The sequence below is a fragment of the Pseudorhodobacter aquimaris genome, from assembly GCF_001202025.1.
GTDB classification, from domain to species: domain Bacteria; phylum Pseudomonadota; class Alphaproteobacteria; order Rhodobacterales; family Rhodobacteraceae; genus Pseudorhodobacter; species Pseudorhodobacter aquimaris.
Genome location: NZ_LGHS01000047.1, coordinates 1 through 48,526 on the forward strand (window position 1 = coordinate 1; position 48,526 = coordinate 48,526).

Annotated in this window: 44 protein-coding genes, 1 tRNA gene and 4 pseudogenes; 20 read left to right on the top strand and 29 right to left on the bottom strand. The window is 60.2% G+C overall.

The features are described from left to right. Positions 1 to 110 precede the first annotated feature (110 nt). The 5 genes from AKU94_RS07755 to AKU94_RS07770 all read left to right on the top strand — a co-directional run bounded on the left by AKU94_RS07755 (position 111) and on the right by AKU94_RS07770 (position 3,469). Positions 111 to 187, top strand: a tRNA-Met gene (locus AKU94_RS07755). A 243-nt stretch (positions 188 to 430) separates the two neighbouring features. Next, positions 431 to 775: a hypothetical protein gene (locus tag AKU94_RS19655; RefSeq protein ID WP_157056467.1), complete on the top strand. Its 345-nt coding sequence runs from the start codon at positions 431 to 433 to the stop codon at positions 773 to 775. A gap of 76 nt (positions 776 to 851) precedes the next feature. Next, positions 852 to 2,390 carry a multicopper oxidase family protein gene (locus AKU94_RS07760; RefSeq protein ID WP_050526769.1) on the top strand — a complete coding sequence of 513 codons (1,539 nt, stop codon included), beginning with the start codon at positions 852 to 854 and terminating at the stop codon, positions 2,388 to 2,390. A gap of 130 nt (positions 2,391 to 2,520) precedes the next feature. Then, positions 2,521 to 2,976 (top strand): c-type cytochrome, encoded by a 456-nt coding sequence (locus AKU94_RS07765; RefSeq protein ID WP_050526736.1) that lies wholly within the window; start codon positions 2,521 to 2,523, stop codon positions 2,974 to 2,976. A gap of 49 nt (positions 2,977 to 3,025) precedes the next feature. Next, on the top strand, positions 3,026 to 3,469 hold the full coding sequence (locus AKU94_RS07770; RefSeq protein WP_050526737.1) for a c-type cytochrome: 444 nt from the start codon (positions 3,026 to 3,028) through the stop codon (positions 3,467 to 3,469). A gap of 18 nt (positions 3,470 to 3,487) precedes the next feature. Here AKU94_RS07770 and AKU94_RS07775 read toward each other — a convergent pair whose 3' ends face one another. The 4 genes and pseudogenes from AKU94_RS07775 to AKU94_RS07790 form a co-directional block, all read right to left on the bottom strand. Continuing rightward, positions 3,488 to 3,685, bottom strand: coding sequence for a heavy-metal-associated domain-containing protein (locus AKU94_RS07775; protein ID WP_050526738.1), 198 nt, complete (start codon positions 3,683 to 3,685; stop codon positions 3,488 to 3,490). Between the two features lie 23 nt (positions 3,686 to 3,708). Beyond that, positions 3,709 to 6,041, bottom strand: a pseudogene (locus tag AKU94_RS07780) (heavy metal translocating P-type ATPase). Positions 6,042 to 6,517: 476 nt separating this feature from the next. Next, a complete protein-coding gene (locus AKU94_RS07785; RefSeq protein ID WP_408633682.1) occupies positions 6,518 to 6,823 on the bottom strand; it encodes a hypothetical protein in 306 nt (101 codons plus the stop codon). Beyond that, positions 6,820 to 7,134 (bottom strand): annotated as a pseudogene (locus AKU94_RS07790) (YcbK family protein); the annotation flags it as partial. The pseudogene AKU94_RS07790 and the gene AKU94_RS07785, both read right to left, overlap by 4 nt. Between AKU94_RS07790 and AKU94_RS07795 the strand changes: the two are divergent. From AKU94_RS07795 to AKU94_RS07805, 3 genes are all read left to right on the top strand, one after another. Beyond that, positions 7,118 to 7,477 carry a hypothetical protein gene (locus tag AKU94_RS07795; protein ID WP_050526739.1) on the top strand — a complete coding sequence of 120 codons (360 nt, stop codon included), beginning with the start codon at positions 7,118 to 7,120 and terminating at the stop codon, positions 7,475 to 7,477. The pseudogene AKU94_RS07790 and the gene AKU94_RS07795 sit on opposite strands and share 17 nt — an antisense overlap. Before the next feature lie 452 nt (positions 7,478 to 7,929). Continuing rightward, the gene (locus AKU94_RS07800) at positions 7,930 to 9,810 is read left to right on the top strand and encodes a heavy metal translocating P-type ATPase (protein WP_050526770.1); all 1,881 of its coding nucleotides are present in this window, start codon (positions 7,930 to 7,932) and stop codon (positions 9,808 to 9,810) included. A gap of 40 nt (positions 9,811 to 9,850) precedes the next feature. Beyond that, positions 9,851 to 10,498: a DUF924 family protein gene (locus AKU94_RS07805; protein ID WP_232295724.1), complete on the top strand. Its 648-nt coding sequence runs from the start codon at positions 9,851 to 9,853 to the stop codon at positions 10,496 to 10,498. A gap of 132 nt (positions 10,499 to 10,630) precedes the next feature. On the opposite strand, the gene AKU94_RS07810 is transcribed toward AKU94_RS07805, so the two are convergent. The 3 genes from AKU94_RS07810 to AKU94_RS07820 all read right to left on the bottom strand — a co-directional run bounded on the left by AKU94_RS07810 (position 10,631) and on the right by AKU94_RS07820 (position 13,539). Continuing rightward, positions 10,631 to 11,386 (bottom strand): SDR family NAD(P)-dependent oxidoreductase, encoded by a 756-nt coding sequence (locus AKU94_RS07810; protein WP_050526740.1) that lies wholly within the window; start codon positions 11,384 to 11,386, stop codon positions 10,631 to 10,633. A 171-nt stretch (positions 11,387 to 11,557) separates the two neighbouring features. Next, positions 11,558 to 12,883: an ATP-binding protein gene (locus tag AKU94_RS07815; protein WP_050526741.1), complete on the bottom strand. Its 1,326-nt coding sequence runs from the start codon at positions 12,881 to 12,883 to the stop codon at positions 11,558 to 11,560. After that, positions 12,880 to 13,539 (bottom strand): response regulator transcription factor, encoded by a 660-nt coding sequence (locus AKU94_RS07820; protein WP_050526742.1) that lies wholly within the window; start codon positions 13,537 to 13,539, stop codon positions 12,880 to 12,882. Before AKU94_RS07820 ends, AKU94_RS07815 begins: the two co-directional genes overlap by 4 nt. A 268-nt stretch (positions 13,540 to 13,807) precedes the next feature. On the opposite strand from AKU94_RS07820, the gene AKU94_RS07825 reads away from it, so the two are divergent. From AKU94_RS07825 to AKU94_RS07850, 6 genes are all read left to right on the top strand, one after another. Further along, complete coding sequence (locus AKU94_RS07825) at positions 13,808 to 15,163, top strand: ferredoxin reductase family protein (protein ID WP_050526743.1); 1,356 nt, start codon at positions 13,808 to 13,810, stop codon at positions 15,161 to 15,163. A gap of 169 nt (positions 15,164 to 15,332) precedes the next feature. Beyond that, positions 15,333 to 15,899, top strand: coding sequence for a hypothetical protein (locus AKU94_RS07830; protein WP_050526744.1), 567 nt, complete (start codon positions 15,333 to 15,335; stop codon positions 15,897 to 15,899). A 210-nt stretch (positions 15,900 to 16,109) separates the two neighbouring features. Beyond that, positions 16,110 to 16,529 carry a PepSY domain-containing protein gene (locus AKU94_RS07835; protein ID WP_050526745.1) on the top strand — a complete coding sequence of 140 codons (420 nt, stop codon included), beginning with the start codon at positions 16,110 to 16,112 and terminating at the stop codon, positions 16,527 to 16,529. Between the two features lie 42 nt (positions 16,530 to 16,571). Beyond that, on the top strand, positions 16,572 to 17,042 hold the full coding sequence (locus tag AKU94_RS07840; protein WP_050526746.1) for a DUF2271 domain-containing protein: 471 nt from the start codon (positions 16,572 to 16,574) through the stop codon (positions 17,040 to 17,042). Positions 17,043 to 17,055: 13 nt separating this feature from the next. After that, on the top strand, positions 17,056 to 19,260 hold the full coding sequence (locus tag AKU94_RS07845; RefSeq protein WP_050526747.1) for a PepSY domain-containing protein: 2,205 nt from the start codon (positions 17,056 to 17,058) through the stop codon (positions 19,258 to 19,260). Next, entirely contained in the window at positions 19,241 to 20,224 is a 984-nt protein-coding gene (locus tag AKU94_RS07850) for an FAD:protein FMN transferase (RefSeq protein ID WP_050526748.1), read from the top strand. The genes AKU94_RS07845 and AKU94_RS07850 overlap by 20 nt, the downstream gene beginning before the upstream one ends. A 112-nt stretch (positions 20,225 to 20,336) precedes the next feature. On the opposite strand, the gene AKU94_RS07855 is transcribed toward AKU94_RS07850, so the two are convergent. From AKU94_RS07855 to AKU94_RS07865, 3 genes are all read right to left on the bottom strand, one after another. Continuing rightward, positions 20,337 to 21,446, bottom strand: coding sequence for a polyheme membrane-associated cytochrome C (locus AKU94_RS07855; RefSeq protein ID WP_083444998.1), 1,110 nt, complete (start codon positions 21,444 to 21,446; stop codon positions 20,337 to 20,339). A gap of 197 nt (positions 21,447 to 21,643) precedes the next feature. Continuing rightward, a complete protein-coding gene (locus tag AKU94_RS07860; RefSeq protein ID WP_050526749.1) occupies positions 21,644 to 23,563 on the bottom strand; it encodes a heavy metal translocating P-type ATPase in 1,920 nt (639 codons plus the stop codon). Positions 23,564 to 23,627: 64 nt separating this feature from the next. Then, positions 23,628 to 23,858 carry a heavy-metal-associated domain-containing protein gene (locus AKU94_RS07865; RefSeq protein WP_050526750.1) on the bottom strand — a complete coding sequence of 77 codons (231 nt, stop codon included), beginning with the start codon at positions 23,856 to 23,858 and terminating at the stop codon, positions 23,628 to 23,630. 96 nt (positions 23,859 to 23,954) lie between these two features. On the opposite strand from AKU94_RS07865, the gene AKU94_RS07870 reads away from it, so the two are divergent. After that, complete coding sequence (locus AKU94_RS07870; RefSeq protein WP_050526751.1) at positions 23,955 to 24,851, top strand: LysR family transcriptional regulator; 897 nt, start codon at positions 23,955 to 23,957, stop codon at positions 24,849 to 24,851. A 120-nt stretch (positions 24,852 to 24,971) separates the two neighbouring features. Here the strand turns inward: AKU94_RS07870 and AKU94_RS07875 are convergent, their stop codons facing one another. The 4 genes from AKU94_RS07875 to AKU94_RS07890 all read right to left on the bottom strand — a co-directional run bounded on the left by AKU94_RS07875 (position 24,972) and on the right by AKU94_RS07890 (position 28,604). Next, positions 24,972 to 26,333 carry an ATP-binding protein gene (locus AKU94_RS07875; RefSeq protein ID WP_050526752.1) on the bottom strand — a complete coding sequence of 454 codons (1,362 nt, stop codon included), beginning with the start codon at positions 26,331 to 26,333 and terminating at the stop codon, positions 24,972 to 24,974. After that, complete coding sequence (locus AKU94_RS07880; protein ID WP_050526753.1) at positions 26,330 to 26,995, bottom strand: response regulator; 666 nt, start codon at positions 26,993 to 26,995, stop codon at positions 26,330 to 26,332. The genes AKU94_RS07875 and AKU94_RS07880 overlap by 4 nt, the downstream gene beginning before the upstream one ends. Positions 26,996 to 27,122: 127 nt before the next feature. Continuing rightward, entirely contained in the window at positions 27,123 to 27,596 is a 474-nt protein-coding gene (locus AKU94_RS07885) for a hypothetical protein (protein WP_050526773.1), read from the bottom strand. 462 nt (positions 27,597 to 28,058) lie between these two features. Next, positions 28,059 to 28,604: a hypothetical protein gene (locus tag AKU94_RS07890; protein WP_050526774.1), complete on the bottom strand. Its 546-nt coding sequence runs from the start codon at positions 28,602 to 28,604 to the stop codon at positions 28,059 to 28,061. Between the two features lie 116 nt (positions 28,605 to 28,720). On the opposite strand from AKU94_RS07890, the gene AKU94_RS07895 reads away from it, so the two are divergent. The 3 genes from AKU94_RS07895 to AKU94_RS07905 all read left to right on the top strand — a co-directional run bounded on the left by AKU94_RS07895 (position 28,721) and on the right by AKU94_RS07905 (position 30,149). After that, positions 28,721 to 28,951, top strand: a complete 231-nt coding sequence (locus AKU94_RS07895; protein WP_050526754.1) for a hypothetical protein — start codon at positions 28,721 to 28,723, stop codon at positions 28,949 to 28,951. 89 nt (positions 28,952 to 29,040) lie between these two features. After that, positions 29,041 to 29,583: a DUF3489 domain-containing protein gene (locus tag AKU94_RS07900; RefSeq protein WP_050526755.1), complete on the top strand. Its 543-nt coding sequence runs from the start codon at positions 29,041 to 29,043 to the stop codon at positions 29,581 to 29,583. A 119-nt stretch (positions 29,584 to 29,702) separates the two neighbouring features. Continuing rightward, entirely contained in the window at positions 29,703 to 30,149 is a 447-nt protein-coding gene (locus tag AKU94_RS07905; RefSeq protein ID WP_050526756.1) for a methyltransferase family protein, read from the top strand. Positions 30,150 to 30,199: 50 nt separating this feature from the next. On the opposite strand, the gene AKU94_RS07910 is transcribed toward AKU94_RS07905, so the two are convergent. The 13 genes and pseudogenes from AKU94_RS07910 to AKU94_RS07970 all read right to left on the bottom strand — a co-directional run bounded on the left by AKU94_RS07910 (position 30,200) and on the right by AKU94_RS07970 (position 43,833). Next, entirely contained in the window at positions 30,200 to 31,369 is a 1,170-nt protein-coding gene (locus tag AKU94_RS07910) for a DNA modification methylase (RefSeq protein ID WP_232295725.1), read from the bottom strand. Between the two features lie 380 nt (positions 31,370 to 31,749). Next, positions 31,750 to 32,373, bottom strand: coding sequence for a hypothetical protein (locus AKU94_RS07915; RefSeq protein ID WP_050526757.1), 624 nt, complete (start codon positions 32,371 to 32,373; stop codon positions 31,750 to 31,752). After that, positions 32,370 to 35,915 (bottom strand): BPTD_3080 family restriction endonuclease, encoded by a 3,546-nt coding sequence (locus AKU94_RS07920; RefSeq protein ID WP_198144866.1) that lies wholly within the window; start codon positions 35,913 to 35,915, stop codon positions 32,370 to 32,372. The genes AKU94_RS07915 and AKU94_RS07920 overlap by 4 nt, the downstream gene beginning before the upstream one ends. Continuing rightward, the gene (locus AKU94_RS07925; protein WP_083444996.1) at positions 35,915 to 38,860 is read right to left on the bottom strand and encodes a site-specific DNA-methyltransferase; all 2,946 of its coding nucleotides are present in this window, start codon (positions 38,858 to 38,860) and stop codon (positions 35,915 to 35,917) included. The genes AKU94_RS07920 and AKU94_RS07925 overlap by 1 nt, the downstream gene beginning before the upstream one ends. A 108-nt stretch (positions 38,861 to 38,968) precedes the next feature. Beyond that, positions 38,969 to 39,661 (bottom strand): RES family NAD+ phosphorylase, encoded by a 693-nt coding sequence (locus AKU94_RS07930; RefSeq protein ID WP_050526758.1) that lies wholly within the window; start codon positions 39,659 to 39,661, stop codon positions 38,969 to 38,971. After that, a complete protein-coding gene (locus AKU94_RS07935) occupies positions 39,655 to 40,068 on the bottom strand; it encodes an MbcA/ParS/Xre antitoxin family protein (protein ID WP_050526759.1) in 414 nt (137 codons plus the stop codon). Before AKU94_RS07935 ends, AKU94_RS07930 begins: the two co-directional genes overlap by 7 nt. A 79-nt stretch (positions 40,069 to 40,147) precedes the next feature. Then, on the bottom strand, positions 40,148 to 40,801 hold the full coding sequence (locus tag AKU94_RS07940) for a hypothetical protein (RefSeq protein ID WP_050526760.1): 654 nt from the start codon (positions 40,799 to 40,801) through the stop codon (positions 40,148 to 40,150). Next, on the bottom strand, positions 40,798 to 41,451 hold the full coding sequence (locus AKU94_RS20345) for a hypothetical protein (protein WP_050526761.1): 654 nt from the start codon (positions 41,449 to 41,451) through the stop codon (positions 40,798 to 40,800). Before AKU94_RS20345 ends, AKU94_RS07940 begins: the two co-directional genes overlap by 4 nt. 55 nt (positions 41,452 to 41,506) lie before the next feature. Then, positions 41,507 to 41,962: pseudogene (locus AKU94_RS20880) on the bottom strand (DNA cytosine methyltransferase); the annotation flags it as partial. A 5-nt stretch (positions 41,963 to 41,967) separates the two neighbouring features. Further along, positions 41,968 to 42,936, bottom strand: a complete 969-nt coding sequence (locus tag AKU94_RS07955) for a helix-turn-helix domain-containing protein (protein ID WP_050526763.1) — start codon at positions 42,934 to 42,936, stop codon at positions 41,968 to 41,970. Beyond that, positions 42,933 to 43,325 carry a nuclease gene (locus AKU94_RS07960; RefSeq protein WP_050526764.1) on the bottom strand — a complete coding sequence of 131 codons (393 nt, stop codon included), beginning with the start codon at positions 43,323 to 43,325 and terminating at the stop codon, positions 42,933 to 42,935. Before AKU94_RS07960 ends, AKU94_RS07955 begins: the two co-directional genes overlap by 4 nt. Beyond that, positions 43,322 to 43,588 (bottom strand): hypothetical protein, encoded by a 267-nt coding sequence (locus AKU94_RS07965; RefSeq protein ID WP_050526765.1) that lies wholly within the window; start codon positions 43,586 to 43,588, stop codon positions 43,322 to 43,324. The genes AKU94_RS07960 and AKU94_RS07965 overlap by 4 nt, the downstream gene beginning before the upstream one ends. Beyond that, on the bottom strand, positions 43,585 to 43,833 hold the full coding sequence (locus tag AKU94_RS07970) for a helix-turn-helix transcriptional regulator (RefSeq protein WP_050526766.1): 249 nt from the start codon (positions 43,831 to 43,833) through the stop codon (positions 43,585 to 43,587). Before AKU94_RS07970 ends, AKU94_RS07965 begins: the two co-directional genes overlap by 4 nt. Before the next feature lie 224 nt (positions 43,834 to 44,057). Here AKU94_RS07970 and AKU94_RS07975 point away from each other — a divergent pair, with 224 nt between their 5' ends. Then, on the top strand, positions 44,058 to 44,726 hold the full coding sequence (locus AKU94_RS07975) for a hypothetical protein (protein ID WP_157056468.1): 669 nt from the start codon (positions 44,058 to 44,060) through the stop codon (positions 44,724 to 44,726). A 47-nt stretch (positions 44,727 to 44,773) separates the two neighbouring features. Here AKU94_RS07975 and AKU94_RS07980 read toward each other — a convergent pair whose 3' ends face one another. Then, positions 44,774 to 46,012, bottom strand: a complete 1,239-nt coding sequence (locus AKU94_RS07980) for a tyrosine-type recombinase/integrase (protein WP_050526776.1) — start codon at positions 46,010 to 46,012, stop codon at positions 44,774 to 44,776. Between the two features lie 329 nt (positions 46,013 to 46,341). Here AKU94_RS07980 and AKU94_RS07985 point away from each other — a divergent pair, with 329 nt between their 5' ends. Continuing rightward, entirely contained in the window at positions 46,342 to 48,012 is a 1,671-nt protein-coding gene (locus AKU94_RS07985) for a DUF262 domain-containing protein (protein ID WP_050526768.1), read from the top strand. Positions 48,013 to 48,341: 329 nt separating this feature from the next. Here AKU94_RS07985 and AKU94_RS20355 read toward each other — a convergent pair. Then, a pseudogene (locus AKU94_RS20355) lies at positions 48,342 to 48,526 on the bottom strand (recombinase family protein); the annotation flags it as partial.

Here is a 48,526-nt window from a genome sequence, read left to right on the forward strand (position 1 = left end):
GAGTAGGTCACCGCCAAACCTAGTAAGAAACGTAACTCTCATAACGATGACAAAATAAACCCCAAATCAATAAAATGGGGCAAATAGGGCCCAAATCTGCGCCCAACCGTCGCGGGGTGGAGCAGCCCGGTAGCTCGTCAGGCTCATAACCTGAAGGTCGTTGGTTCAAATCCAACTCCCGCAACCAAAAATCCTAACCTTTCCAAATGGTTAGAATCCGACAAAAACACTTGTGTATGGCCCGTGCAAAAACGAGTCAACGCTGAGTCAACGTTTTAGAAGTCCCCCTGAAAAGTGGGGGCTTTTTGCGTTTTGGGCGGTTGACCAAAACCCGCTGGGTGACCGGACTGCATGCGCGAAAACGGTATCGTGTATTGCGGATGTTATGCAGAAGCTCTAGATTTGCGTCATCTTGCTACTGACGGATCCGATGACGCGTTATCTCTTTTCTTTCCTGCTGCTGGTTGCCGTCGCATTGTTCGGCGTCGTGCCGCATGCGGTAATGGCTGAGGAAGCGCCAACTGCATCGATCCCGTGTAGTAATGAGCAAGGCGTCATGAGGGAGCATGTCGAAGCTATCGCGTATTGCGGCACTGCAGATCATTCGATGTCTGCTGCCTGTGGCGTCGCTTGTCTCGGTTCAATTGCGACCTGGTTTCCACCTCCGGACCCGGCCCTAATGGTATTTCGACCAGTTGCGCACCAAATGGCTATGTCCTTGGTATTACACGGGCGTCTGATCGAAACCGCTGACCGCCCTCCTAAATCCATCTGAACTGTTGAAGAGCGGAACCGCAAGGAGGTTCCAGACCGATACAATCCCCTTCCGGGGAGAGATGGATTTATTCAAAATGAAACATGATCTGACACGCCGCGGCTTTCTGGCCGCATCCGCAGCTATGGCTGCAACCACCGTTTTGCCGCGCGGCGCTTACGCGCAGGCCACACCACTTACCCTGACCGCTGCGACGCGGGTGATTGAGGTGGGTGGTCGTGCCGCGACTGTCATGGGGCTGGCCAATGGAACGGGTAAACAAGGCTTGATCCTTGATCCCGGTCAGCGGTTCCGGGTGGACCTGACCAATGCGCTGGATGAGGAAACCATCATCCACTGGCATGGCCAGATCCCGCCCAATGTGCAGGACGGTGTGCCTGATCTGCCGATGCCGCTTTTGAAACCGGGTGAGACGCGCAGCTATGACTATGCGGCGATGCCCGGCACGTTCTGGATGCACAGTCATGTGCCGGTGCAGGAAATGAGCTTGCTTGCCGCGCCGCTGATCGTGCGACGGCCCGAGGATCTGACATCTGACCGCCAAGAGGTTGTTATGTTCCTGCATGATTTCTCATTCCGACCCGCCGCCGATGTGTTGGCTGAGATCACCGAAGGTGCGGCGCATCACGACGTGGGCAACATGGGTGCCACGATGCAAGGTCCGGGTGGTATGTTGGGCATGGATCATTCTGGCATCGCGATGGGTGGCATGATGTCGGGCGGAAGCGGCCATATGAACATGGCAGGCGGCATGAACATGGGTGGCATGGGTGCCGGCGGGATGGAGATGGATCTAAACGACTTCGACTTCGATGCCTATCTCGTCAATGATCGCAGCCTGGCCGACCCGGAGGTAATCACGGTTGAACGCAAAGGTCGCATTCTGCTGCGGGTGATCAATGCCGCGGCGGCGACGTCGTTCTGGATTGATACCGGCGGTATTCCTGCACGTCTGGTGGCAGTAGACGGCCACGCCGTGGAGCCGATGGCAGGCACGCGCTTTGGCCTCGCCATGGCGCAGCGCCTCGATCTGGAAATCGACCTGCCGGGCGCAGGAGCGTTTCCGATCATTGCCCTGCGCGAAGGCGCGCGCGAGCGCACGGGACTCATCCTCGCAACCTCAGGCGCAGAGATACGCCGGATGGATGACCTGAGCGAAACTGAAAGTGGCGCCTTTGATATTGATCTTTCGCAAGAGGCTGCGTTGCGAGCTGCAAGACCGGAAGGTGCGCCCGCCCTTCCGCCGCGCGCAGTAGACCGGTCTCACCAAATTATGCTGGGTGGCGCGATGCAGCCTTACCTCTGGACCATCAATGGGCAGGTCTGGGGCAACCACACCCCGATCACCGCCAAGACTGGTGAGCGGGTGCATCTGACGTTCCACAACATGTCGATGATGGGGCATCCGATGCATTTGCACGGGCATGTCTTCCAGGTGGTGAATATCAATGGGCGCGACATCGACGGCGCGGTCCGCGATACCGTCTATGTGCCCCCGATGACGATGGTGACGATTGCGCTGGATGCGGGCGAGGCCGCGCGCTGGATGCTGCATTGTCATCACATGCCGCACCTGTCCACGGGCATGATGACCGAGTTTGCTGTATCAGCGTGATATCCCTGCCACCGGGTACCACACCCGGTGGCAAAATAAATTCACCGCACCTCATTCGGTTGGCATAGCTGACGGCAAGAGGAATACGCGCACGCCGCATGGACGGCGAAGATAAATTGGAGATTGTATCATGAAAAAGAGACTCATTGGCGCGTTGGGTGTTGCCGTCATCGCCCTAGCGGGTTGGTATTGGACCCAAGTTCAGCCCTCAAAAAACCCGGTTTCGGCATCTGCCGCGGGCACCTCATCGGTGGTGTCGGCGGCACCAATGGTGGAGGTGATGGTTCCAGCAGAGTTTTCGACACAGGCTGGTCAGGGTGAAACATATTACAATGCGGTCTGCGCTTCTTGCCATGGCGCAAATGCGGCCGGGCAGGATGGCATCGCGCCACCGCTTGTCCACCGCATTTATGAGCCGTCGCATCACGGCGATGCGGCTTTCTTTCTGGCAGCGCGGAACGGTGTGCGGGCACATCACTGGAAATTTGGCAACATGCCCGCGGTTGAACAACCCCTGACCGATTCAGAACTGGGTGCGATCGTTGCTTATGTGCGCGAGTTGCAGCGTGCCAACGGGATCAACTGATGGCACGTAATCCAAGCGAAGTGGGTGGTTGCACTCACGGCGATCAAGCATGAGGCCGGTCCCACTCATTTTCGGAGCAGCGGCCCTCATTGGAACCATCGGGGCCGCCGTCTATCTGTTTGCGCCTGAGGATGCCGCCGTGTCGCGCGGCCATGTCCTTTACGATACAAACTGCGCCTCCTGTCACGGGAGAAATTTGGAAGGTCAACCCGACTGGCAAAGCCCCGACGAGGACGGACGCTATCCTGCGCCACCCCACGATGCCAGTGGCCACACGTGGCATCATTCTGACGCCGACCTGATTGCCTACATTACCCTGGGCGGCGAGGAAGCACTGGCACAAATGGGCGTGCGGTTTGACAGTGGCATGCCGGGGTTTGGCGAGATGCTGACGCCAACACAGATCGAAGACATCCTTGCGTATATCAGATCGCGTTGGCCTGAACGTGAGCGTGGCGTGCACGCCGAGCGGAGCCTTGCAGATACTCAATGACCCACAGGCGAACAGTCGTCAGGCTGGCGAGGCAGGATATCCGGCCTCTGCCAGCGCTGCCGTCATATGTGCGGCGTCAGTGCCGCTCTGAACTGTGATCTGCCGTGCGGCCATGTCAAACTCGATTTGCGCCGCAGGATCGAGGGCATGGATCGTTTTTTCAACAGTTGTCTTGCAGTGGCCACAGCTCATATCGGGAATATGGAAGGTTGTCATTGAGTTCTCCTTTTTTGGTTTGCCTATAGATCCACCCGCCGCAGGCGCAGCGCGTTCGTGATGACCGAAACAGAGGACAGGCTCATCGCCGCTGCCGCGATCATTGGCGAGAGTAGAAGGCCAGTGACAGGATAAAGCAGCCCCGCCGCGATCGGGACACCGACCGCATTATAGGCAAAGGCAAAGAACAGGTTTTGCTTGATATTGCGCAACGTCGCGCGCGCGAGATTGCGCGCCCGCACGATTCCCATCAGATCGCCGCCCAGTAAGGTGATGCCTGCACTTTCCATCGCCACATCCGCGCCGGTGCCCATGGCGATGCCGACATCGGCGGCGGCGAGGGCCGGAGCGTCGTTCACCCCGTCACCTGCCATGGCAATCTTGTGGCCCTTGCTTCGCAACTCGTCGATCAGCGTCTTCTTATCCTCGGGCAAGACGCCCGCGCGCACCTCGTCGATGCCCAGTTTGCTGGCCACCGCCTCCGCCGTGCGCTCATTGTCGCCGGTCGCCATGATGATACGCAGCCCCTGCGCGTGGAGTTCGTCGATCGCCTGCGCGGTGCTGTCCTTGATCGGGTCGGCCACCGCCACGATGCCGACAAGTGCGTCATCGACAGCGATGAACATCGCCGTCTTTCCCATGGCGCGTAGGGTGTCCGCCTCGGCTTCGGCATGCGTCGTGTCCAGCCCCATCTCCTGCATCATCGCGCCATTGCCAAGTGCCACGGAACGCCCGCCGACCGTGCCGCGCACGCCCTTGCCGGTGATGGCCTCAAAGTGGTGGCGTCCTGCCGCGCAACCCCTTGCGCCTCTGCCCCCTCAACAATCGCCTCGGCCAGCGGGTGTTCCGAGCCACGTTCCAGCGCTGCGGCCAACGACAAAAGGTCGGACTCGGCCAGATCCCCCAGCACAACCGTATCGGTTAGCTTCGGCTTGCCCATTGTCAGTGTGCCAGTCTTGTCAACGATCAGCGTATCGACGCCCGCCATGCGCTCCAGCGCCTCGGCATCCTTGATCAAGACACCTGCCTGCGCGCCGCGCCCCGCTGCTGTGGTGATCGAGATCGGGGTGGCCAGCCCAAGCGCGCACGGGCAGGCGATGATCAGTACCGAGACCGCCGAGGCGATGGCGAAGACCAGCGCCGGTTCCGGCCCGAAGATCAGCCAGACAATGAACGCGATAATCGCGACGGCTACCACGGTCGGCACGAAGATAGCCGAGACCCGGTCGGCCATCCCCTGAATCGGCGCGCGGGACCGCCGCGCATTCGACACCATCGCCACGATTTGCGCCAGCACCGTATCGGCCCCGACCTTGCCCGCCTCAATCACGAGGCTGCCGTTATGGTTGATCGTGGCCCCGGTCACCGCATCGCCGGGCTCCTTCTCCACCGGCATGGATTCGCCCGTCAGCATGCTTTCGTCCAGGCTGGATCGCCCGTCGATCACCATGCCATCCACCGGCACGGCCTCGCCGGGCCGCACCCGCAGGCGGTCGCCCTCCATGATGTTTTCCAGCGGTGCATCGTATTCCGTGCCATCGGGCAGGATGCGCCGGGCAGTCTTGGGCGCGAGGTCCAGAAGCGCGCGGATCGCGTCGCCGGTGCGTTCGCGCGCCCGCAATTCCAACACCTGCCCCACAAAGACCAAGGTCACGATCACCACAGCTGCCTCGAAATAATTGCCGACCGCTTCGCCCGTCCGATACTGTTCCGGAAACACCCCGGGAAGGAAGGTGGCGACCAGTGAATAAAGATAAGCCGCCGCCACACCAAGGCTGATCAGCGTCCACATGTTGGGCGAACGGTTCAGAACCGACTCCCAGCCGCGCTTGAAGAACGGCCAGGCCGCCCAGAGCACGATCGGCGTTGCCAGCACAAACTCCAGATAGCTGGCGGTCTGGTGCCCGATCCAGTCGCGCACCGGCAGGGCGACCATTTCGCCCATCGCCAGAATGATCAGCGGCACCGCCGCAACCGACGAGATCCACATCCGGCGGGTGAAATCGGTCAGTTCCTCGCTGGGCTCATCCGAGGGCAACATCGGCTCCAACGCCATGCCGCAGATCGGACAGTCTCCGGGTTCATCGCGCACGATCTCCGGGTGCATCGGGCAGGTATATTGGGCATCTGTAGGAGCCGCCTTCTTTTGCCCGGCGGCGCGACCGGAAGCATAGAACCACGGATCGGCCTTGAATCTGGTCTGGCAACCCTCTGAACAGAAATGAAACTTCTCGTCCTGAAACGCCGCGTGACGCGTCTCGGGCCCGATCTCGACCGTCATGCCGCAAACAGGATCCTTTGCGGTATCGGCTCCCGCCGGGATGTCGGACTTCGCGTGGTGATGATCGTGGTCCATGTCTTGCCAACTTTCTGTTGATTTACTCTGCCTAAGGCATCCAGTGGCTGGAAGGTCAAGCCCTATTAGTGTTGATCGTGATCGCCCTCGTCCTGGGATGTCATCATCAGCCTTGGGCTCTTTGAAGTAACGCGATCAGTTCGTTAAACTTTTCACGCTGCTATGGCGGGCATGGGCCTGTGGATGCTTGGAGCTTGGGTTGCGGCCTGAGTGTCATGCGCCACGGTTTAAATCGAAGTAGAAGATCAAACGAAACACGCTCGCCATGACAGTGAAATGCCAGTGGTTTTTTGACCGGGGGAGCACCTTGACTTGATCGATTTTCGACCGCAGGATAGTTAACCTCCACTGTCGAGCCGCCCAAAGTGAACAATCCCCGGTCCGTCTTTCACCTGCACGCCCGCACTTGCTCGCGCAGGACGGCATAATCGCTCAGAATCCGCACCACCATAGATGCTTCTGATAGCTTTTCGACTTCATCCGCAGCTTGGGCTTGATCTGTTGGTCTGGCAAGCCTGTCCCCGTTCATCAGAACCGCCCATCGCGCAAGCGCTGAGCCAGATCATCGCGATCAGCTGGGCGGCGACTGGCGGCGTCCAGCATCTGCGTTGGGTTTCATGGGCTTTCTCCGATGTTGAAAGACGCTCGGCCAACCGTCCCGTGCGCTCCCCGGCACGGCGCAGGTTCAACAGGAACAGTGCGACGGTGGTGATGGCCAAGAACAAGCCCAGCGCTTTGCGCGCAGGGCCGCTTTTGAGTATTGTGACAATCCAGCCAATCATCTCTGGCTCCGCTTCCAGTCGTCGATCCGGGCGTGGATGGCAATGGCGATGCCGATCAGCGCCACGGCGATGAAGACTCAGCGTAGGGTTTCGAGGTAGGGCACCAGGGGCAGGATCGCGGATTGGGTTTCTGCCAGGATATCTTGCGCCACCTCGACACCCGCAGCGCCGCCGCCCTTCAAAGTGCGGCTTTCGGCCAAGACCTCGCGGGCAGGGGTCACCTCTGGCACGAAGGGCGTCGCGCGGGACGGGAAGAGATTGCTCCAAGACCGCGCGGGACCGGGATCGATGTGCATGAAGCCGGAGACGGGCTATTTTCAGGGGCGCGCCCTGTTCGGCGGTGCCGAGGCCCACGCGGCCGTCGATAATGCCGTGGGTTTTGTGCTGTGGTTCAACTTTCTGGCCGGGTTTGCCTATGTGCTGGCTGGCGTCGGGCTGTTCTTGCAGAACCGTCTCGCCGTGTGGATCTCCCTCGGCATTCTGACCAGCACAGCGCTGGTCGGGATCGCTTTCGGTGTTCATATGCTGCAAGGCGACGCGTTCGAGTCGCGCATCGCCGGCGCAATGATCCTGCGCACGGCAGTCTGGGCCGTCATTGCGGTCGTAGCGTTTCGCTATATAGCCACGCCAGCTGCGACCAACGAAGTGAAGTGATCATGACCGCAGGCCAGCAAAAGACAATTCAAACCATCTTGATGGGCACCACCGTCCCCACTCCGCGCTCAACGGCGCAGAGCTTCCGCTGATCGTCGCCAGCTTGTGCAAAAGGACACGGGCGCGGGCGATGGGTGGTTAAGATCCGATGGTACTGACCCGGGCTGATCCGGCACCTTGTGAAGCATCCCGGTTTCGGCGACCATGCAAGCCATGCGTCAAAATCGCCAATGCCCAAGGCGGCCTGAGGCGCTATCGTGGGAAAATCAGAGGGCAAAGCGAAATTTTATGAATGCGATCGTAGATATGATGGCGCTTGCGCTGGCACCGTTCGACTCTGGTGATCAGAATATGGTCATCTGCGGGGTGCAGATGTGACCGAGCTGGCCAAACGAATCCCCACCAAACCGCTGCAGCGCGACCCCGCTTTCATTCTCTCGTTGCTGACGGTTATGGGCATGCTTTTGGGTATGGCGGGGGCGTGGCTGCCGGTTGACGGGCTGGGAATTGTCACCCTTCCTTCGCTGGCAACTGTTTATCTTGCGGGAGGGCTTCCTGCGGCATCGCGGGCACTCTCGGCGCTTTGGAATGAACATGTTTTGGATATTGACCTGCTGATGGTGGTTGCCGCGGTGGCAGCTGCGGCTGTCGGCGCACCGCTGGAAGGCGCGGTTTTGTTGACGCTGTTCAGCGTGGCGGACACGCTGGAGGAGCGCGCGCTTGGCCGTGCGCGCAGCGCGATCGAGGCGCTGATGGCGCTGCGTCCTGAAACCGCATTGCGCAAAACCGCGTCCGGCGGGGTTGAGGAGGTCGCGGCAGCGACGCTGGAGGTTGGTGATGTTGTGGTGCTGCGTCCCGGTGCGCGGGTGCCGAGTGATGGCACGATCAGCCTCGGGCGCGGCGGGCTTGATGAGGCCAATATCACCGGCGAGTCTATGCCCGTCTCCAAGGCCGTAGGCCAGCCGGTGTTTGAAGCGACAGTGAACCTTGACGGGGTGCTGGAGGTCACTGTGACGCGCACGGTGGGGGAAAGCACCATTGCCCGCATGATCCGGCTGGTGACCGAGGCGCACGCCTCAAAGGCCCCGTCAGAGCGGTTCAGCGTCTGGTTTGGCCAGCGCTATACCATTGCTGTCCTGATTGGGGCGGTGCTTGCCTTTGGCTGTTTTTACTGGCTGGACGGCAATTGGAAGCCTGCACTTTACAAGGCGGCGACACTGCTGGTTGCGGCCAGCCCTTGCGCGATTGTCATCTCGGTCCCTGCCGCGATTTTGTCGGCGCTGTCGGCCGCCGCGCGCATGGGCGTTCTGTTCAAAGGCGGCGCCGCGCTGGAAACCCTTGCCGCCGTCGATAGTTTTGCTTTTGACAAGACCGGCACGCTGACCAAAGGGCAGGCGGCTGTTACGCAAATCGTGGCGCTGAACGGCGACGAGGCGGGGTTTTTGTCGCTTCTCGCCGGGCTGGAGGCGCATTCCGAACACCATGTCGCCGCTGCAATCCGGCGTGCCGCTTCTGAGCGCGGGCTTGACCCGGGCGAGGTGCGCGAGGTCAGCGCCCAACCGGGGATCGGGATTACAGGGCAGGATGATCTGGGTCCGGTCTGGGCCGGAAACTCCTATCTGGCGGAAAATATGGGTGCGCCCATTGACGCCCCGCGCCTGCGGTCACTGGCGGAGGGTGCGGATTCGGTTATCTATCTGGGGCGGGGAGCAGAGGTGCTGGGCGCGGTCAGTGTGGCGGATGAGGCACGGCCCAGCTCTGCCCCCGCGATTGCCGCGCTGCGGGCCAGCGGTGTGCGCCGGATCGTGATGATGACAGGTGACAGACGGCCAGTGGCGCTGCGGATCGGGGCGGAACTCGGCCTTAACGAGGGGGAGATCCATGCCGAAATGCTGCCTGAGGATAAGGTAAAGGCCGTGGCCAGACTGGCCGAACGCGGCAAGGTGGCCTTTGTCGGCGATGGGGTGAATGATGCCGCAGCCCTTGCGCGCGCTGATATCGGCATTGCGATGGGGGCCGCGGGGTCCGAGGTGGCCTTGCAAGCCGCCGATGTGGCGCTCTTGTCGGAGGATATGCGCCAGCTTGCCGATGCCCACCGCCTTGCCCGCCGCGCCGCACGGATCATCCGCCAGAACCTGATCTTTGCCATCGGAGTCATGGTGATTTTGGTCATCGCCGGGCTGTTCTTTGACCTGCCGTTGCCGATTGCGGTCGTCGGTCATGAAGGCGGCACGGTGCTTGTGGTGCTGAACGGGTTGCGACTGCTGTCGAACCCCGCGCGCAGGGCAAAGCGGAATGCGCCAATCCGCGGGCCGAAAGAGGCTGCTGCATGAGGGTGGTGGCCCTTGCCCGCTTTGCGAAGGGAGCTTTGTTATGATGGCTGAAAAGCCCCGTGAGGACTGGGACGAGGTTCTCGATTTCTGGTTTCCTGAAGGGCGCGCTTTGGATGTGGACCCACAGGCGCACCATGCGCATTGGCGCTGGCGGATGCAGGGCGGTGCGGATGCTGAAATCATGGCGCGGTTTGCGGATCTTACCGAAAGCGCGGCACAGGGGCGGCTTGACGCTTGGGCGCAGGACCCACATGGCAGGCTGGCGCTGATCACCGTGCTGGATCAGTTTTCCCGCTCGGTCTGGCGCGATGATGCCCGCGCCTTTGCGCAAGATCCTTACGCGCTATCGCTGTCAATGAGCGGAATATCAAACGGTGATTATGCCCGGCTGGAAACGCCGTGGTCCCAGATCGTCTTTGGCCTGCCCTTGGGCCATTGCGAGGGGCCGGACCATTTGCAGCGTCTCGACCAGTTGATCACCCTACGCGAAGGGATTGCCATCACAGCCCCGGCCCCTTTGCAGCCAATCTATTCCGGCTTGGTCAGTCAAGCCCGCGACGTTCGAAAAATCATCGCGGCCTTTGGTCGGCATCCGCATCGTAATGGCGTGCTGAACCGCAAATCGACTGCCGTGGAGGAGGCCTATCTCGCTAAAGGCCAGTTCCCCCATATGAAAGCGTTTCGGTAAAATACCGATAAACGCCGCCAGATGTCAGGGCTTTGATGTGCTGCTTTGCAGCCCAGCTAAACAGATCGTCAGTTCCCAATTGCGATCAGCCTTTGACCCCGTGGCCCGCCCGGCAAGAGCGGGCCCGCTAGGTTAGCGCGCCGTATAGCCACCATCGACCAAGTGATACGACCCGGTTATAAAGCTTGCACGATCCGACAGCAAAAACACGATCAGCGCCGCGACCTCTTCGGGCGTGCCAAGCCGGTTCAGGGCGTGCTCACCTTCGAGGTGCTTCAGCGTTGCGGCGTCCAGCGCGCTGCTTACCAGCGGCGTCATAATAAACCCCGGCCCCACGGAATTGACCCGCACGCCGGTCGCTGCATGCTCAAGCGCCGCATTTTTTGTCGCCCCCAGAACGCCATGCTTGGCGCTGACATAGGGCGAGGACCCGGCAAAACCGACCGAACCAAGGATCGAGGCCACATTGACCACCGCACCCCCACCCGCCTTTTCAATCTCGGGGATGGCAAAACGCATCCCATAGAAAACGCCGGACAGGTTGATGTCGATCACCTTTTGCCACGCCTCGACATCATAGCTGCCAGTCGGCGCCGAGGGGCCACCGATGCCCGCGTTATTGACAATCCCGTGCAACGCGCCGGTCGTCTTGACCGCAAATTTCACCATCGCTTCGACCTCAGCGGCCTTCGCCACATCCACGGTACAGGCATGGGCCTTGCCGCCCTTGCTCGCGATGTTTTTGACAATGCTGTCGGCATTGGCCCGGTCAAGGTCCGCGACAATCACGGTGGCACCACTCGTCGCGAGTTCCTCGGCGGTGGCAGCACCAATGCCCGACCCCCCACCTGTTACAATAATCGTTTTGCCGTCAAAACGCAGATCCATGGCTTTTCTCCTTTGAGAACTGTGAATTACCGTATCAACATAGGGATGCGAGAGCCGATTTTCATCGCTGGCATCGTTTTATTTGTCAAATGAGATGCAGGCGCGGGTGTAATGTGGATCAGCGTCAGTGAGGCAATCCCAAAGCCGGGCGGAGTGATTTTGACGCAGAGCCTAAACCGATAGTTTCAGACGAGCTTCAAAACCCGATGCTTGGCCGGTGCGGGGTGATTTCAGGATCAACTCGCTTCCCAACCGGTCCGCAATCGCTGCGACAATCGCAAGGCCAAGACCGCTTCCCTCGGCACTTGTCCCCGCGCGCTCAAACCGGGCAGTAAGGCGGGCCAGCGTTTGCGCAGGAACAACCGGCCCCGCGTTTGCAATGATCAAAGTGCCGTCTGCCGTCAACTCAACCTCGACCGCGCTGCCTTCCAGTCCGTGACGCAGGGCATTTTCAATCAGGTTCCGGTAAAGGATGCCGAATGCATCGGGATCGAGGTCTGACATCACGGGCTGTTCCGGCAGCGTCAGCTTGATGCGATCAGGCGCAACCGTGCGGCCAATATCCGCAACTATGATACGCGCCACCGGGCGCAGGTCCGACGCGTGATCCAACCGGAGCTGCCCGCCTTCAGCACGGGCCAATTGCATCAGCCGCTCGGCCACGCGTGTCAGCCGCTTCAGTGTGGCCTCAATGTCAGTGGCCCTTTGCACGGTGCCAGGCTCACTGGTTTCGGACCGAAGGCGTTGTGCCTGTGCGATGGCCCCCGCAAGCGGGGTGCGCAATTCATGCGCGGCATTGGCGGCAAAGCTGCGCTCGGCATCAAAACTGGCTTTCAAGCGCTCAAAGACGTCGTTCAGTGTGGCCGCTACCGGGGCGATTTCCCAAGGCAGGCCTTTGGTCGGGACCGGCGACAGGTCACGCGCATCGCGTCCGCCAAGAGTTTTGCGGAACTCTCTCAGCGGGCGCAGGCTTGTCCGAACCGCCAGAAGAATGGCGAGCAGGGCTGCGGGAATTACGACAAGCAGCGGCAGTGCAAGACCGATCTGGATGTTGCGTGCAACTGTGCTGCGGTGCTCCACGGGCTCCGCCACGGTAATCCGGATGCTGCCTTGCAGGGCGGCCTCGGTATAGAGCCTGTGGGTTGCAGTCTGGTGATACCCCACCCCGTCATAAGGGGGAAACACCGCAGCCTCTGCCGCGTGGGATTGCAACAGCATCCTGCCCTGTGCGTCACGGACGATATAGGTGAAGAATTCATCGTGGTCGCGGATAGTGGCCAGACGTTGCGGGGTATCATCCTCGTCGCGCCCAAGCACGTCCAGAACCGCAAGCGGCAGCAGGCGTTGTGCGGTTTCTTGCAGGGCGGAATCGAAGACCTCATCCATTTCATGCCGAAGCGCGACACTGGTCCCCCAAGCCGCTGCCACCCACAAAAGCGTCAGTAGAACGCCCAGCGACAGGGCCAGACGCGATTGCAGGCTGCGCGGCCACCTCATGGAGTGCCCAGACGGTAGCCCATGCCGCGCTCGGTCTCAATCACGCTTGCGCCCAGCTTTTTGCGCAGGCGGCTGACATGAACTTCGATGGTGTTGCTTTCCACTTCTGCGTCAAAAGTATAAAGCTTTTCTTCAAGCTGCGGTTTGGACAACAATTGACCGGGGCGGGCCAGAAACGCCTCAAACAACGCCCATTCGCGGGCGGTCAGCAGGATCTGCTTGCCTTCGCTGCGGATGGTGCGCGACGCGATGTCGATGGTCAGCGCGCCGTGGCTGATGATCGGGTTGGGGTTGCCGGAATAGCGGCGCGCGACGGACCCGATCCGTGCGGACAGCTCCGACAGATCAAAGGGTTTCACAAGGTAGTCATCCGCACCCGCATTCAGCCCCTCAATCCGGTCGGAAATCTGGTCCAGCGCGGTCAGGATAATCACCGGCGTCACATCGCCCCGCGCGCGCAAGGTTTTCAAAAACCCAATGCCGCGCCCATCCGGAAGCATCAGGTCCAGCAAAAGCAGATCATATGCCGCCGCTGCAACCGCATCGCCCGCCGCATCAAGCCGCGTGACCCAATCCACAGACTGGCCGTCGCCAGCGATCTGGTCGCGTACGGCAGAGCCCAAGACGGTGTCGTCCTCAATCAGCAGGATGCGCATGGTGGATGTTTCCTTTCACTATGACCCTTCATGATCCGTCTACCTGACGCAACGCTGATGCTGCCGAGACAAACGCTTCAGGATCTTGTCAGTTTCGCGGCGCATGAGTTGCAGCACAATGAACCCTGAGAGGAGTTTGACCCATGAAGAAGACATTGACAATTCTCGATCTTATGACGGTCTTTCCTGGTGGGGTGGGGTGGGGTGGCTTTGAGGCATCGGCCCCCGCGTGAGGCCGATGCGCGGCAGGACAGGGAGTAGCGAGGCAATGTCGGATGTAGTAGAACGCGCCAGCAATACCCGCGTGGCGTCAAACCTTCGATCCATCCCCGGGGTTCCTGCCGCCAGCAGCGCCGTGAATGTGACCGGGCTCTTGCTGGTCGGACTGTCGTGCATTCTGGCGGGCGTTCTTGGCTTCGTCTCTTACGCGCCCTATGGTTTTGATGTGGCCATCGGAATCGCTGTTGGGGCCGCTGCCGTCGTCGCCATGAGCCTGACCCTGATCCTTGCGGCGCGCCCGCGCCTGCTGGAGCCTGCCTTTGGCGGGCTCGACCGCATGTACCGGGTTCACAAATGGCTTGGCATATCGGCGCTGGTCCTGATGATCCTGCATGACCAGTTTGAACCCGACTTTGAGCGCACGGTCCGGGAGACCGGGTTGGGCGATTTCGCCAGCGACGCAGGCGAGTTCGCTTTCAATGCGCTGCTTGCGTTGATCGCGATCAGTTGGTTCCGACGGCTTCCGTTTGTCAGGCTGGAGATTCCTTATCAGCTCTGGCGTTTCAGCCATCGCTTCATGGGCGTTCTTTTCGCTATCGTCGTATTTCACCAATTTTTCGTCGACCTGCCAACCGGGGTTGATCCGTCGCTGTCAGTGCTTCTGAACGGGTTTGGAATCGCCGGACTGATCGCCTGGGTCCATACCGAGTTCATAGCCCCGCATCTGCGTCGCCGGGCGTTCACAGTCAGTCGGGTCAGCCGACAGGGGGAGATTACAGCACTGACCCTGACACCCAAGGGGCGGGCCATGCGCTGGCGGCCGGGGCAGTTTGCCTTTGTCCGCGCGCCTGAGGCTGGGTTGTCAGAGCCGCACCCTTTCACAATTGCCAGCGCCGCGCGCCCTGATGGTACGCTGACACTGTATATACGGGCGCTCGGCGGCTGGACAAGGAGACTGCCCGACGCCCTGCGCGCGGGCATGAGCGTGCAGGTCGAAGGCCCCTACGGACGCTTCAATTTTCGCAAGGGCGGCACGCGGCAGATCTGGCTGGCTGGCGGTATTGGCATCACGCCGTTTCTCGCTTGGGCAGAGAGCCTCGCGGAGACGGAGCGGCGCGAAATCCACCTCATTTACTGTGTCCGCACGCCGGAAGACGCAATCGGTCTGGAAACCCTGCAGGCTGCGGTCGGGCGCAATCCGCGCTTCAGCTATGAGGTGGTTGCGACTGCGCACGATGGGCGCTTGACAGGGGACCATGTGATCGGGTCGGTCCGCTTCCCGGTTGGGGAGGCCGAACTTTGGTTCTGCGGGCCGAAGGGCTTGAAGGATGGAGTCCTCAAGGATCTGAAAACCCGCGGCCAGACGCCGCGACGGGTGCGGTTTGAGCATTTTGAATTCGCATGAGATGCAGTTCATCAGATCGATAGGCCGCAAAACAGTGCCCGTAAGCCCCGCAGGTTCCCGGCGGGGCTTTGTCATTTCTGACAGCAAGCTGAAGCAATAATTGCGGCTTCGTCAGGTGCGGATCAGTTGGTGAGCGCAGATTGAGTACATCAGATGAAAGGAGAATATCATGCATACGAACCTTGTTGTATCCGCAGTCCTGTCCGCACTGGCCACGACAGCAATGGCCGCACCCTTTGAGACGCCATATTCCCTGAGCGCCGTTCACGCGGATTTCCGGTCACAGCTTGAACAGGTCGCGAGCAAGTCCGGCGCGGTTGGCAGCACAGCTCGCGTCGCGGCCGACCTTATGGGGCCGCATAACGCAGCGCAGGAAAAGCTGATCTTGCCGATCCTTGGCTTTGCCGATGTCGCCGCCGGTGGGCAGATGCGGACGGACCCGCAAATGCCTGAACGGTTGCAGGTGCTGGAGGCAGAGCTGGCGCAGATACACGACAGCGATGTGGATCTCGTTATCGCCCTTGTTGATCTCTACGCGACAGCGGATGAGGCCGGGCAACCCGAAACCGTGCGTCTTGCCGAGCGGATGATCTGGCATGAGGTAAACGATGTTCAGGTGCTTTACCCGGCGGCACTGCTTGTCGGCGCGTCGTTGCAAGCGCAGCTGGGCATCCCAAGCCCCGCCGGATTTCAAATAGATCCCGGCCCGCTTGATGGCCCAACCCCTTCCCGATGATGGGCGTTGGCAATCCGCATGAAACCGACAAGCGGAACTGAACCAGGGGTCCCGCCACATGGGCACACTTCAATGAAAGGCCGACTGTCGCAGTCGGCCTTCTTTTTTGTCGCGTTCCTGACGCCAAGCTGAAGCAAAAACCGCGTGGCTGTCAGCCCCCCCTCAGGTGGCCCCCCTAGGGTGATCTTATCAGGTGGAAGGAGATCCCCAATGAAAAAGACTCTGACAGTCCTCGCTTTGCTTGCCGCACTTCCGGCGGGCATGGCGTTTGCCGATGATGATTGCTCTGTGCCGCTGGCCAATTGGCAGCCGCGCGAGGCGGTAGAGCGCTTGGCCCAAGACAACGGCTGGACCCTGCGCCGCATCAAGATCGATGATGGCTGCTATGAGGTGAAGGGCCGCGATGCCACGGGGCGGGAAATAAAGGCCAAGATCGACCCGGCGACGCTGCGGGTGATCAAGTTGAAATACAAGAATGATGACCGGGATGACGATGATGATGATGACGACGATGACAAGGATCGTGCGCGTCGTGACCGCAAGGACGGCGTAAGCCCTGCCGCACCAAGCACGGCCCCGCGCAACCCTTTGTTTGGCAACGGCGCGCCACCAACGGTTTTGGTGAAATAACCCCGCAGCCCGCCCCATCCCGGACCAAAAAGGAAAATCCCGATGAAATCCCTACTTACAACGCTGGCGCTGACAACGGCGCTGACGCTTCCCGGCCTTGCTATGGCGCGGCCGGTCACGCTGACCACGCAACTGAGCAATTACGGCGGCGATGGTGCCTATCTTGCGCTTTACGTCACCGATTCATCGGGGGCCTATGCAGGCACGCTGTGGATGGCGGGTGGCAAGTCGAAATACTACGATAGCCTGAGCGACTGGTATCGTGCCACCGGCGGCGACCCGGCCCAGATCAACGGCATCACCGGGGCAAGTGTTGGCGCAGGCAGAACGCTGGAGATCACGCTGGATCTGGCCGACGCACTGTTTGACGCGGGCTATACCCTGCATATCGACGCCGCAGTCGAGGAGATGCGCAACAGCCCGAACGAGGTTGCGGTGCCGTTGACCACGGCCGGTGCCGGAACCGCCGTGAAAGGGCGTCGCTACGTCGCCAGCTTCACCTACGACATGTAAGAAAGGCAGGGCCATGATCCGCATGTTTCACCGTTGGCCGGGTCTGTTGGCCCTTGCCCTGATAACCGTTCTGGCGCTGAGCGGCGCTGTGCTGTCGGTGTTTCCAGCTGCCGAGCGTTTGACTGCGCCGCAGGTCGAGGCCGGACTGACCGTGGCCGACCTCGCGGCGCGCATCCAGACTGCCTATCCGGGGGTTGAACAAATCCGGCGCGCGCCGTCGGGCCGGATCACTGTCTATTGGTTCGAGGGCGGCACACCGGGGGCGGCGGTCGTCGACCCCGCCACCGGCCAAGGTGTCAAATCGGCGGATCCCAATCGGTTTGAACGCTGGATGACCAACTTGCACCGTTCGTTGTTCCTGGGCGATGGTGGACGTATCGCCATGGCAGCAGGGGCGGCGGCAATGCTGGTGCTGGCGCTGTCTGGCGCGGTGCTTGTGGTGCGGCGTGCCGGCGGCTGGCGGCGCTGGTTCGCGCCCTTGCGCGGGCCGCTTTCGGGGCGGCTGCATGTGGAAATTGCCCGTATCGCCATTGTCGGCCTTGTGCTGTCCTCGCTTACGGCGCTGTGGATGGCCGCCTCCACTTTTGGTTTTCTTCCCGATGGCGGCAGCGCGCTGAGCTATGCAGCGCCAAGTGGTCAGACGGGCATGATGCCGGGTGCAATTGATCTGCTCGGGCAGACCCCGGCGTCAACGCTGCGCGAGCTGAGCTTTCCCTATCCGGATGATGCCACCGATGTCTTTACGCTCAAGACCGACAGCGGCACCGGATATCTCGACCAAGGTACCGGCGCAGTGCTTGGCTGGGCCGATCTGACCGGGTGGGAGAGCGCGTCGGAGACCATCGTGATGCTGCATACGGGACAGGGCGCTGCCGTTCTTGGGCTGGTGCTGGGGCTGATGGCGCTTGGCGTGCCGGTGATGGGGGTAACGGGTGTAGTGATTTGGCTGGCGGCGCGACGCGGCAGGCCGCAGATCCGGGGCAATCAACCCGCCGGGCAGGCGCAGACGATCCTGCTGGTCGGCAGCGAGGGCGGCAGCACCTGGGGCTTTGCGGCAACGCTGCACCGCGCGCTGACCGAGGCCGGGCAAACTGTTCATGCCGCACCGATGTCGGCTTTTGATCCAAAACGCTATGCGCGTGCGGACCGTATTATTGTGCTTGCCGCGACCTATGGCGATGGGGCTGCACCTGCCTCGGCCAGAGGTTTTCTTGACCGGCTTGCGCAGGGTGACGCCGCCCCCGCAATCCCGCTCGCGGTGCTTGGCTTTGGCGATCGCAGTTTTCCGCAATATTGCACCTTTGCAAAAGCGGTAACTGCTGTCGCCGAGGCCAAAGGCTGGCAACAGCTTCTTGCCTTCGACACCGTCGACCGCCAATCGCCGCAGGATTTTGCCCGCTGGGGCCAGGCGCTTGGGGCCGCTATGGGGATCAATCTCGATCTCACCCACCAACCGGTGGTGCCGCAATCGCAGCCTTTGACGCTGATTTCTCGCCGCGTTTACGGGGCCGAGGTGCAGGCCCCGACTGCAATCCTGCGCTTTGCGCTGCCAAAGGCGTCGCTGTGGCAGCGCCTGACGGGCCGTGGCTTTGGTCGGTTTCAGGCGGGCGATCTTCTGGGCATCCTGCCCGAGGGTTCAACGCTGCCCCGGTTCTATTCGCTGGCCTCGGGGCGGCGCGACGGCTTTGTTGAGGTTGTGGTCAGAAAGCTGCACGGCGGCCTTTGCTCCGGCCAGCTCATGGCGCTTGAACCCGGCGACAGCGTGGCCGCCTTCCTGCACCCCAATCCCAGTTTCCACGCGGACCGCAGCGCTGCACCGCTAATTCTGATCGGGGCGGGCACCGGCATTGGCCCGCTTGCAGGCTTCACCCGTGCCAATGCCCGCAAGCGCCCCATCCACCTGTTCTTTGGCATGCGACACCCCGACAGCGACTTCCTTTATGACGCGGAGTTCGGGGTCTGGCAGGCGCAGGGTCACCTGACCCGACTGATCACAGCCATATCACGCGGGGCCAGGCCGCATTATGTTCAGGACGCGTTGCGCGCCGAGGGGGCGGAGGTTGCCCGACTGATCCAGAGCGGCGCGCGCGTGATGGTTTGCGGCGGACGAGAGATGGCCGTCGGGGTCGCTGACGCGCTGGCGGATATCCTCGCCCCCGTTGGGCTGACGCCAATCGCATTGAAAGCAGAGGGGCGTTATGTCGAAGATGTCTACTGACCTTATGCGCCATGCGCTGAACGGCCCCACCATGGGCACGCGCTGGTCGGCGTTGTTTCATGCAGCCACAGGATTTGATCCTGCGTCCGTGCAGGCGGACCTTCAGGCGGCGGTGGCGGAGGTGGATGCGCAAATGTCCACCTGGAATCCCGCCAGCGATCTGATGCGTCTGAACGCGGCACCTGTCGATGAATGGGTGGCAGTTCCGGCGCGGCTGATGACGGTTTTGCGCCTTGGCTTGAAAATCGGGCGGGCGACTGATGGGGCGTTTGATATTGGCATGGGCGACGCCGTGGCAGCGTGGGGCTTTGGTCCGCAATGCGCAACACCCGAAGACATCCGCGCCGCGATGAGCGCGCCGCGCTTGCCTGCGCATGCGGTGTTGGACCTTGATGCAGCGGGGCGGGCGCGCAAGCGTGCCCCGATCACGCTGGACCTGAACGGGATTGCAAAGGGGTATGGTGTCGACCGACTTAATGAGGTGCTGACCGGTTTCGGCATCACCTCTGCCCTTGTCGGCATTGATGGTGAGATGCGGGCGCTTGGGTTCAGGCCAGACGGCACCCCCTGGACGATCGCGGTAGAGGCCCCCGACATGGCGCGCCGCACGCCGCATTCCATCTTGGCGCTGCAAGACGCCGCCGTGGCGACGTCGGGTGATTACCGTCACTGGGTCAATGTGCAGGGACGCCGCCTGTCGCATACCATGCACCCAACCAAAGGCGCGCCATTGGTGGCCCCGCCTGCCTCGGTCACCGTCATTGCCCAGACCTGTGCCGAGGCCGATGCCTGGGCGACCGCGCTGATGGTTATGGGCTTGGACGATGGTGCGACGCTTGCCCGACAATTTAGGCTCGACGCGTTGTTTTTGCTGCGTGACAATACGGATAGCATTCGAAGTATGGCTGTTGGGCGCATGTTTGGCCAAGCGGTGGATGGCTTGGCAAAAGAGGGTGACTGGTGAGAAGCTGGCGAACACGGACGGTTGTAAGGCGCTGAAAACCCCCGCCCCGGTCAGATAAGTAAACCGGGGCGGCGATTGGCAGCCTTGCCGCAAGCATCAACGGTAGCGCAGGTTACGGTCTGACCATCCCGGCCATATCAACCTGTACCGCCTTGCCCAGATCGGCCAAGCTGTCTTGCAACAGTTGGATCGCGTAATGCGGGTTATGGGTATAGGCGCCGGGGTCTTTGGCGATGAACTGATAGTTATAGGCCGCTTTCAGCAGGCGCGGTGTCCAGCTTTGATAGCGGTTCGGAAAGATCGCCTCGCCGGGGGTGATTGCGCCATTTCCATCCGTGTCGATGAAGAAATACGGGAAGGCGTGCGGGTCATAGACAACCGGCGTCCCCGCAACTTCGGCGGCGTATTTCTGGATCGCGGCCCCCAGCATGGCGTGCAATGTTGTGATCGAATGGGCAATACCCTGCGCCGTGTCGCCTGTTCCGGTCACGTCCATTTCTGTGCTGCGAATATCGGAATATTTGGTCGCCCCCTTGTGGCAGGTCACGCAGGTGTCAATCGGTTTTACCTTCAGGCTGTGCTGGTTGTGGCACGACAGGCAGGTCGATGGTTCCTCTTTCACATGGATGAAAATGCCGGCATAGGTCTGGCCCTCATACTGATAGCCGCCCGCCGCCACGCTGCCCATCTGGGTTGCCGCCGCCGCTTTGTAATGGACGTTGATGAAGGTCAGATCGCCCGCGACCACATCATCCTCGCGCCCCGCAACCGCTGCCGTTACATCCGTACCCGAGGCGCGACCCTGATGGCAGGTGGCGCAGATCGCCTCTTTGCCCAGCCCATCAACACGCGCGCCCGAGGGGAACACCACGCTTTGCAGCGCCATGGATTTCGGGTTGTGGCAGGTCACGCAATCCACGGTCGAGCCCAGCGGCTGCGGCTGCTCGATTACATTCACCGCGCGCAGATCCGTGCCCAGATAGTCGATGATCCCGCGGCTGGTATGGCAGGTCGAACATTCCTTTGGCACCATGCGGATGTCTTCATCATTCCAGTGCTTGAAGGCTTCGGCGCTGCGATCGGCATGGGGCGAGGACAGCCACGCCTCAGTGATTTTCCCCAGATCGGGCTTTTTCTTTTCCTGTGCTGTGGCCGAGAAGCCAACTGCGATCAGGCCGCATAAGATGATGCTAGGCGCGAGTGTTTTGGTTATCCAATGCATATTGATCCCCCCCTGGGAAAGCCACTTTATGGGCATTTTGTTTTCAAGAAGGTGGTCGGGATAAATTTCAATGTCATTGCGGCAGATCATTGCAGGCTGGAATATCATCAAACATTTATGGACTGGACACGCCGCGCTACGAGTCGAAAAGCCCGCACCAATCTGGCGCGGGCTTTCGGGTCTTGATGGTGGTGTCGCTATGCCACGGCTGTTTTGGCCTTGGCTTCAGCCCTGTGTGCTTTCGTAGCGGCTGGCACCCGCAGCAGGCGCATGGCGTTGAGGATGACGATCAGCACCGACAGTTGGTGAACCAGCATGCCACCGGCCATGTGGATCGAGCCGGAATAGACCCCAAACAGCAGCCCCACGACCGTCAGCACCGCGATCACAAGGTTCTGGCGCATGTTGGCCAAGGTGGCGCGGGCGATTTCCATCGCCTCGGCGATCTTGCCCAGATCGTCGGTCATCAGCGCGATATCCGCCGTCTCGATGGCGATGTCGCTGCCCGACGCACCCATGGCGATGCTGATATCAGCCGCCGCCAGCGCCGGTGCGTCGTTGATACCGTCGCCGACCATCGCCACGTGCAGGCCTTCGGCGCGCATTGCCTGAATGCGCTCCAGCTTGTCGTCGGGCATCATCCCGGCATGCACTTCGTCGACGCCGACCGCCGCTGCAATCGCCTCGGCTGCCGGGCGCTGATCGCCGGTCAGCATCACCACGCGGTGCACCCCAAGGGCGTGCAACCGGTCGATCATCGGCTTGGCACTGGCGCGCGCCATATCGGCCAGACCAAGCAGACCCACCACTTCGCCATTGCGCGCGACGATCACCACCGTATGTCCCAGCCCGTGCAGCCGGGCTATGCCATCTTTCGCTTGCGCGTTGAAGGCGATCTTCAGGTGATCGAACAACCGGTGGCTGCCGACGGCGATCTCGTGACCGTCGTGGCGGGCAATCAGGCCCATGCCAGCGATCTCCTCCAGCGAGGTGGCGGTTGGCAGCGGGCCCTGCTTGCGCGCAGCCTCGATGATCGGACGGCCCAGCGGGTGGTTCGATCCAGTCTCGGCGATACCTGCCCAGAGCAGCACATCGGCCTTGTTTTGGCCTGCCAGCGCGATGACTTCGGCCAGACGCGGCTGGCCTTCGGTCAGCGTGCCGGTTTTATCCAGTGCCAGCGCGGTGATGCGCCCGGCGTTCTCCAGATGCTCGCCGCCCTTGATCAAGATACCGGCGCGGGCCGCACGTCCGATCCCGGCCACGACTGACACCGGGGTCGAGATAACCAGCGCGCCAGGGCAACTGACCACCAGCAGCGTCAACGCCAGCTCGACGTTGCGCGTGACGATATAGCTGACCACCGCCATCACGAACACGCCCGGCGTATACCAGCGCCCGAAGGTTTCTATCATCCGCTGCGCCGGGGCCTTGGCCTCTTGCGCCTCCTCAACACGGGTGATGATCCGCGCCAGCGTGGTATCGGCGCCAACGCCGGTGGCACGCAGGTGCAGCAGACCGTTTTCGGCCAGAGTTCCGGCGAAGACCTTTGAGCCGGGAGATTTTTCGGCCGGGATCGGCTCGCCGGTGATCGAGGCCTCATTGACCGCGGCGGTGCCCTCAACCAGCTCGCCGTCGACCGGCAGGCGCTCACCGGCCCTGACCAGAACGGTTTCACCAAGTTGCACCTCATGGGCGGCCACTTGAACCGTCTCACCATTGCGCAACACGGTTGCAGTCACAGGCGCAGCATCAATCAGCGCCTTCAGCGCGCCGCGTGTGCGGCTCATCGTGCGGGACTCAAGCCAGGCGCCCAGCATGAACAGGAAGGTGACCGCGGCGGATTCCCAGTGGTTGTTGATGAACAACGCCCCGGTGGCCGCCACGATCACCAGCAATTCGATGCTGAGATGGCGCAGCTTCAGTGACGCCCAGGCCCGCAGGGCAATGTCATACCCGGCCAGCACGGCAGCAATGGTCATCAGCGACGCCCAAGGGGCGGCCAGTCCAAAGCCATACCAAGCGACCAGTGCCGCAGTGATGAATACGCCGCTGGCGATGGTCAGCCATTTACGCCGATCGGCGGGATGTCTGTAAATATCCATGAGCCCGGAAAACATATGTTCTCTCCTTTCAAGATAAGCCCCACCGCGTGGAAAGCGGTGGGGTGGAGTGGTAGAAGGATCAGAACGCCGAAGGTTTGGCTGTGTAGCCGGTCTTGGCGATGGAGTTGACCAAAGCCGCCACGTCGGTGAGCGCCGGGTCGTGGTCGACCTCGATCCGCCCGCTCGCGAATTTTACCTCGGCATTGGTTACGCCGGGCAACGCCAGCAGCGCCTTTTCGATCTTCGGCACGCAGGAGGGGCAGGAAAGCTCGTCACTGCGCAGTTTCGTGCGGATTGTCGTATCGGTCATGGTGAAATCCCTTCAGTGGATTGTGGTTGCGTCTGGATCAGATATAGCCTCTCATTTTGCGCACATGGAGTGGCGAAATCGGAAAGGTGTCCTTGCATGAATGCACAGCTTGCCAATTGGGACGATCTGCGGGTGTTTCTGGCCGTCGCGCGGGCGGGCAGCCTGTCGGGGGCGGCGCGCAGCCTTGGCGTCAACCATTCCACGGTGTTCCGGCGGGTCGCGGGCCTTGAGGAAACGCTGGGTGTGCGGCTGTTCGACCGGTTGCCGACCGGCTATGCGCTGACCCCAGTGGGCGAGGAAACGCTGGGTATCGTCGAGCGGATCGAGGACGATGTCACCGCGCTGGACCGCACCGTCACCGGACAGGATTTGCGCCTCAGCGGCACAGTGCGGATCACCGCGATCGACATGCTGGCCTTCTGGTTGCTGCCGGATCACCTTCGGCGGTTTCGTGAAACACATTCGGGGATCGAGGTGGAAATTGTGGTGGGCAACGAGGCCCTCAACCTGTCGCGCCGGGAAACCGATATAGCCCTGCGGATCGGCAACACCCCGCCTGAAACCTTGGTGGGACGAAAAGTCGGACAGCTGGAGTTTGCGATCTACGGCGCACCCGACTATTGCGCGGCGCACCCGGGCGCAGACCTCGCACAGCAGGACTGGATCGGCTTTGATAGCGCCCATGCACCGCTGACGCGCCAGTTGGAAAAGCTTCTGCCCGGCATGCGCCCGGCGGTGCGATCAAACTCGGTGGCCTGCGCAGTGCGCCTGGCCAAGGCCGGGCTTGGTCTTGCACTGCTGCCCTGCGCCATTGCTGAACTCAAACCCGACCTGATCCGCGTCGCAGAACTGCCTGAGTCCTTCGGCCTTGATCTGTGGCTGCTGACCCACGAAGATCTGCGCCACACCGCCCGAATCCGCGCCGTGCTGGAATTCCTGACACCGGCACTGGCGGAAAGCCTAAAAAAATGTACCAAAGGGCCGGAAATCTGATCCGAACGTTTCATCGGCCCGGATATACGACACTGGGCCGCAGCGTACGCTGCGGACTGGGAGTGCATCCCTATTCTGGGATCCGCAGTCTCAAAGCCGCAGGAGATGCGTGTAGGGCCCTCAGCTCGACAATTTCATCCGGTCGACGATAGGCAGAGTAACGATAACGGCAAACGTGCCTTCGCCTGCTCCGCCCTCAAAGTTGACAGTTCCGCCATGCAGTTCGGCAATGCGCAAAACAATCGAAAGGCCCAGGCCACACCCTTGCTGCCCGCTCCCCGCCACACGGTAAAATCGATCAAACACCCGCTGCTGCAAGTCCGAGGAAATACCCGGCCCGCCGTCGGTGATCCGAAGAATGACAGCCTGATTGACGGTTTCGACGGAGGCCGTTACCTCGCCACCCTCAAGGGTATAGCGAACCGCATTATCAAGCAGATTGCGCAGCATGATCCGAAGAAGATCAGCGTTCCCGTTCACAACCGCCCGACCACAAAGCATGTCAGCGGCCCCCAGATCGATACCATCGGTTGCGGCTTTCGGCGCTATTGATGCAACGCATTCGATCACCAAATCTGATATGTTCACGGTCTCGCAGGGGCCGATGACCGCTTCCTGCTCCAGCCGTGACAGCACAAGCAGCTGTTCCACCAGGCGGGTGCCCCGGTCGGCACCTTCGATCACCCCGTCGATCGCCAATGCGCACTTTCCGGGGTCTCGTTCTTGCCGGGCGACCTGAGCATGCGTTTTGATGGCTGCGAGCGGCGTGCGCAACTCATGCGCCGCATCAGCGGCAAAGCGGCGCTCGCGATCAAGAAGCAGGGCGATACGGCCAAACAGCTGGTTAAGTGCTTCAAGCAGCGGCCGGATTTCATCGGGCGCGGCACCAACGCCGAGTGGCTGCATGTCATCGGGGCTGCGTCGCTCCACGGCGGAGGTGATGTCCTGCAACGGGCGCAGTCCCCATCCTACAGACAGCCAGATCAAACCTGCAAGAAGCGGAATCGCAATCCACAGCGGATGCAGGATATGAACGGCCACGAGGTCGGCGAATTTTCCTTTTACATCTTGGCGCAGCGCCACTTCGATACGTCGCCCCGCACCGTCCGATGTACCGAACACGCGCCACATCTGACCATCATTGGCTGCATCGCGAAGCCCTTGTTGCCAACGGCCCGTTGGAAAATTCGATGAACCCACGGTTCCGCCTGTCGTGCCAACTGGGCCATGCTGCACACGAAAGGCAATCATCTGATTTGCATCCGCGTCCGGTTGTTGCAGCATAGGTTCCGCAAGATCGCCCTGCGGCAGGCGGTCGAGCAAGATAATAAGCAGATCGGCTGACTGCATCAGCTGGGTGTCCAGCATCTCATCAATCAGCTGTCTTGTGTCGAGATATGAGAAAAGTGCTGTGGCCAGCCAGGCCGCGACAATACTGCCGCCAAGAATCACCAGCAGCCGTTGGCGCAGCGAGCGGATCATTTGTCATCTGCCGCAATGATATAGCCCACACCGCGGACCGTGCGGATGAGGTCGGCATAAAGCTTGCGCCGCAAGTTGTGGATATAGACTTCGACCGTGTTGCTGCCGATCTCTTCGCCCCAGCCATATAGGCTGTCCTCCAACTGGCTGCGGGTGCGCACCCTTCCTGCATTCATCATCAGTGCTTGCAGGGTTGCGAATTCGCGTGCTGATACCTCCACCGGTTCGCCATCCAGAAGCACGGCGTGGCTGGCGGGATCAAGCACGACCCTGCCGCGCTGCAAAAGCGGGCCTGACGCACCTTTTGACCGGCGCAGAAGTGCGCGCAGCCGGGCCTGCAGTTCGGTCAGCTCGAACGGTTTTACCAGGTAGTCGTCGCCCCCTGCATCAAGTCCGGCAATGCGATCCGCAAGGGTGTCGCGCGCCGTCAGCACGAGAACCGGGGTGCTGTCCTTCGTCGCACGCAGCCGTCCGAGCAGGGTGAGCCCGTCGATGCCCGGCAGGCCGAGGTCGAGGACGATACTGTCATAGGAATTGGTGCGCAAAGCCGCTTCGGCATCAAGGCCGTCGACGACCCAGTCGACTGCCCAGCCAGCCTGGACAAGACCTGCGGCCACGCCCTTGCCCAGAAGGCTGTCGTCTTCAACCAGCAGAATGCGCATGGCCCGAATGAACTCCTGTTTCCCCGATTTTCTGCCGCCCGAACACTGAACGTCAGAACCGGTGGCGAAGCAAGCACGGGCCACGATCGCTTGCGGCCCGTGCGACTTGTGTCTGTGATCGGCTGGATCAGTCCAGCGGCTGCCAGCCTGGATGCTCGAAATGCTCGCCATAGGCATTGAGGGCCTCAACGACCAGCACCGCACCGGCGCGGGGCTCGCTGCCTGCCTCCATGTCGGATGCACCTTCGATGACCTGACCGAGGACGCTGTGAAGTTGCTCATCAACAGCTGGCTCCAACACACAGTTCTCGATCATGAAATCTGTCTGCGCCATCACCTCAGCCGCCAGCGTCTTGTAGTCTTCAGCGGGCAGGCGATCTTCGTGAATCGCGTCGAGATTGGCGGCGAAGGCCGTCCGGATGGCGTCCATGCCCTTGAGCATGTTGTCGTCACCCTGCCATTTGGCGCCAGCGTTCAGTGTCAGGGCGAGCTCGCTTGCGGCATGCCCGTCATGAGATGTGCTTTGTGCGAAGCCGGACACAGGGGTCAGCGAAAGAGCAATCCCGAATAAGGCGGGGGCAATATATTTTACAGTCAGCATTTGGATCTCCTTCAAGGATCGTTTCGGCATCTCGTTGGACGCGCTGGACCCTGTCTGATCTCCTTCCCTTAAATGCCGCTTAAGAGCATCGCACCTGAGCGCCTCGAAAGGTGTTTTGCGCAGAATGAGGATGTTCAGGCATTTGCACGGCCTGCCAAGCAGGCGCTGTGGCTCGGGGTACAGCTTTCTGCCATGTCGGGCTACAATTGGCATGTACAAAAGTGTCCATTTCCCGCCTGTAACCCCGACCGGTCGCATCGGAGTATGAGTGCCGACCTTCCCGCTATGAAAATCTGCTGCGACAATTCGCCGCTGTCGGGCGCAACGCCTGAGGAGGTCAGTCACGCCCGCAACTTTGCCCAGATCGACCTCAAGAATGAGGTGGCGTCTATAAAATTGCGAAGGCTATCCAGTCGATGTGCTGATCTTATCGTCTTTGGGTTTTCTTACCCCCCCTCATCTTCATCCCAGCGAAACCCTGAGATCGGCAAGTGCCTCGAGTTGCGCTCTGACATGGGTTTCCAGAACCCTTTGCATGATCGCGGCATCGATCATTACCGGCACCCCGGACCGCGTTTCCACCGCTGCTGCAACCTCAGCGGCCATAAGCGCCGCCACTCTGCTGGGCCAGGTGACCCAAGTGTTGCGTTCCTGCCGTGCCAGACGGAATACCAGTGCTTCAGCCCGGGCGCGGTCGACCAGCGTGCCCTTCCGCTTCTGGATCGCCAGTTGCTTTTCCTGCGCCTGGTAAACCGTCAGCGCCGTACGGGCTTTCAGATAGGATGAGCTGTCGGCCGGACCCGAAAATCCACTGTCGCCGCCGCTGCGACCGGTGCTGCGCCGTTGCTGGTCCGGGTCCGTCATCTCGGCCCGGCGCACGTCAGAGGCCGCCGCGTTGATCGACCCATCGTTGTAAACCACCAACCGACTGGCTTTGCGGGCCTTCTGAATCGCCCCGCGCGAGAGGCCGGAATGGGCGGAATACTCGCGCTCGGACATACCTTCCATAGCCGCAAATTCTCCGATCAACGCAATGATATTGCTTGGCATTAACTTGATTATACTCGGGGATCGAGCGAATCTGATTGCACCAGAACGATGCAACTCACCCCGGAGACCAGACCATGACCACCCGCCGCGCCACCACACAGAACGACAAAGCCCTGAACGCATTTATCGCCGCAAAAGCCGACATCGACGCCTTGCTGGCGCGGCTGACCTCTCTCAGCAACGACCACTTCGAGACCAACCCCGACGAGATCAACTGGGGCGCTGTCGGCACCCTGACCCATTACGCCAGCCTGCTGCGCCAGATCACCGACAGCGCCTTTGGCGAGGGTGAACACGCCAAGTGACGGGGGGCCGCATCCCATCAGCCCCGCGATGGCGGGGCTTGGCCGCGTAGAAGGGCGACACACCGCGCGCCCGAACACCGGAGCCCGCGATGACCAAACTCACCGAAACCCAATCCATCATCCTCAGCGCCGGTGCCCAGCGCCTCGACAACATCGCAATGCCGTTGCCGAAGGGGCTGCACGGCGCGGCCGCGAAGATGGTCGTTACGAAGATGATGACCCGCGGCTGGCTGCAGGAGGTCGACGCCAACTTGCGCAAGGGCGAGCCGCTCTGGCGAGAAACTGGCGATGGGCATGGCACCACGCTGGTAGTCACTGACGCGGGCCTGCTGGCCATCGGGATTGAGCCGGTGGTGGTGCAAACGATGGCCGCGATCCGCAAAAACGCGAATATCGCGCCAGCGCCCAAGCCGCCAACCCCTCGTGCAGGGACCAAGCAGGCGCTGCTGATCGCGCTGCTGCAAGCTCCCGAGGGGGCCACGATGGAGGCGATCATCGCGGCCACAAATTGGCAGGCGCATACCGCTCGTGGGGTAATTTCCGGGGCGCTAAAGAAGAAGCTGGGGTTGGTCGTGACCTCGGAGAAGGACCTCAGGCGGGGGCGAGTGTACCGGATCAGTCAGCCGGACTAAAATCTGCGCAATAGCGGCAACGATCCTTTATCGGTTACACATGGCTTTGAATGGCGACACCGTTATAATCGCCCCCGAGCTGGCTGCAGAGTTTCGGTCGCTCCGAAAGGGTAGTGACCATGCTGAAGTTTCCGCCGCCAATATGGACCCTCCTATTCTTGCTCATCACGACGGGCGCAAGCTACCTGGCCGGGTGGCCCACCGCACCTCTCTTACACAGCCCCTCCGTCGGAATCGGACTCATCGTGCTCGGTTTCATTGCTCCGGTTTGGGTCTCGATCCTGTTCCGGCGTGCGGGCACTCAGATCGATCCCACTTCGGCTACCAACAACAAGCTGGTCACCGATGGACCTTTTCGGTGCTCGCGCAACCCCGTGTATCTTGGCCTCGTTGTCCTCAGCCTCGGAGTAGCTGTGGCGACCGGCGCTATTCTTATATTCGTCGCGCCCTTCCTGATGTTCGCGACTGCGAATTGGGTCCATATCCCCTTCGAAGAAGCCAAGATGCGCCGCCAGTTTGGCCCGGCTTTCGACAATTACGCGCGAAAAGTAAGACGGTGGCTTTAGCGCTTCGCTTGTTAGGGCTGCGTGGCAAAATCCGTACCGCGGCCGGGCGTCTAGCATGACCGCTTCACTGGGATATCTGGTCGAGCGCCATTGGCTGAAGAGATAGCTCGCTCCGCGCTCATCCCAGTAGCCAATTCCCACCGCCGCACTGCCACGTCGCAGTAGACCAGGTCCAGCTCCATCGCGAAACAGCGCCGCCCAGCGCGCTCCGCGGCGACCAGCTGAGTGCCGGAGCCGCAGAACGGCTCATAGATCAGATCGCCGGAATCGCTGAATGCCGTCAGCACCGCCTCGACCAGAGCCACCGGAAACACTGCCGGGTGCGATCCGGCGTCACCCAGCCCGCCCTTGTGGCGCATGGTCCGGAACACAGAGTCCGGAATGCGGTGGCTCTGGATCGCGTTGCCGGTTCCGGTTTTGGCGTGGACGGTGCCGTCGGCTCCGCGGAGCCCACCGCCGCCGAGGGTTTCGCCCGCGTGCTTGGACGGGACGGTCTTGTGGGGTTTGCGGGGCGCGCGGTTGAAGTGGAAAATGAACTCGTGCGACGGCGCCAGGCGGCCGTTCCAGTCGCCCGGCAGGCCCGGGCCCTGATCCCAGACATACCAGCCAAACCGTCGCCAGCCAGAGGCGCACATCCATTCCACCCATCCTTCCCAATAGGGTTGCCATTCACTGTCGCGATGCACGAGGCCAAGGTTGACCAGCAGCTGCGCATCAGTGGTGACCGGCGCTGCGGTGAACACACCCTGCATCAGCGCATCCCAATTGCCGACCTTCTCTTTCGCCGCCCCGTAATCGCGCTGCTGGGCATAGGGTGGCGAGGTGAACATCAAGGTCGCTTGTTCCCCCTGCATCAGCTTGGCGACGGCGGCGGGATCGGTCGCATCGCCGCAGCAGAGGCGGTGTTTGCCCAGTACCAAAATGTCGCCCGGGCGGGTGATCGGTTCGGCGGGCGGGTCCGGGATCGTGTCCGCCGCATTGTCAGAAATCTCCGGTCGGTCATCGGTGTCTGCCAGTAAAGCGTCCAGTTCATCTTCGGGGATCCCGATCAGCCCGAGGTCAAAATCCTCGGCCAGCAGCGCCTGCAATTCCTGCAGCAGCAGCGCCTCATCCCAGCCGCCCAGTTCTGTCAGCTTGTTGTCCGCGATCCGGTAGGCCCGGCGTTGGGCTTCGGTCAGATGGCCCAGAATGATGACCGGTACTTCTGTCAGCTTTGTCAAACGGAAAACGGAAGTGGATTCAAAGGCTTCTCCGTGGGTGGCTTCCGCTGTCTGGCTTCTTGTTCAGGTGGCTTCCCTGGATTCCACGGGGTGGATTTTACTGTTTTTGTCAAGAATCCACCTTCAGAGGATGATCTGCCCCGTAACCATCTGTTATATAAACGTTTAATTTCAAGTGCATCTCGGGGTGGCTTCCAAGTGGATTCCCCGGTGAAGAAGCCAGTCGCTAGCGAAATGCCGCGCTGCGCCCCCCCGCATACGTTTGGGTCTGGGTAGGAACCATGCCGAGGGGGGGGGAGCATGCAATCAATATCAATTGGCGGCTGCGCCCAAAGACTTGTTGCCGAATGCTGCTGCGCGGATCAAGATCACGTGGACACCTATTGGTCGGTACCTTCAAGAAACAAATTGCAGCTAACGTGAGCAACCGCGAGCGTCTCTCCGCAGGAATGGGCATGGCGTGACAAGAAGGACCACTTAAGCGTGTGGTCTGACGTCGGTCCCTCTTGGTAGTAGGGTAAATCCGCGTCCATCATCGCCCTTACCGATTTTACGAGCTGCGCGATGTTTTTTTTCCGAATATAAGAAATTACGATTCCTCTTCCTTCCCTTCCGGTTGTGTACCGGCCAAGAAGCTGCGATAGGCCGCTGACATGATAAATAGGTCCGTCATAGATTTTTGCTTCAAATAGCTTCTTTCTAATGGGTGTGCAGTGGTCCAAGGAGACAGTGATGTCTACATGGCCATTCGAGTTTGCCTCTTGAAGCACGGTAACGCCAGGTAGTTTAAGTGGGCCAATAAATGCGCTCGACAAACCTTCCTCGTTCAAAGGGGCAAAGTTTTTTTTGTTCACCTCTAAATGCTCGACCGCCTTTTCGATGAATGCGTCAAAGGCTTTGTCGAACTCGTCCTCAGTGCTGGCGCAGATGAGATCGACGTAGTCTGGAGATTTCTTCATTAAGAGTTCCGCAAGAGCCAGAACCGAGTTCGGATTCACAGTCAAAATACAAGCCCTTCCGTGAACTCCCACCTGATTTCGACGCTATTGGCCCAGTTGCGCCATTCCAATTCTGTGATTCTTCCTCGCTTCCACGCGGCCATCATTTTGAATGTCTCGGCGAGGTCACTGGTTCCGGTTGAGGCGGAACTCGGGAAGAACTTCATTTTCAAAATTGGACGCTCATAGTCTGTCAATGCTGAAACTACAGAAAGGCCTTGGATTGTTTCGGACGATGCATCGTGTGCAGCAGCCTCGATGTGCTCGAGCTGAACAAAATTTCGGTTCTCGCGCCTAGCTCGTTCAAATAAATTCTGGCCGATCTTCACCATGTTCGGCATGCCCTCAAAGTGACGGAGCAGTGTATCCCTGAGTTCGTGTGGGAGTTGACCGCCATTAAACAATGGCAAGTTGGCACTCTGCTGTTCCAAGTCCCACGGCTGGTTCGTCAAGCCATTAATCGCTAGTCCTACTCTGCCAGGATCATCCAACAATACATAGTGCCAAGTCCCGTGTCCGCTGGTGTGGTTCACCGCCTCGACCCAGCGCTCTGCAGCCTTTGCCTTTACATCGGCATCGTCATTGACGCGTCCTTTGATCTCTATGATCACATTCAGGTCTTTGTCGGTAACGACAATGAAGTCAGGTATGTATCGTGAGACAACGCCACGGTGACGGTAAGGAACAGCGAAACCGAGCCTATCGTTTTTGACCCACCGTCTCACGCCAGGATGGCTGTCCAGAAGAAAAGCGGCGCTCTGCTCCCACTTTTCTGTATCGGCGACCATCGCGTTTAGGTGGCACCGATTGACCGCGTAGATTGGCTTGGTTGTGTGAAAATCGACGTTCACTGTGCTTCCGCGGCCTGCAGAGCCGGTGGGAATGACCGCGACCTCACGCTCTCCTGTCTTCGAACCTTTCTTGATCGCTTCAAGCAGGGAGCTGATCGCGGCCTGCATGTACTCACCGACCAACAGCACGTCCCTAGGCAAGCTGTCACCTTTGAGATCAAGCTTCTCGTCGAGGAAACGCTTCGATGCGAAAGCAACCTTCGGGAAGAGCTGCTGAACTGGGACAGCTTCAGCACCATTGTCTGCTTGCCAGCGAGCGCAGACCTCTCGAGCCAGCCTGAATGCGACTTGTTGATCGCGAAATCTCGCCCGCCAGTCTTTCAAGGACAGGACTGGTCGCTCGCCTGGCCCGAAAACTGCCAGTGAGCCATCCGGAGAAGTCAGCGGCGTGAGTTCGACCATCTGCGGGATCCTCAGCGGATCGATGGTGACCTTGGACACCTTGGACCAGTCGACGTGAACATCGAACTGTCCCGTTTGGTGGTAGCCAGTCACAACCGGAAAGGTGATCTCGTAGTCAGCTTTCTCGGGGACGGAAAAAATGTGGTTCGGATCGGGCTGAGGTGGCTGCGGACCAACCGGTTTGACCTTGAAGGGGATCAACTCGAACGGCACCCCAAAGATCTTAGCCGTTTCCTCGGCAAACATCTGGGTTTCTTCATTCAACGCATAGCTTTTGCGGCGCAGCGCTCTACCGACCACCTGTTCACACAGGAGTTGTGACCCGAATGGCCGCAGGCCTACAATGTGCGTGACGGTGTTTGCATCCCACCCCTCCGCCAGCATGGCGACGGAAACGATGCATCGTACATCACGACCAGGCGGAATGCGCTCGTCGATCCACTTGAGAGAACCGTCGTTGTCATCGCTTGCGACCTTGTCATTGTGCTTGCGGACTAGTTCCGACCAATCTTCGGGGATCCTGCCACCAGGCCAAGCAGCTTTGCCCACAGTGTCGAGGATGAACCGAAGGCGCTTTGTCTCATCCTTCGAGCCACCTTCCTCAATGTCCGCCATCACCTTCGAGTCGATTCGGACGGTCACTTCCTGTCCAGGTGCGTTCCGGAACCAGCTAGGCGCAACGCCGTAGCTGTCCTTGCCATTCGCCAACCAACCGTGGACCTCCTTGGCAACCGCTGTGTCGCGGCAGACGACGATGAACACAGGTGGTACTGGGTGCTTCTGCTGTTGCTTGGACAGTTGCTCCCATTCCGAGAACCGTTGGTACCATTCTTGTGCCAGCAGGTTAATCGGCGCCGACGCGTAGTTCATCACGATTTCAGGCGTGATGTTGGTTCCCAGACCATCTTCCTTGGCCTTTGCCTGAACCCACCGCCAGATGTTGAAGTACGCCGCCTCTTCTGCCCCCGATACATCTCGAGCAGGCAACTGAGGGATCTTCACCAGACCCGATTCAATGGCATCGAGGAGACTGAAGTCTGAAACGATCCAAGGGAATGGTTTACCTACCTCGTTTCCAGATCCTTGAATGTAGAAAGGCGTCGCAGAAAGGTCTACACATAGGTTGATCCCTCGCCTGCGGCCACCGCTAGCCAGCTTATTGATCCTGTCCAGCGCTTCAACCCAGATGGTCGCCTCACGGGCGTTCTTGATGGCGAGATCCTTGTCCTCATCCAAGTTTTCTTCTGTCGACGCATCACCTCGGCGATAGGCGTGGTGTGACTCGTCGTTGAAAACAAGCCAATGGGCGCTCCGCCCTTTGCCGCTGCCCAATTCTCGCTTAATGCGCTTAAACCATGCCTGATCGGACTCGAAGTACTTCGTCTCGACGCTCTCGTTGGCCTTGCCTGCGTTCTTGACGACCTCGGCCGGGACTCCGGTTTTCACGACCTTGGCGCTATCGCCGTTGACGGTGTTCGTTTCCTTTTTCGCCAGACGATGCCAGTTGGCGATCATGACTTCGCCGCGGCGAAGCTCTTCCATACGATGAGGCGGGACGAGCTGCCGGGTCCGATACAGGCTGATATCGCCCAGCGCAGGGTCCAGTTCCTGCAACCGCTCGCGGATCGTCACGTTCGGACAGACGATCAGTACAGTGTCTGAAAACCGGTCGTCGCGCGGCGAGGCAACGCGGTTCAGGATCGACCAGGCTGCCAGCATGCCCATGACGGTCGTTTTGCCGCTGCCTGTCGCCATCTTGCAGGCGTAACGGATAAAGGCTCGGATACCGGCCGCCTTTGCCTCTAACCCGGGCTCGTCGCGGGGGATTTCGGGAACACCTTTGCGGTAGGCGTCCTTTGCCTCAACGAGGAAAATGATCGTTTCAGCCGCTTCGATCTGCGCGAAGAACAGCCTCTGTATGCGCTGATCACTGCGCCAAAGCTCCAGCAGTTCCCGTGTAACAGGGGAGGCGCCATCATAGGGCACGCCACCGCTGTGGATGCCCGCCCGCCAATCCTTCACACGACCGCGGATCGCATTGACGATCTCAAGCTCGACCTCTTCGCCTGCTTGGCTTTCGAACAGTTCCGCTTGATTGCGGTCAAGGCGGCCCCGGCCGGAATGCTCCGGCACGCGGTAGAAGTAGCTCGCGCGCCGACGACCCTCTGCCTTGAAGGGGGGCTTGGCCTTCTCGATCTTCCAGTGAACCTGCGGTTCGCTAAACGGCGAGTTTATGATGACCGGTTGATCTTCGGGGATCGGTTGGGGTGCGTCTTGTTCTACTGCCGCGATCATCAGATGGCATCCTCTTCGCCGCGGGTCGCCATCAGCTCGTTGCCGCGTTCATCGACCACTTTTACGGCGATCCGCTTCTTGTCGCCCAGCGCGAAGGGTTCGCTGACCGTCCCCGCGAGGTGCGACCATACGCTGTCCTCGAACTGGCCCTTCAGCGATTTCTGCAGATTGTCCCAGGCGCTGGTCTTGGGGAAGAACACTTGGCTGGCATAGAATGCCATGCCATTGTGATCAGCGTCGAGCATCCAGCAGGGCAGGTTTTCGGCGTCGATGTGTTCCGTGTCCATCAGGTGCGGCAGGAAGATGTCGAGTCCGAGGAGCTGCACGCGATAGAGTGGCGTGCCATCGGCTCGCTGTCCTGCCTTCTTCAGACGAACATCCGGAAGACCGGTGATCGAGAAGATTTCGCTGTTCTTCGACGTCTTCAGCAGGTCCGACATGACCACATCTGGCGTTACCGCAATGTAGGTGGTCGCTATCTTCATCTTAGGCAAAATTTCGCGCGCCTTGGCCTGGATCGCGAAGCCGAACAGGAACAGCTGGCCAAAGCCTTGCTGCATCGCCTCGATCGCGGCGTTGAAGACGTAATCCGATCCAATGGCGCCGTCCTCGGGGCCGAAGGCAATGGCGATAGTTTTTTCGCTGCCGTTCTTCGCCACGGCCTCGGCGTGCAAATACTCCCGGTCGGCCAGAGGGCGGACGTTGTCGAGTTGCAGCGTCTCGTTGCCGGGCAGGCTGAGCGATTTGCTCTGTCGCAGCACCTCGATCATCCGGTCGAGATAGGCACGCGGGCTTGAGGATTGCGGCTGCGCTGAGGCGCCCTCGGTATCCTCTTCCATGCTCATCGCGGCCTGGATCGTCGCCTCGACGGTGAATGGGCCGCAGACCCGGGTAATCTTTTTGTTTTCAGAGGGCAGGTCAGAAAGCTGGATGGTCGCAGGGTCGTCGTTGTTCACGATCGATTTGAGAGTGATGCGCGGAACTAACCCGCCGATTTCTTCGCCTTTCCTATTCTGCTTCCGTTCGAAGACGAAGCCGCCAGCTGGTCCTCTCTGTGGTTCTTTCAGTCGATACCAAGGGAAGGTGCTAGTAAGGAGGCGCTGTCGCGCTAACGCAATAGGAACACGAGAAGTGTCTATCGTGATCCACCGACGCCCCCATTGTTCTGCTACTACTGCGGTGGTTCCAGAGCCGCAGGTCACATCTAGCACCAAGTCACCTGGGTCGGTTGCCATCAATATGCAGCGTCTGACCGCCGACAGAGCAGTTTGCACCACGTAGACCTTCTTGCCGCCGAACTGGTTTTGCCCGAGGGTGTCCTGCCAAATGTTCCCCAAGGGGAATACGGGGAAATCTGAAAACTTTCGCACATAAGCCAAGGAGTTCTTGGTCGCGGTGATCCGGCCTTCAGCAAGGAGCTTTTTCATGCCGTTTTCGTCGGTTTTCCAGTATCCAGGCTCGGGTCTGAATATCTTGCCATTGAATTCGACATCATACCGTGATCCAGGATTCTGGGATGTGATATTGTCGAAAGCAACGAGTTCAGCTCCCTCTGGAAGTTGCAGTTCGCCATCTTCATCTTCGAATTGGCTTGCAGGGGCCGCTGTCCTATCCGCGAGCATGACACGCGTGTAACCTGTGGCACCTTGCTGCCCTCGCACCTTGTGCATGAACAGAGGATTGTATTTCAGCTGTGCCTTGTCTCGCGCATACCAGAGAATGGTGTCGTATATGCTGGAAATGAGCGTTGACGTGGAAGAGGTCGTCTTCTGAAAAGCAATTGCCGACACGAAATTTTCGGCACCGAAAACCTCATCAAGGATTTCGCGAACGTGATGGATGTTGTCATCAGAGATCTGTAGAAAAATTGACCCCGAAGGATTCAGGACTTCCTTTGCCAGCGTCACCCGATCCCGAAGATAGGTTAGGTACGAGTGCAGCCCCAATTCCCAAGTGTCGCGATAGGCCTTCACCATTTCCGGCTCGCGGATCATCTGAGGGTCAGAGTTGTGCGCCACACGATTATCCCGCACAAAAGGCTGGAAGTTCGACCCGAACTTCACGCCATAGGGCGGGTCGAAATAGATCATCTGAACCTGACCGCCCATTCCCTCGTACTCGGTGAGCGAGTTCATCACCTGCAGTGAGTCGCCAAGGATCAGGCGGTTGGTCCAAGGGCCCTTGTGCTCGTAGGCGTCCAGCCGGTCGGCGATGTCGAGGTCGAGATCCCCGAACAGGTCCAGCGTCTGCCCTCGCGCCTTGTGCGATTTCAGCGTCTCGAGGATCGCCGACGTCGAATGACGCTCGTGGACGAACAAGGGCAGCGTCGGCACGCTGATCTGCTGCCGTTCTGCCTTACCCGCCCAGTTCAGGAATGGCTTCGTCAGGCTGCGCAGCCGCGCCGCGCATTGTGACAGTGAAGTGAACCGCTCCTCCGTTCCCTTCCAGACCTGCGGCTGGGCAAAAACCGTGGCCTCTCCCTTCTCGGCCGCATCCGCCACGAGGTTCAGCAGCCATTCCGCAAACGGCCGCTCGCCGTTCTCGTCCCAAGTCAGTTCCGGCGCGAGGCTGGAATCGTAGCGATAGGTCTTCGGCGGCTTGCGATGCGAAAACTGCGCCTCGACCCCGACATCGGGACGCAGAACTGCCTGGTCGGCATGGGCATAGGCGCCAGACCCGGCCGCCGATGTGATGGGCGCTACTTTGGGTTTAGCGGGCTGCTGTACCATGGAGGCGTCAATATCCGCCCGCGAGACCGAGCCACCCTGACCGCGCCCTTTGGCAAGGACACCCTCGGCGACCAACTGATCCCGGATCGCGTGATAGTCTTCGTCCGTCAGATCCGGCTGGTCTTCACGCAGCAAGGCAATCAGGGCGCGATTGCCGATGGTGGAGCCATCTTGGGGAATAAGGGCAAGGACAAGATCACGCAGGGAATCGGACATATGGAACCTTCGGAAGGGACGGCTGTTTCGGCCAAGCTAAAGAGTTTACAATCGAATTGCAGCCCAAAGTTGTTGAATGCGGGCGAATGACGTTGGTTTGCCTTGGGTTTACCGCACTTCCATGACCTCGCCAGTGTCGAGCTTCTTCACATAATCGACGGCACTTCCATTCCAGTGATAGGCAAAATGCGCGCCTTGCGTTGGGATTGGCACCACATCCGGCCAGAACGCGGCGATGCAGTTGCCGCTCGCAAACCTGACGCTGGGCCAAGCGATGCCGTTGGAGCCTGCTGCGCGGCGCTGTGCACCGAACACCTGCGAGGGGCCATAGTGGTCGGGGTCCAGCAGGTCTGCCCTCCCTGTGATATCATCCATGTCGGCGTCCACCGAACCGATCAACTCGCGGAACTGCGATGTCCAGCCGGGGGCTTCGTCCGTCGCCAGCATGGTTTTGGTGTGGTGATGGATGGTCTCGGCGATGGCCACTTCGGTGCTGTCGCCCGCGTAATACAAGCCAAACGTCCCATCGGTGAACCGCCCGGGGCGCAGCGGTGAGCAATGCACGAAGGGCGCCATGACCCAGCTGGCACCGGGGCCAGTGATGCGCCGGGCCAGCGGTACCTTTGCCAGATCGCCGATGCTGTCGCGGATGCGTGGGTTGAACTTGGCCTCGGCTGAGGCCAGCGCCTCCCAATCCGCAGGATCAGCGATGTCCTCGAACAGGTCAATCGGCGGATAGATCGAGCGGATGATCCGGGCGCTGCGCGGCCAGATCACGCGACGCACCGGCGCTGTCACCATGCGCCGCGCTCGGCGTCCAGATAACTGCGCAGATCGATCAGATCAGTGATCTCGCCGCGCATCATGATGTCGAGCGCGCTTTGGCCGTTGAAGGCCGCGTTTGGCTTTCTGATCCAGTCATATCCTCGGGCAGTATCGCTGAAGAGATAGCGCAGGCCTTTGTGGATCCCCATAAGGATTGCCATCCTTGCCCGCAGATCACGGTCAATGCGACCGATGCTGCCTTCTTTCCAGCGCGCCCATGTGCGCTGGGCCATATCGCCAAGAAGGGTTCGAGCCTCGATGTCGCTGAGCTGCCAGACGCGGAACAGGTTCACCGTGGTGCGCGCAAGGGCGGCCGCCTCCTCGTCCGTGATGGAGGGAAGGTCTGGGCGGGCGGCTGTTGGATGGATCGTGGCAAATTGCATGGCTTCTCTCCTTTGACATCAATATAAATATTAAATGCCATTTGGCAAGATGTGGTTTCTGGTGAGATCGGTTCCGCAATCAGATCCAAGGCCGCACCTTCGGCATCACTGCCGTCACCTCGACCTCCCGCAGCATCCGCCCCACCATCAGCCCATCCCGCACCCAATCCAGCGCCTGCCACCAATCCTCATAGCCGCGCCGGGCGGATGCGATCTGCTCCGGATGCGGTCGCCACGTGACCGGGCAGGCCAGAACCTCCACAGTGCGCCATTTGCCGCGTGATAGCACCCGTTCTGTGCCGACGACGATTGTGGTCGCCCGCTCGCCATGCTGGTTGCTCTTGGTCTCCACCGGCACGCAACGCGGCACGACGCCGGGCATCCAGTCTGGCGTCATCCCGGCACGGGCCATTTCCGCCACGCTGATCGCCATGCGAATGCCACCCAGACTGTCGGGCATTCCAGCGACCGTGGCGGCAACGATCTCGGCATCTGCGTGAGTGTAGCTGCCCATCTTGTGCTGGCCACCATCCACCTTGCAGCCCAGCGCGGCGCGCTGGAGTAGAACGTATTCGAGACCAAAGCCGAAGCCTTCCTCGGACACATCCTTAGGCGGCCGCAATTCCAGCTGTGCCTTTTCCACTCGGAACGCCCATTCCAGCACTGCCTGCACGCCCAGCGTCCGTTTTGCCTTTGCAGCACGCGCATGTCCGATCCGTCCCAGCATGCTCATGGCTGCAATCCTTCAAGGAAATCCATCTGCGCCTGGCGGTGATCGCCCTCCGTCGGTCGCCAGATCCACGGGGCCGAGGCCATGGGCAGCTGCGAGAGAGCGCCACGCATGTGCCGCTGCCAGTGGGTGAACTCCATTGCCGAGCAGGCGCAGAGCGCGTGCCCGATGGGCCAACCCATCAGCCATCCTACGAAGAGCGGGTTCAGCCGCCGCCGCGCCCGGGCTTTCAGGATGCGCCGCGAGACGACCCGCCCATGCGAGGCAATCATTGAAGCCCAGAGCGGGCGCGAGATCGGGGCGTGATGTGAGCACCGCTGCCCATCCGGCATGATTTCCGGGGCCGGGCGGGTGAAGCCCTGCTCCGCGCGATAGTGCAGGATATCCATCCGGGACTTGCCATCTGCCCGAATGATGCTGCCTTCGCTCGACCCTTTCCAGTTCTGCGCGGCCGGGGTCGGCCATTGCGCTGCCTGCGGTGGCAGCGGTGGCATCCCGCCCGAGCCATAGCTCTGGCCCGGCCCGCCCTTCGCGCCATCTGTCGCTTTCGGCGTCGACCAGTTGCTGATGCCCAGCGCCAGCGCTTCCGCCTTGCGGGTGAAGTCGCTGTTGCCCGCCGGGTTGTAGCTGGCCGTTCCGGCATGCAGGCTCATCGGTGTGGGCCAGGATGAAGATCCGGAGCCGCTGGTGCGGCGCGCCAACTTCTGCCGCGCTGAACAGGCCCGCCGCAGGCGTGTAACCCATGTCCCAAAGCTCTCGCAGCACGGTTTCAAGCCCGAGGCTGACGTGCCCGGGGACGTTTTCAAGGAACACCCATTCGGGGCGGCATTCGCCGATGACCCGGGCAACATCGGGCCAGAGATGGCGGGGATCATCGGCCCCGCCGCGCTTGCCAGCGGCGCTGAAGGGTTGGCAGGGATATCCGGCGAGGATGATGTCGAAAGCACCTCGGAAGGGTCGGGCATCGAAACTGCGCAGATCATCCCAGATGGGTGCCGGTGCGAAATATCCTGCGCGCTGGGCTGCGATGAGGACAGTTTGGGGCCAGCCTTCCCACTCGACAAAGGCGCGGGTGTGAAAGCCAGGCTCGGCGAGCACGAGGCCCATATCCAAGCCTCCGCCGCCTGCGCAGAGGGATAATCCATGCCAGGGACGTGACACCATGCCATTCACCGGATCCCCCGCATGCGAAGGCGCTCTGGCGTGACCAGCCCGCGTGCCAGCATCAAGCCGCACATGGCGGCGCTGATCATGTTCTGGGGCAGATAGGCGTCGGAGTTCACCTTGGCGGCGTAGAAGGCTGCCAGCTCATCCTCGCTCGGTGGTGGGCCAGCATCACGTTTGCGCTGCCGCTTGGCTTTCGCTTTGCTGGCATTGGCCGTGATCGTCTGCGCATCGCGCTGGGCGGCGCGTTCCATGAACCGATCCAGCGCTTTTGGCCCATCTGGCGGATCGGGATGATCGGCTCGGCTCTCGGTAGCAACCTCGATGATGCGATCTTCGGACAATCCGAGACCCTCGACCCAGCGGCGCACATGCGTTCGTGCGGGCCAGCCCTGCCACCAGGCGGGCAAGGTGGCGTTGGCTTTGAGGCCCAGCGCCATCAGCAGCTCTGCGAAAAACTGATCAAACTCGATTTCGCGCGCAGCCGCGTCCTCCTCCTCCTTTACTGGTTTACTTAAAGGTTCTCTTACAAGGTTAGTCTCCGGATTCCGGAGATGGCTTTGGGCAAAATCAGGAGATGGGATTGCCGAAAATCCGGAGATGGCTCCATCACCGGATTCCGGAGTTGGTTCGGCACCTTGTTCTTCCTCCGTTCCGTCAAACCCGTCTCCGGTTTCCGGAGTTGGCTCTTGTGGAAACCCTTTCTCAAACCCCAGGATGTAGCGTGTGGCCTGCCGCTTGTAGGTGCGCGGATCATGGGTGCGAACCCGGTGGATCAGCCGCAACTCTTCCAGCTTGGCGAGATGGGCGTTAAGTGCCGAGATCGACATTTCCGCATCCTCGGCCAGCCGTGCCTGTGTCGGGAAGCAGCCGAAGTCCGGATTGTGCCGGTCGCACAGATGCCAGAGAACGATCTTGGTGGCAGGCTTTAACCCGCGGCGCTGGATCGCCCAGTTGGTGGCGTCATGGCTCATGGCGCGATCCTCCGGGATGGCTGCACACGGCTGGTGAAACCATGATCGGCCAGTGCGCCCAGCGCATCGTCGACGGACCGCACCAGTGCCCAGCCAAAGCCCTGCGCCAAGACGGTCTCCCGAAACGCGTCTTGCGCGGGTCGCAAACGGCCTTTGGCGCTTTTGACCTCCAGAAACAGCACACGGCCTTCGGATATTACGAGCAAATCGGCAAAGCCGGGATGCACGCCCATGCCGGCGAGGATGGCCTGGCGCTTGGCACCGCGAGGCCCGGCCTCTGTCACCTCATTGGCGCAATGGTGCACGATGGCGTTGCGGGGCAGGGCGATGCGCAGGGCGGAGACAATCGCGCGCTGCGCGTCGGCCTCTGGCGTTCCCCGGCGCATCATGACGAGCACTCCGGATCCTGGTCTGAGCGATGGCGATGGCGCAGCGGGCTGCGCGCATCCAGAACCACGAGAAGCACGCAGGCGTCCTCGCGCTCCCTGGCCGTTTCGCCATGGCTGGCGATCACGCGGGCTGCGAGCCGGATCAGCCCGTCCTGATGATGGGCCACATCCGCCAGAACGGCGCGGGCCTCGGCCAGACGTTCCGCACGCCAGACCGGATCCATGGCGGCGCGGTCCCGCGCGAACGGCAAGGGCGCGCTCATCGCCGACCCCGCGCCGGTATCTTGCGCGCCGTTTCCCTGGCCTCAAGCCAACTGCGCACGGCGCTGCGACGGTAATACACCTTGCGTCCGAGCTTGATGCTCTGGGGGCCGGTCCGCTTTGCATCCCACCGCCACAGCGTATCCTCGGATACTCCGAGACTGATCGCTAGATCATGGCGACTGATCCAATCCTCCAGCAGGTCCATGTCGGGCCCTGATTTGTCGATCTCCTGCGTATCCAGCATCTTTGTGTCCTTCCCCGATTGCGCCCGAATGCGGGCAATTGCGTCTCGGGGTGCAGGGGAGCAGAGGACGGGGGGTGGCAGGGTGGCATAAACCGGCGTATTCAAATCACCCTTCGTGCCACCCCTTGTTTTATTGAGGCTTTATCGAATTTCACAGCTTTCACTCCGGCGAGTGTTCTTGCCGCATTAACAACCATTAGTTGCAACGACACGGTGCCGCCGGGGTGCCGTCGGCACGTCAGGAATCACCGCCGCGCAGCACCCCTCATGAAACCTTTGAAAGGGATGAAGCGATGGCTTTACCGGCACGTGTGTTCTGGACTTTGGAGAAATTGGCGGCGCGTTGGGGATGCGATCCTGCTGAAATTGTGGGATGGGCAACTGAGGGGATTATTGAAATCGTCACAAGTGTCGGAATGGTCCAATGCAGCGGCACTGAGCCGCTGATTGGATTGGTGGTGGTCTGCGCCGAAGACATCATGCCGTTGTTTTGGGGCAATCGCTCGGAAGCCAAGGCTTGTATGATCTGGCGCATCCGGCCGCAGGGCACAGCGACATGGAAGATCATCACGGCTCCCGCCCATGGCGTGGCAATCGAACTGCACGATCTGATGGTGACGACAAAATCTGCCCAGCGCTTTGAGGATGAATACGATCCGTTGCACCGCGTTCACGTCAGCCCGGGGCGGTCGTCGCGGCATGATTGGGAGGGGATGCTTCAAGCCCTGATGATAAGATTGTTCGAGTACGGATTGCCGGAAACGCAGGCCGACTTTGTGGCGCAAGGCCAGGATTGGTTCGTGGCGAATGCCAAGGATGGGTCTGTTCCGGATGAAAGCCAGATCCGGCGCAAGCTCAGCTCGATTTGGCGGGCTCTGAAGAAACCGCAGTAAGCACGACCAAGTCTGATCAACGGCGTTGATGCCCGTTCAGGGCGAGTTCAACGCCCGCCCTGAACAATGCGCAGCTGCGGCTTCATCATCTCCGCGACCGCATTGACCCCATCCCGGAGCGGCGAGTCCATCATATGCGCGTAGCGCTGCGTCGTGCGCATCTGAGAATGCCCCAGAAGCTTTCCGATCATTTCCAACGATGCGCCACCGCTGACCAGCAGCGATGCGAAGGTATGGCGCAGATCATGAATGCGCACACCCGCAATCCCGGCTTCAGTCTGGATCTGACGCCAGAAGCGGCGGATTTCCTTGACGGGCTGGCCGGGCACATCGCCGGGGAACAGCCACGGGCAGCCCGGATACACGGCGGTTTGCCTTTGGCGCACGATGGCGGCCACATCCGGTGAAATTGGCAGACGGTGAACTTTGCGCTGCTTGGTGGTGGTGGCGGGTTTGGACCATGTGGCAAATTCCAGATTGAATTGTTCAAACCGCGCGCAGCGCACTTCGCCAAGGCGGCCGCCGGTCAACATGCACATCCGGATGATATTGGCCGCGCGCTGGTCTTCGGCTTTGCCCAGCGCCTTGGCCAGACGATCAATCTCATCCATGCTCAGATAGCGTTCGCGCTCGGTCTCAATGCGCCGGTGAAACCCCATCGCGGGGTTATCGGGGCGCAGTTTCCACTGAACGGCGAGGCTGAACATCTTGCGCAACACCTCGCCGGTGCGATTGGCGCGGATCGGCGTGGGTTTTGCCCCCTGCAGCTTGCGCGCGCGATTGTTGGGTTTGGTCTTGGAGGGGCGGGCGCGGCCTTTGGCAATGTCGCTCAGCAACCGATCAACATCATCCAGCGTGATGTCCTCGACCAGCTTGTGCTTCCAGACCGGCTGGACCATTTTGCGCAGCATGGAAATCTGATCGGATCGGTTGGTCGGAGCCAGATTTGGGGTATGGGTTTCGATATAGCGGTCGATCAGGTCCGGGATGCGGGGGGCCGCTATCCCGGCTTCGCGCTCGCCCAATGGATCACCACCATCGTCAATGACGCGGCGCAGTGCTTTGGCCTGTTCGCGTGCGGCCGTGACCGTCCATTCCGGCCACCTGCCAATGGTGAAGCGGCGCTGGCGTCCTTTGACGCGGTAATCCAGCGCGAAATGCCGACTGCCGGATGAAAAGATGCGCAGTGAGAACCCCCGCACATCTTCATCGAAAACCTGGTAAATTCCCGCGCGCGGTTCGGCGGCCCTGACCAGTTTTTCGGTAAGTTTTTCTCTTTGCGCCATGATCGACCACCCCTTTGCTGACGTGACACAGGCGTGATCCGCGCTGCAGTTCAACTCAAACATCGCCAGAGGGGGTGGCAGGGTGGCATAAACCGGCAAATAGAAACGCAGGCTCGTGCCGGTCCCTTTTTGTACTGCAGTGGTGGGGTTCGGCGACAACTATCACGACTGGCCCATTGTTGCCGTTCGCACAGAGCTGCCCGCCCACGGTCACTGCGTAAGTAAAGCATAGAGTTCAGCCGAGTATTCTCACGAGGTTGCTTCTCAACGACCCGCCACTGCGCTATACGAAATTAACTTGGCAGTGTTAACTAAATGGAAGATTCATTATGCAGCTCAGTCCCTTACATTTGTCGGTCGCAAAGCTCTTAGACGGGCGGCTGTTCCAAATTCCCGACTATCAACGAGCCTATTCTTGGCAAAAGCGCCAGAGACAGGATCTTTTCGGCGATATTGAGGAAGCGCACCGCTCTGGCCGTGAGCATTTTATGGCGACTGTAGTCGCACTTGCTCGCGAGAAGCGGGTAATTGCTGCTGACGAACTCCAGGCGGTGGAACTGGTTGACGGACAGCAGAGAGTTACTACTATCGTTATTCTTTTGAAGGCGCTTGAAAAACAACTTTTAGAGACCGGGAATGAGAGTCAAGCACGTGCGAAACGCGATCTCGGCGACCTTCTCGTCAAAGGCGACGATCACTCGCTCGTTCTTTTGCAGACAAACCATGATAGCAGCAACGTCTTCACCAGCTACCTGCGCAAGGGTGAAATCGATGAGACGTCAATCACGACAGCCTCTGATAAGAACGTTGTGGATGCGGTACGAGAGTGTGAGGAGTTCGTCGCAGGCTGGGCCAGCAAGGGCACGCTGATCGAACTTCTTGGCACGATACGAAACCGACTGTCGATGATCTATCACGAACTCGCTGACGAAGCGACTGTTTACCGGGTGTTCGAAGTGCTCAACAGCCGTGGTCTTGATGTGAGATGGATCGACAAAACGAAGAGTCAGTTGATGTCATCGCTCTTCGAGTTCGTTGAAGACGGGTCTCGCACGGATGGCCTGCGTGAGATGCGAAAAATCTGGCAAGACATTTACCGAATTCTCGGTCTCAAACAAGCTTTAGGCAATGAAGCGTTGCGTTTCGCAGGCACTCTTTCAATCTCTTCACGGCCTAATCGTGTGGTGGGGGAGGAAGATGCGTCTGTCGCTTTGATCCAGCGCGCTGGAAGAGAACTTAAGACAATTGTCGAATCCGCAGAGTGGTTGTTGAAAGTAGTTCGCCTAGTGAATGATCTGAATTCCGACGTGCGGCGAGCTGCAGTGACCAAGATCGCGCATGCCAGATTCCTCGCCATTGCGATCATGCTGCGGGGTTTCGAGAAGGAGGTCCAAGAAGAATTGTTGGGTGCATGGGAAAATGTGACCTTCCGCATCTTTGGGCTTGGTGGTGCCGATACGAGAATGAAAGTGGGCGAGTACGTCAGGTTGGCCTATGATGTATATAAGAACGAACTATCATCCGCCGAAATTCTCAGTGAGTTGAAGAAACTCGGCAATGACTATGAAATAAATGATTTGCTTGCGGACCAAGACTACTGGAACAACTGCTATGAGGGGTGGGCTGAAGAACTGAGGTATCTTCTCTTCCGTTACGATGAGCACCTTGCCAAACAAGCGGGCGAACAGATTAATGCGTCTCAGTGGAACAAGATCTGGACAGTCGAGCCTTCAAAATCGATCGAGCATATTGTTCCGCAAAGCGCCGATCCTGAATTTAAACATCACTTGGGAAATCTTATTATGCTTCCGCCCGGTATGAATTCGTCGCTCCAAGACGATCCCCCGAAAGATAAAGCTGAAGCCTATCTGGGCTGTGGACTGCGGGAAACCATGGCAGTCGGCAAGCTTGTCAAGAAAACCGGGACTTGGGATGAGACGCAAGTGAAGAAACGTGTAGAGCGCATAGAGCAGTTCGTGAAAACTGAATGGGGTGACTGATGGGCAAGATTTCAGTCCGATTGGGCTGACCTGCTGTCTGTCACCGAATTGAGGGGCGTCTCCCGGCAATGACGGCAAATGATTGCTTTGTCGGCACATCGGTAGCTGTAATTTCGCATTTGTTGCGCGACGAACCGACTGGGATTAATTGTAATCGCGGAGGTTCGAGTCAACGCTGAGTCAACGGACGTATGCAGTTTTGGGCAAATCCAGAGCAACCCAATGCAGTCGAATGTTGTCGGTTGCCGTGTAACAAAGTGCGTGAGAACAGAGACTTACCGGCTAAGTCGTTGAGATACATAAGCCATTGGAATCGCTAGGGTTTTGGCTCATAACCTGAAGGTCGTAGGTTCAAATCCTACCCCCGCAACCAAAACTAATTCGTCAATGTTATCAATAGCTTGAGATTTAGCGCTCAGGCTCTTTTGCATTTTGGCTCCTAAACTCAGCAAAAGTAGCGACGCCAAAGCACCTTCCAGATGGATTGAGAGTTTGCCCTCAGGCTCGCTTGGGG

What these genes read in the sequence shown, in the direction of transcription:
- AKU94_RS19655 (WP_157056467.1), top strand. Translation starts at nt 431, where the DNA reads ATGACGCGTTATCTCTTTTCTTTCCTGCTGCTGGTTGCCGTCGCATTG.
- AKU94_RS07760 (WP_050526769.1), top strand. Translation starts at nt 852, where the DNA reads ATGAAACATGATCTGACACGCCGCGGCTTTCTGGCCGCATCCGCAGCT.
- AKU94_RS07765 (WP_050526736.1), top strand. Translation starts at nt 2,521, where the DNA reads ATGAAAAAGAGACTCATTGGCGCGTTGGGTGTTGCCGTCATCGCCCTA.
- AKU94_RS07770 (WP_050526737.1), top strand. Translation starts at nt 3,026, where the DNA reads ATGAGGCCGGTCCCACTCATTTTCGGAGCAGCGGCCCTCATTGGAACC.
- AKU94_RS07775 (WP_050526738.1), bottom strand. Translation starts at nt 3,685, where the DNA reads ATGACAACCTTCCATATTCCCGATATGAGCTGTGGCCACTGCAAGACA.
- AKU94_RS07785 (WP_408633682.1), bottom strand. Translation starts at nt 6,823, where the DNA reads ATGATTGGCTGGATTGTCACAATACTCAAAAGCGGCCCTGCGCGCAAA.
- AKU94_RS07795 (WP_050526739.1), top strand. Translation starts at nt 7,118, where the DNA reads ATGAAGCCGGAGACGGGCTATTTTCAGGGGCGCGCCCTGTTCGGCGGT.
- AKU94_RS07800 (WP_050526770.1), top strand. Translation starts at nt 7,930, where the DNA reads ATGGGCATGCTTTTGGGTATGGCGGGGGCGTGGCTGCCGGTTGACGGG.
- AKU94_RS07805 (WP_232295724.1), top strand. Translation starts at nt 9,851, where the DNA reads ATGATGGCTGAAAAGCCCCGTGAGGACTGGGACGAGGTTCTCGATTTC.
- AKU94_RS07810 (WP_050526740.1), bottom strand. Translation starts at nt 11,386, where the DNA reads ATGGATCTGCGTTTTGACGGCAAAACGATTATTGTAACAGGTGGGGGG.
- AKU94_RS07815 (WP_050526741.1), bottom strand. Translation starts at nt 12,883, where the DNA reads ATGAGGTGGCCGCGCAGCCTGCAATCGCGTCTGGCCCTGTCGCTGGGC.
- AKU94_RS07820 (WP_050526742.1), bottom strand. Translation starts at nt 13,539, where the DNA reads ATGCGCATCCTGCTGATTGAGGACGACACCGTCTTGGGCTCTGCCGTA.
- AKU94_RS07825 (WP_050526743.1), top strand. Translation starts at nt 13,808, where the DNA reads ATGTCGGATGTAGTAGAACGCGCCAGCAATACCCGCGTGGCGTCAAAC.
- AKU94_RS07830 (WP_050526744.1), top strand. Translation starts at nt 15,333, where the DNA reads ATGCATACGAACCTTGTTGTATCCGCAGTCCTGTCCGCACTGGCCACG.
- AKU94_RS07835 (WP_050526745.1), top strand. Translation starts at nt 16,110, where the DNA reads ATGAAAAAGACTCTGACAGTCCTCGCTTTGCTTGCCGCACTTCCGGCG.
- AKU94_RS07840 (WP_050526746.1), top strand. Translation starts at nt 16,572, where the DNA reads ATGAAATCCCTACTTACAACGCTGGCGCTGACAACGGCGCTGACGCTT.
- AKU94_RS07845 (WP_050526747.1), top strand. Translation starts at nt 17,056, where the DNA reads ATGATCCGCATGTTTCACCGTTGGCCGGGTCTGTTGGCCCTTGCCCTG.
- AKU94_RS07850 (WP_050526748.1), top strand. Translation starts at nt 19,241, where the DNA reads ATGTCGAAGATGTCTACTGACCTTATGCGCCATGCGCTGAACGGCCCC.
- AKU94_RS07855 (WP_083444998.1), bottom strand. Translation starts at nt 21,446, where the DNA reads ATGCATTGGATAACCAAAACACTCGCGCCTAGCATCATCTTATGCGGC.
- AKU94_RS07860 (WP_050526749.1), bottom strand. Translation starts at nt 23,563, where the DNA reads ATGTTTTCCGGGCTCATGGATATTTACAGACATCCCGCCGATCGGCGT.
- AKU94_RS07865 (WP_050526750.1), bottom strand. Translation starts at nt 23,858, where the DNA reads ATGACCGATACGACAATCCGCACGAAACTGCGCAGTGACGAGCTTTCC.
- AKU94_RS07870 (WP_050526751.1), top strand. Translation starts at nt 23,955, where the DNA reads ATGAATGCACAGCTTGCCAATTGGGACGATCTGCGGGTGTTTCTGGCC.
- AKU94_RS07875 (WP_050526752.1), bottom strand. Translation starts at nt 26,333, where the DNA reads ATGATCCGCTCGCTGCGCCAACGGCTGCTGGTGATTCTTGGCGGCAGT.
- AKU94_RS07880 (WP_050526753.1), bottom strand. Translation starts at nt 26,995, where the DNA reads ATGCGCATTCTGCTGGTTGAAGACGACAGCCTTCTGGGCAAGGGCGTG.
- AKU94_RS07885 (WP_050526773.1), bottom strand. Translation starts at nt 27,596, where the DNA reads ATGCTGACTGTAAAATATATTGCCCCCGCCTTATTCGGGATTGCTCTT.
- AKU94_RS07890 (WP_050526774.1), bottom strand. Translation starts at nt 28,604, where the DNA reads ATGGAAGGTATGTCCGAGCGCGAGTATTCCGCCCATTCCGGCCTCTCG.
- AKU94_RS07895 (WP_050526754.1), top strand. Translation starts at nt 28,721, where the DNA reads ATGACCACCCGCCGCGCCACCACACAGAACGACAAAGCCCTGAACGCA.
- AKU94_RS07900 (WP_050526755.1), top strand. Translation starts at nt 29,041, where the DNA reads ATGACCAAACTCACCGAAACCCAATCCATCATCCTCAGCGCCGGTGCC.
- AKU94_RS07905 (WP_050526756.1), top strand. Translation starts at nt 29,703, where the DNA reads ATGCTGAAGTTTCCGCCGCCAATATGGACCCTCCTATTCTTGCTCATC.
- AKU94_RS07920 (WP_198144866.1), bottom strand. Translation starts at nt 35,915, where the DNA reads ATGATCGCGGCAGTAGAACAAGACGCACCCCAACCGATCCCCGAAGAT.
- AKU94_RS07925 (WP_083444996.1), bottom strand. Translation starts at nt 38,860, where the DNA reads ATGTCCGATTCCCTGCGTGATCTTGTCCTTGCCCTTATTCCCCAAGAT.
- AKU94_RS07930 (WP_050526758.1), bottom strand. Translation starts at nt 39,661, where the DNA reads ATGGTGACAGCGCCGGTGCGTCGCGTGATCTGGCCGCGCAGCGCCCGG.
- AKU94_RS07935 (WP_050526759.1), bottom strand. Translation starts at nt 40,068, where the DNA reads ATGCAATTTGCCACGATCCATCCAACAGCCGCCCGCCCAGACCTTCCC.
- AKU94_RS07940 (WP_050526760.1), bottom strand. Translation starts at nt 40,801, where the DNA reads ATGAGCATGCTGGGACGGATCGGACATGCGCGTGCTGCAAAGGCAAAA.
- AKU94_RS20345 (WP_050526761.1), bottom strand. Translation starts at nt 41,451, where the DNA reads ATGAGCCTGCATGCCGGAACGGCCAGCTACAACCCGGCGGGCAACAGC.
- AKU94_RS07955 (WP_050526763.1), bottom strand. Translation starts at nt 42,936, where the DNA reads ATGAGCCATGACGCCACCAACTGGGCGATCCAGCGCCGCGGGTTAAAG.
- AKU94_RS07960 (WP_050526764.1), bottom strand. Translation starts at nt 43,325, where the DNA reads ATGATGCGCCGGGGAACGCCAGAGGCCGACGCGCAGCGCGCGATTGTC.
- AKU94_RS07965 (WP_050526765.1), bottom strand. Translation starts at nt 43,588, where the DNA reads ATGAGCGCGCCCTTGCCGTTCGCGCGGGACCGCGCCGCCATGGATCCG.
- AKU94_RS07970 (WP_050526766.1), bottom strand. Translation starts at nt 43,833, where the DNA reads ATGCTGGATACGCAGGAGATCGACAAATCAGGGCCCGACATGGACCTG.
- AKU94_RS07980 (WP_050526776.1), bottom strand. Translation starts at nt 46,012, where the DNA reads ATGGCGCAAAGAGAAAAACTTACCGAAAAACTGGTCAGGGCCGCCGAA.
- AKU94_RS07985 (WP_050526768.1), top strand. Translation starts at nt 46,342, where the DNA reads ATGCAGCTCAGTCCCTTACATTTGTCGGTCGCAAAGCTCTTAGACGGG.